The sequence below is a fragment of the Streptomyces sp. NPDC005955 genome, from assembly GCF_042871255.1.
Lineage (GTDB): Bacteria > Actinomycetota > Actinomycetes > Streptomycetales > Streptomycetaceae > Streptomyces.
Window position 1 is genome coordinate 57,672 of record NZ_JBIAIF010000019.1, and the last position, 56,857, is coordinate 114,528.

Annotated in this window: 48 protein-coding genes, 1 pseudogene and 1 riboswitch (2 of these 50 only partly in view); of the genes and pseudogenes, 13 read left to right on the forward strand and 36 right to left on the reverse strand. The window is 72.7% G+C overall.

From position 1 onward, the window contains the following. From ACFYOU_RS31405 to ACFYOU_RS31415, 3 genes are all read right to left on the reverse strand, one after another. A protein-coding gene (locus tag ACFYOU_RS31405; RefSeq protein WP_391310432.1) for a site-2 protease family protein crosses the window boundary here: on the reverse strand, positions 1-739 show its 5' portion. 563 nt of this gene lie to the left of the window's left edge; only the first 739 of its 1,302 coding nucleotides appear in the window; its start codon is at positions 737-739; its stop codon lies beyond the left edge, outside the window. After that, positions 736-2,013 (reverse strand): 1-deoxy-D-xylulose-5-phosphate reductoisomerase, encoded by a 1,278-nt coding sequence (gene dxr, locus ACFYOU_RS31410; protein ID WP_389766533.1) that lies wholly within the window; start codon positions 2,011-2,013, stop codon positions 736-738. The genes ACFYOU_RS31405 and dxr overlap by 4 nt, the downstream gene beginning before the upstream one ends. A gap of 155 nt (positions 2,014-2,168) precedes the next feature. Next, positions 2,169-4,106, reverse strand: a complete 1,938-nt coding sequence (locus ACFYOU_RS31415) for an acyl-CoA dehydrogenase family protein (RefSeq protein WP_391310434.1) — start codon at positions 4,104-4,106, stop codon at positions 2,169-2,171. A 393-nt stretch (positions 4,107-4,499) separates the two neighbouring features. On the opposite strand from ACFYOU_RS31415, the gene ACFYOU_RS31420 reads away from it, so the two are divergent. Beyond that, positions 4,500-4,982: an RICIN domain-containing protein gene (locus ACFYOU_RS31420; RefSeq protein WP_391310436.1), complete on the forward strand. Its 483-nt coding sequence runs from the start codon at positions 4,500-4,502 to the stop codon at positions 4,980-4,982. A gap of 168 nt (positions 4,983-5,150) precedes the next feature. Here the strand turns inward: ACFYOU_RS31420 and ACFYOU_RS31425 are convergent, their stop codons facing one another. The 3 genes from ACFYOU_RS31425 to ACFYOU_RS31435 form a co-directional block, all read right to left on the reverse strand. Further along, positions 5,151-6,596 (reverse strand): aldehyde dehydrogenase family protein, encoded by a 1,446-nt coding sequence (locus ACFYOU_RS31425; RefSeq protein WP_391310438.1) that lies wholly within the window; start codon positions 6,594-6,596, stop codon positions 5,151-5,153. Between the two features lie 149 nt (positions 6,597-6,745). After that, positions 6,746-8,410 (reverse strand): PucR family transcriptional regulator ligand-binding domain-containing protein, encoded by a 1,665-nt coding sequence (locus ACFYOU_RS31430; RefSeq protein WP_391310440.1) that lies wholly within the window; start codon positions 8,408-8,410, stop codon positions 6,746-6,748. 145 nt (positions 8,411-8,555) lie between these two features. Beyond that, the gene (locus ACFYOU_RS31435; protein WP_391310442.1) at positions 8,556-10,913 is read right to left on the reverse strand and encodes an ATP-binding protein; all 2,358 of its coding nucleotides are present in this window, start codon (positions 10,911-10,913) and stop codon (positions 8,556-8,558) included. Between the two features lie 372 nt (positions 10,914-11,285). Between ACFYOU_RS31435 and gabT the strand changes: the two genes are divergently transcribed. Then, positions 11,286-12,620, forward strand: a complete 1,335-nt coding sequence (gabT, locus tag ACFYOU_RS31440; protein WP_391310444.1) for a 4-aminobutyrate--2-oxoglutarate transaminase — start codon at positions 11,286-11,288, stop codon at positions 12,618-12,620. Between the two features lie 390 nt (positions 12,621-13,010). Next, a complete protein-coding gene (locus ACFYOU_RS31445; protein ID WP_391310446.1) occupies positions 13,011-13,628 on the forward strand; it encodes a phosphatase PAP2 family protein in 618 nt (205 codons plus the stop codon). A gap of 19 nt (positions 13,629-13,647) precedes the next feature. Here ACFYOU_RS31445 and ACFYOU_RS31450 read toward each other — a convergent pair whose 3' ends face one another. From ACFYOU_RS31450 to ACFYOU_RS31485, 8 genes are all read right to left on the reverse strand, one after another. Further along, the gene (locus tag ACFYOU_RS31450) at positions 13,648-15,492 is read right to left on the reverse strand and encodes a carbohydrate binding domain-containing protein (protein WP_391310448.1); all 1,845 of its coding nucleotides are present in this window, start codon (positions 15,490-15,492) and stop codon (positions 13,648-13,650) included. A 194-nt stretch (positions 15,493-15,686) separates the two neighbouring features. Next, the gene (locus tag ACFYOU_RS31455; protein WP_391310450.1) at positions 15,687-16,145 is read right to left on the reverse strand and encodes a hypothetical protein; all 459 of its coding nucleotides are present in this window, start codon (positions 16,143-16,145) and stop codon (positions 15,687-15,689) included. A gap of 157 nt (positions 16,146-16,302) precedes the next feature. Then, positions 16,303-17,721 carry an FAD-dependent oxidoreductase gene (locus tag ACFYOU_RS31460; RefSeq protein WP_391310451.1) on the reverse strand — a complete coding sequence of 473 codons (1,419 nt, stop codon included), beginning with the start codon at positions 17,719-17,721 and terminating at the stop codon, positions 16,303-16,305. Positions 17,722-17,751: 30 nt separating this feature from the next. Next, positions 17,752-18,552, reverse strand: coding sequence for an ABC transporter permease subunit (locus ACFYOU_RS31465; RefSeq protein WP_391310453.1), 801 nt, complete (start codon positions 18,550-18,552; stop codon positions 17,752-17,754). Further along, the gene (locus ACFYOU_RS31470) at positions 18,552-19,505 is read right to left on the reverse strand and encodes an ABC transporter permease subunit (protein WP_391310455.1); all 954 of its coding nucleotides are present in this window, start codon (positions 19,503-19,505) and stop codon (positions 18,552-18,554) included. Before ACFYOU_RS31470 ends, ACFYOU_RS31465 begins: the two co-directional genes overlap by 1 nt. After that, on the reverse strand, positions 19,502-20,713 hold the full coding sequence (locus ACFYOU_RS31475) for a polyamine ABC transporter ATP-binding protein (protein ID WP_391310456.1): 1,212 nt from the start codon (positions 20,711-20,713) through the stop codon (positions 19,502-19,504). The genes ACFYOU_RS31470 and ACFYOU_RS31475 overlap by 4 nt, the downstream gene beginning before the upstream one ends. Positions 20,714-20,827: 114 nt before the next feature. After that, positions 20,828-22,069: a spermidine/putrescine ABC transporter substrate-binding protein gene (locus ACFYOU_RS31480; protein ID WP_389766563.1), complete on the reverse strand. Its 1,242-nt coding sequence runs from the start codon at positions 22,067-22,069 to the stop codon at positions 20,828-20,830. Positions 22,070-22,141: 72 nt separating this feature from the next. Continuing rightward, the gene (locus ACFYOU_RS31485; protein WP_389766565.1) at positions 22,142-23,665 is read right to left on the reverse strand and encodes a gamma-aminobutyraldehyde dehydrogenase; all 1,524 of its coding nucleotides are present in this window, start codon (positions 23,663-23,665) and stop codon (positions 22,142-22,144) included. 220 nt (positions 23,666-23,885) lie between these two features. Between ACFYOU_RS31485 and ACFYOU_RS31490 the strand changes: the two genes are divergently transcribed. Further along, entirely contained in the window at positions 23,886-24,569 is a 684-nt protein-coding gene (locus ACFYOU_RS31490) for an NADAR domain-containing protein (RefSeq protein WP_391310514.1), read from the forward strand. Here ACFYOU_RS31490 and ACFYOU_RS31495 read toward each other — a convergent pair. Then, a complete protein-coding gene (locus tag ACFYOU_RS31495) occupies positions 24,535-24,921 on the reverse strand; it encodes a DUF4190 domain-containing protein (protein ID WP_391310459.1) in 387 nt (128 codons plus the stop codon). The two genes, ACFYOU_RS31490 and ACFYOU_RS31495, sit on opposite strands and share 35 nt — an antisense overlap. Before the next feature lie 416 nt (positions 24,922-25,337). Between ACFYOU_RS31495 and ACFYOU_RS31500 the strand changes: the two genes are divergently transcribed. The 3 genes from ACFYOU_RS31500 to ACFYOU_RS31510 all read left to right on the forward strand — a co-directional run bounded on the left by ACFYOU_RS31500 (position 25,338) and on the right by ACFYOU_RS31510 (position 28,583). Further along, on the forward strand, positions 25,338-26,438 hold the full coding sequence (locus ACFYOU_RS31500) for an adenosine deaminase (protein WP_391310462.1): 1,101 nt from the start codon (positions 25,338-25,340) through the stop codon (positions 26,436-26,438). 111 nt (positions 26,439-26,549) lie between these two features. Then, positions 26,550-27,326: a glycerophosphodiester phosphodiesterase family protein gene (locus ACFYOU_RS31505; RefSeq protein ID WP_391310464.1), complete on the forward strand. Its 777-nt coding sequence runs from the start codon at positions 26,550-26,552 to the stop codon at positions 27,324-27,326. Positions 27,327-27,416: 90 nt separating this feature from the next. Next, positions 27,417-28,583, forward strand: a complete 1,167-nt coding sequence (locus tag ACFYOU_RS31510) for a serine hydrolase (protein WP_391310466.1) — start codon at positions 27,417-27,419, stop codon at positions 28,581-28,583. Positions 28,584-28,640: 57 nt separating this feature from the next. Here ACFYOU_RS31510 and ACFYOU_RS31515 read toward each other — a convergent pair whose 3' ends face one another. Continuing rightward, entirely contained in the window at positions 28,641-30,080 is a 1,440-nt protein-coding gene (locus ACFYOU_RS31515) for an aminobutyraldehyde dehydrogenase (RefSeq protein WP_391310468.1), read from the reverse strand. Between the two features lie 197 nt (positions 30,081-30,277). On the opposite strand from ACFYOU_RS31515, the gene ACFYOU_RS31520 reads away from it, so the two are divergent. From ACFYOU_RS31520 to ACFYOU_RS31535, 4 genes are all read left to right on the forward strand, one after another. Next, complete coding sequence (locus ACFYOU_RS31520; protein WP_387002025.1) at positions 30,278-30,775, forward strand: Lrp/AsnC family transcriptional regulator; 498 nt, start codon at positions 30,278-30,280, stop codon at positions 30,773-30,775. Continuing rightward, positions 30,760-32,154 (forward strand): aspartate aminotransferase family protein, encoded by a 1,395-nt coding sequence (locus tag ACFYOU_RS31525; RefSeq protein ID WP_391310471.1) that lies wholly within the window; start codon positions 30,760-30,762, stop codon positions 32,152-32,154. Before ACFYOU_RS31520 ends, ACFYOU_RS31525 begins: the two co-directional genes overlap by 16 nt. A gap of 188 nt (positions 32,155-32,342) precedes the next feature. Then, positions 32,343-33,098, forward strand: coding sequence for an ATP-binding cassette domain-containing protein (locus ACFYOU_RS31530; protein ID WP_391310473.1), 756 nt, complete (start codon positions 32,343-32,345; stop codon positions 33,096-33,098). Next, positions 33,080-34,297 (forward strand): hypothetical protein, encoded by a 1,218-nt coding sequence (locus ACFYOU_RS31535; RefSeq protein WP_391310476.1) that lies wholly within the window; start codon positions 33,080-33,082, stop codon positions 34,295-34,297. Before ACFYOU_RS31530 ends, ACFYOU_RS31535 begins: the two co-directional genes overlap by 19 nt. 29 nt (positions 34,298-34,326) lie before the next feature. Here the strand turns inward: ACFYOU_RS31535 and ACFYOU_RS31540 are convergent, their stop codons facing one another. Next, positions 34,327-35,490 (reverse strand): serine hydrolase, encoded by a 1,164-nt coding sequence (locus ACFYOU_RS31540; protein ID WP_391310478.1) that lies wholly within the window; start codon positions 35,488-35,490, stop codon positions 34,327-34,329. Between the two features lie 303 nt (positions 35,491-35,793). On the opposite strand from ACFYOU_RS31540, the gene ACFYOU_RS31545 reads away from it, so the two are divergent. Then, complete coding sequence (locus tag ACFYOU_RS31545; RefSeq protein ID WP_391310480.1) at positions 35,794-36,201, forward strand: VOC family protein; 408 nt, start codon at positions 35,794-35,796, stop codon at positions 36,199-36,201. A gap of 30 nt (positions 36,202-36,231) precedes the next feature. Here the strand turns inward: ACFYOU_RS31545 and ACFYOU_RS31550 are convergent, their stop codons facing one another. The 11 genes from ACFYOU_RS31550 to rpsB form a co-directional block, all read right to left on the reverse strand. Then, entirely contained in the window at positions 36,232-37,335 is a 1,104-nt protein-coding gene (locus ACFYOU_RS31550; protein ID WP_391310482.1) for an ATP-binding cassette domain-containing protein, read from the reverse strand. Further along, a complete protein-coding gene (locus ACFYOU_RS31555) occupies positions 37,335-38,945 on the reverse strand; it encodes an ABC transporter permease subunit (protein ID WP_391310516.1) in 1,611 nt (536 codons plus the stop codon). The genes ACFYOU_RS31550 and ACFYOU_RS31555 overlap by 1 nt, the downstream gene beginning before the upstream one ends. A 164-nt stretch (positions 38,946-39,109) precedes the next feature. Beyond that, on the reverse strand, positions 39,110-40,198 hold the full coding sequence (locus ACFYOU_RS31560; protein WP_391310484.1) for a thiamine ABC transporter substrate-binding protein: 1,089 nt from the start codon (positions 40,196-40,198) through the stop codon (positions 39,110-39,112). Positions 40,199-40,283: 85 nt separating this feature from the next. Beyond that, a riboswitch (TPP riboswitch) is annotated at positions 40,284-40,404 on the reverse strand. A 90-nt stretch (positions 40,405-40,494) separates the two neighbouring features. After that, on the reverse strand, positions 40,495-41,601 hold the full coding sequence (gene rlmN / locus ACFYOU_RS31565) for a 23S rRNA (adenine(2503)-C(2))-methyltransferase RlmN (protein ID WP_385491585.1): 1,107 nt from the start codon (positions 41,599-41,601) through the stop codon (positions 40,495-40,497). 246 nt (positions 41,602-41,847) lie between these two features. Next, positions 41,848-42,132, reverse strand: a complete 285-nt coding sequence (locus ACFYOU_RS31570) for a hypothetical protein (protein ID WP_391310487.1) — start codon at positions 42,130-42,132, stop codon at positions 41,848-41,850. A gap of 109 nt (positions 42,133-42,241) precedes the next feature. After that, positions 42,242-43,162: a restriction endonuclease gene (locus ACFYOU_RS31575; protein WP_391310489.1), complete on the reverse strand. Its 921-nt coding sequence runs from the start codon at positions 43,160-43,162 to the stop codon at positions 42,242-42,244. A gap of 619 nt (positions 43,163-43,781) precedes the next feature. Further along, entirely contained in the window at positions 43,782-44,861 is a 1,080-nt protein-coding gene (locus ACFYOU_RS31580) for a phosphatidate cytidylyltransferase (RefSeq protein ID WP_391310518.1), read from the reverse strand. A 305-nt stretch (positions 44,862-45,166) separates the two neighbouring features. Then, positions 45,167-45,724, reverse strand: coding sequence for a ribosome recycling factor (gene frr, locus ACFYOU_RS31585; RefSeq protein ID WP_389766593.1), 558 nt, complete (start codon positions 45,722-45,724; stop codon positions 45,167-45,169). A 200-nt stretch (positions 45,725-45,924) separates the two neighbouring features. Then, positions 45,925-46,701 carry a UMP kinase gene (gene pyrH, locus ACFYOU_RS31590; RefSeq protein ID WP_389766595.1) on the reverse strand — a complete coding sequence of 259 codons (777 nt, stop codon included), beginning with the start codon at positions 46,699-46,701 and terminating at the stop codon, positions 45,925-45,927. Between the two features lie 177 nt (positions 46,702-46,878). Further along, positions 46,879-47,715, reverse strand: coding sequence for a translation elongation factor Ts (tsf, locus tag ACFYOU_RS31595; RefSeq protein ID WP_387002007.1), 837 nt, complete (start codon positions 47,713-47,715; stop codon positions 46,879-46,881). Between the two features lie 167 nt (positions 47,716-47,882). After that, the gene (rpsB, locus tag ACFYOU_RS31600; RefSeq protein ID WP_387002005.1) at positions 47,883-48,824 is read right to left on the reverse strand and encodes a 30S ribosomal protein S2; all 942 of its coding nucleotides are present in this window, start codon (positions 48,822-48,824) and stop codon (positions 47,883-47,885) included. Between the two features lie 318 nt (positions 48,825-49,142). Here rpsB and ACFYOU_RS31605 point away from each other — a divergent pair. Then, positions 49,143-49,778 (forward strand): annotated as a pseudogene (locus tag ACFYOU_RS31605) (peptidoglycan DD-metalloendopeptidase family protein); the annotation flags it as partial. 278 nt (positions 49,779-50,056) lie between these two features. On the opposite strand, the gene ACFYOU_RS31610 reads toward ACFYOU_RS31605, so the two are convergent. The 8 genes from ACFYOU_RS31610 to lepB form a co-directional block, all read right to left on the reverse strand. Next, positions 50,057-50,614 carry a TetR family transcriptional regulator gene (locus ACFYOU_RS31610; RefSeq protein WP_391310493.1) on the reverse strand — a complete coding sequence of 186 codons (558 nt, stop codon included), beginning with the start codon at positions 50,612-50,614 and terminating at the stop codon, positions 50,057-50,059. Between the two features lie 199 nt (positions 50,615-50,813). Then, on the reverse strand, positions 50,814-51,650 hold the full coding sequence (gene whiG, locus ACFYOU_RS31615) for an RNA polymerase sigma factor WhiG (RefSeq protein WP_389766599.1): 837 nt from the start codon (positions 51,648-51,650) through the stop codon (positions 50,814-50,816). Between the two features lie 225 nt (positions 51,651-51,875). Beyond that, positions 51,876-53,027 carry a DNA-processing protein DprA gene (gene dprA / locus ACFYOU_RS31620; protein WP_391310496.1) on the reverse strand — a complete coding sequence of 384 codons (1,152 nt, stop codon included), beginning with the start codon at positions 53,025-53,027 and terminating at the stop codon, positions 51,876-51,878. After that, the gene (locus ACFYOU_RS31625; protein ID WP_391310498.1) at positions 53,024-54,643 is read right to left on the reverse strand and encodes an ATP-binding protein; all 1,620 of its coding nucleotides are present in this window, start codon (positions 54,641-54,643) and stop codon (positions 53,024-53,026) included. Before ACFYOU_RS31625 ends, dprA begins: the two co-directional genes overlap by 4 nt. Beyond that, positions 54,643-55,005: a YraN family protein gene (locus ACFYOU_RS31630; RefSeq protein WP_391310500.1), complete on the reverse strand. Its 363-nt coding sequence runs from the start codon at positions 55,003-55,005 to the stop codon at positions 54,643-54,645. The genes ACFYOU_RS31625 and ACFYOU_RS31630 overlap by 1 nt, the downstream gene beginning before the upstream one ends. 257 nt (positions 55,006-55,262) lie before the next feature. Further along, positions 55,263-55,571, reverse strand: coding sequence for a DUF2469 domain-containing protein (locus ACFYOU_RS31635; RefSeq protein ID WP_385491553.1), 309 nt, complete (start codon positions 55,569-55,571; stop codon positions 55,263-55,265). 55 nt (positions 55,572-55,626) lie between these two features. Beyond that, the gene (locus ACFYOU_RS31640) at positions 55,627-56,175 is read right to left on the reverse strand and encodes an NUDIX domain-containing protein (protein ID WP_391310503.1); all 549 of its coding nucleotides are present in this window, start codon (positions 56,173-56,175) and stop codon (positions 55,627-55,629) included. 62 nt (positions 56,176-56,237) lie between these two features. After that, a protein-coding gene (gene lepB / locus ACFYOU_RS31645; protein ID WP_391310505.1) for a signal peptidase I crosses the window boundary here: on the reverse strand, positions 56,238-56,857 show its 3' portion. The gene runs 160 nt beyond the window's last position; only the last 620 of its 780 coding nucleotides appear in the window; its start codon lies beyond the right edge, outside the window; the stop codon is at positions 56,238-56,240.

Sequence of the window (56,857 nt, forward strand, 5' to 3'; positions counted from 1 at the left end):
TCTTGCCGACCTGGTTCTTGATCAGGGTGGCCCGGAGTTCCTCGCGCTGGCCGTCCCGCTCGACGGTGAGGGTGGCCGGTCCGACGGTGTCGCGGATGCGGGACTGGAGGGCGGACCAGTCGCCGACCGACTCGCCGTTGAAGGCCACGATCTTGTCCCCGGCGCGGAGCCCGGCCTGCTTGGCGGGGGCCGCCTGGTCGCCCGTCTCGCACTTGGTCCGGTTCTCGCTCTGCTGGATCACGCAGTCGGAGACCGCCCCGACCGAGGTCGTCTGCTGCTCGATGCCGAAGGTCATCAGCACGCCGAGGAAGATCGCCACGGCCAGGACCAGGTTCATGAACGGCCCGGCGAACATGACGATGACGCGTTTCCAGGGCTTGCGGGTGTAGAAGAGCCGCTTCTCGTCGCCCGGTTCCAGCTCCTCGTAGGCCGCGGTGCGGGCGTCCTCGATCATGCCGCGCCACGGGGAGGTGGAGCGGGCCTCCACCCGGCCGTCGGCGCCGGGCGGGAACATCCCGATCATGCGGATGTAGCCGCCGAGCGGGATCGCCTTGATGCCGTACTCCGTCTCGCCCTTCTTGCGCGACCACAGGGTCGGCCCGAAGCCCACCATGTACTGCGGGACGCGGATGCCGAAGAGCTTGGCGGTCGACAGGTGGCCGAGTTCGTGCCACGCGATCGAGAACATCAGGCCGATGGCGAAGACCACTATCCCGAGGATGGTCATCAGGAGTGTCATGCACGCGCCTCCGCGGTCTTCTTCGCTGTCCTGGTCGCCTGTGCCGTCAGTTCACGGGCCCGGGCCCGTGCCCAGGTCTCCGCTTCGAGGACGTCCTGCACGGTCAGGGAAGTTCCCGTGCGCGGGGTGCCGTGTTCGGTGACGACCTCGGTGACGGTCTCCATGATGCCGTTGAACGGCAGGGCGCCGTTCAGGAACGCGTCAACGCACTCCTCGTTGGCGGCATTGAACACTGCCGGAGCCGTTCCCGCGAGCGCCCCCACGTGCCGGGCGAGGCCGACGGACGGGAAGGCCTCCGTGTCGAGGGGGAAGAACTCCCACGTGGAGGCGAGGCTCCAGTCGAAGGCGGGGGCGGCGTCCGGCACCCGGGCCGGCCACCCCAGGCCGATGGCGATGGGTCCGCCCATGTCGGGCGGGGTGGCCTGGGCCAGCGTGGAGCCGTCGGTGAACTCGACCATCGAGTGCACGTAGGACTGCGGGTGGACGACGACCTCGATGCGGTCGAAGGGGACGTCGTACAGCAGATGGGCCTCGATCACCTCCAGGCCCTTGTTGACGAGGGTCGCGGAGTTGATGCTGATCACCGGGCCCATGGCCCAGGTGGGGTGCGCGAGGGCGTCCGCCGGGGTGACGTCGGCGAGCTCCGCCTTGGTCCGGCCCCGGAAGGGTCCGCCCGACGCGGTGACGACCAGCTTGCGGACGTCGGCGCGGGTGCCCGCGGCGAGCGCCTGGAACAGGGCCGCGTGTTCGGAGTCCACCGGGATGATCTGCCCCGGTTTCGCCAGCGCCTTGACCAGGGGGCCGCCCACGATCAGCGACTCCTTGTTGGCGAGCGCCAGGCTGCGTCCCGCCTCCAGGGCCGCCAGGGTCGGGGCGAGCCCGATGGAGCCGGTGATGCCGTTGAGCACGGTGTGGCAGTCGGAGGCGGCCAGCTCCGCGGCGGCCGACGGTCCGGCGAGGAGCGTCGGCAGGGCCCGCCCGGTGCCGTACCGCGCGGTCAGGGCCTCGCGCAGCGCGGGAACGGCGTCCTCGCGGGCGACCGCCACGGTGTCCACGTCGAGCGTGTGCGCCTGTTCGGCGAGGAGGTCGACGTTGCCGCCCGCGGCGGACAGGGCGGTGACCCGGAATCGGTCGGGGTTGCGCCGGACGAGGTCGATGGCCTGGGTGCCGATCGACCCCGTGGAGCCGAGGATCACGATGTCCCTGCGGTCTCCGGCCGGGCTGGGGTCGAAGACGACGTGCGGGTCTGCGAGGGGGGCGGGGCTGTCGGTCATTCCCCCATTCTTACGGGTCGCCGCGCCGACCGGCAGCGGCCCGGGGGCCGTACAGCGCCCCCGGGCCCCCGCGGACGCCGGACGCGGGCGCGCCGCGGGGTGCGGGAACCCCACCGGAGCCGGGTGCGCAGGCGGGCGCGGGCCTGCCGGCACGGTCAGGGAACGGGGCGGTGCCGGTCGGGTCCGGCGGTGGGGCCGGGAGTGGCGTCGGCGATCCACGGGCCGTCGCCGCTGGGGTCCACGATCCCGTGTTCGAGCCAGGTGTGGGAGCCGTCGAGCACCGCTGCCACCAGGGTGCGGTCGGACGCGTCGGCGTTGGTCCACAGCCGGCCGAAGAGTTCGTCGGCGCGGACCCGGGCCTGCCGGCAGAAAGCGTCGGCGAGCTGGTAGGCCTCCCGGCCGTGGTCGCCGCGCTGCCGCAGGTGCTCGGCCCGTACGCACGCCGCGCTCATCGCGAACAGTTCCGCGCCGATGTCCACGATCCGGCCCAGGAAGCCCTGTTTGGTCTCCAACCGACCCTGCCAGCGGGACATCCCGTAGAACACGGACCGGGCGAGCCGGCGCGAGGTCCGTTCGACGTAGCGGAGGTGACCGGCGAGGTCCGCGTGCCCGGTGGGGTGGAAGGCGGCGTACGAGGTGGGGAGCTGTCCGGGGCCGGTGACCAGTTTCGGCAGCCAACGGGCGTAGAAGCCGCCCGCCCGCGCCCCGGCCCGCGCCTTGTCCTGGAGCGAGGTGTCCGGGTCGATCAGGTCGCCGGCGACGGAGAGGTGGGCGTCGACGGCCTCACGGGCGATCAGCAGGTGCATGATCTCGGTGGAGCCCTCGAAGATCCGGTTGATCCGCAGGTCGCGCAGCAGTTGTTCGGCGGGGACCGCCCGCTCGCCCCGGGCGGCCAGCGACTCGGCCGTCTCGAAGCCCCGTCCGCCGCGGATCTGGACGAGGTCGTCGGCCATCCGCCACGCCATCTCGGACCCGTACAGCTTGGCGAGGGCCGCCTCGATCCGGATGTCGTTGCGGTGGTCGTCCGCCAGCTGCGAGGACAGGTCGACGACGGCCTCCAGGGCGAAGGTGGTCGCGGCGATGAAGGCGATCTTCCCGCCGACGGCCTCGTGCCGGCCGACGGGCCTGCCCCACTGTTCCCGGGCGCCCGACCACTCGCGGGCGATCTTCAGGCACCACTTGCCGGCGCCGACGCACATCGCGGGCAGCGAGAGCCGGCCGGTGTTGAGGGTGGTCAGGGCGATCTTGAGGCCGGCACCCTCGGGACCGATCCGGTTCGCGGCGGGCACCCGCACCCCGTGGAAGCGGGTGACGCCGTTCTCGATGCCGCGCAGCCCCATGAAGGCGTTGCGGTGCTCCACGGTGATGCCCTCGGAGTCCGCCTCGACGACGAACGCGGTGATGCCGCCCGGGTGGCCCTCGCCGGCCGGGACCCGGGCCATCACCACGAGCAGGTCGGCGACCACCCCGTTGGTGGTCCACAGCTTCACCCCGTCGAGGACGTAGTCCTCCCCGTCCGGGACGGCGGCGGTGGCGAGCCGGGCCGGGTCCGAGCCGACGTCCGGTTCGGTGAGCAGGAACGCGGAGATGTCCCCGCGGGCGCAGCGCGGCAGGTAGCGGTCGCGCTGCTCCTGGGTGCCGAACAGCTTCAAGGGCTGCGGTACGCCGATCGACTGGTGCGCGGAGAGCAGCGCGCCGATCGCGGGGTTCGCGGAGCCGACGAGGGCGAGGGCCTTGTTGTAGTACACCTGGGTGAGGCCGAGGCCCCCGTACCGGGTGTCGATCTTCATGCCGAAGGCGCCCAGTTCCCGCAGGCGGGTCACCGTCTCGTCCGGGATGCGGGCCTCGCGTTCGATGCGGGCGGAGTCGACCTCGTCCTCGCAGAAGTCGCGGAGCTTGGCGAGGAACTGCTCACCGCGTCGGACGGCGTCGTCGCCGGGCACCGGGTGCGGGTGGATCAGGTCCAGCCGGAAGCGACCGAGGAACAGTTCCTTGGCGAAGCTGGGCCCCCGCCAGTCCTGCTCGCGCGCGGCCTCGGCGACCTGGCGTGCCTCACGGGCGGTGACGGCCGGCTTGGGGGGTGATGCGGTCATGAGGGACACCTCGCCGCTGGTCGGTGGGGCACGGGGGCGGACCCGTCCGGGGCCCGTGGCGCTGCTCCTCCGTGTGTACCCCGGTCCTCCGCGGTCAGCCAGGCGTGCCGCCGCCGTTCGGACCAAGCGGGTCCGCTGCGCCGGCACGTGCGCGGCTCGGGACGCCGATCGAGCAGATCGGCACGCATCGTCAAGAACGTGCGCACGGCCCGTCAAGGCGCCGCCCGGCGCCGGACCTAGCGTGGGGGAAACGGAGGTTCCGGGCGGGCGGCCCGTTCCGGTCGCCCGTCCGCGAGGAGGAAGGAGTGCCGATCGATGTTCCGCATTCCGAACGAGGTCCCTGGTGCGCCGACGCGTCGAAGTCGCAGGTGGGGAAGGGCGGCCCTGAAGGCCGTGGGCACCGCGACGGCGACCGTCGCCCTGCTCGCCATCGGCACGGGGACCGCCCGTGCGGCGGAGAGCTACTACCTGCACAACTACTACAGCGGGCTCTGCGCCGGGGTCGGCAGCAAGACCGGGAACGGCGCCCCGGTGATCCAGTGGGGGTGCAACTCGGCCGTCGACGAGCGCTGGACGTTCGTGAGCACCACGGACAGCAACGGGGCCCGGGCGTACTTCGTGAAGAACGTCTACTCGGGCAAGTGCATCGGGGTGGGGTCCAGCCTGGCCCAGGGTGCCGGCGCCATCCAGTACACCTGCAACGGGGCCGTCGACGAGAAGTGGTGGTACTCCGGCGGGTACCTGCGGAACGTGTACTCCGGCAAGTGTCTCGGGGTCGGTTCCAGCGGTTCCCCCGGCAGACAGTTGATCCAGTGGACCTGCAACGGCGCCTCGGACCAGGTCTGGACGACGACCACGGCCACCGTGCCGGTGTGACGTCCGGCACGCCCGTCCGACGGCACGGCGCCGCCGCGGGACAGGAGCGGATGCAGCCCGTCCCGGAGCCTCCGCACAGAAGGCTCCGGGACGGGTTCACCGGTGGTCCTGGTCCGCCGACCAGGGGTTCCGGTGGGGGCGGGACGGCCGGGGTGGGCCGCCCCGTGGTCAGAGGGCGAGTCCGGTGAGGACGAGGACCCGCTCGTAGGTGTAGTCGTCCATCGCGTAGCGGACGCCTTCGCGGCCGACGCCGGAGAGCTTGACGCCGCCGTACGGCATCTGGTCCGCACGGTAGGAGGGCACGTCACCGATGATCACGCCGCCCACCTCCAGGGAGCGGTGCGCGCGGAACGCGGCCTGCACGTCGTGCGTGAAGACACCGGCCTGGAGCCCGTACTTGGAGGAGTTCACGGCGGCGAACGCCGCGGCCTCGCCGTCGACCTTCTGCACCACGAGGACCGGTCCGAAGACCTCTTCGCGGGCGATGGTGACCTGGTCGGGGACGGCGGCGAGGACGGTCGGGGCGTAGGACGCGGCGTCGCGCTCACCACCGGTGAGGACCTCGGCGCCCGCGGCGGCGGCCTCGTCGACCCAGGACTCCACGCGCTTGGCGGCGTCCTCGCTGACCAGCGGGCCGACGTCGGTGCCGGCGTCGGAGGGGTCGCCGGTGACCTGGGCCTCGACCGCGGCGACGATGCGCGGGACGAGCCGGTCGTACACCGCGGCGTCGGCGATCACGCGCTGCACCGAGATGCAGGACTGGCCGCCCTGGTAGTTCGAGAAGGTCGCGATGCGCTGGGCGGCCCGGTCGAGGTCGGCGTCGCTGGACCAGTCCGCGAGGACGACGGCGGCGCCGTTGCCGCCCAGTTCCAGGGTGCAGTGCTTGCGCGGCACGGAGTCCATGATCGCGTAGCCGACGGTCTCGGAGCCGGTGAAGGAGATCACCGGCAGCCGCTCGTCCTGCACCAGGGCGGGCATGCGGTCGTTGGTGACCGGGAGGATCGACCAGGAGCCCTCGGGCAGCTCGGTCTCGGCGAGCAGCTCGCCGAGGACCAGGCCGGACAGCGGGGTCGCCGGGGCGGGCTTGAGGATGATCGGGACGCCGGCGGCGATCGCGGGGGCGACCTTGTGCGCGCAGAGGTTCAACGGGAAGTTGAACGGGGCGATCCCGAGGACGACGCCCTTGGGGAAGCGACGGGTGAGGGCCAGCCGGCCCTGGCCGCCGGCGTCGGTGTCCAGGCGCTGGGCCTCGCCCCCGTTGAAGCGGCGGGCCTCCTCGGCGGCGAAGCGGAAGACGGAGACGGCACGGCCGACCTCGCCGCGGGCCCACTTGATGGGCTTGCCGTTCTCGGCGGAGATCAGCTGGGCGATCTCCTCGGTGCGCTCCGTCAACCGCTGGGAGACGTGGAGCAGCGCCGCGGCCCTGGTGTGGGCGGGGGTGGCGGCGAAGTCCTCCAGGGACGCGTGCGCACGGGCCACGGCCTCTTCGACCTGGGCGTCGGTGGGGACGGCGACCGTGCCCACCACGCGGTTGTCCCACGGGGAGGTGACGTCGAACGTGGTGTCGCCGGTGGCCTGGCGGCCGGCCAGCCAGAAGGCGTGGGTGGAGGTCATGTCCGGAGTCCGGCCCTTCCCTGTCGCGGTGCGGTGTCCTCACCCACGGTAGGGCGCACCGGGCGGCCGGGCCTTTGTCCGCCGCGTACGGAATCACCGGACGCGTGCACCACTTCGTCGCAGGGGCCGTAGTACCGGCCGGGCCCGGCTCAGTCGGGTGACTCGGCGGTCTTCAGGGCGAGCCACAGCTCCATGCGGACGTCCGGGTCGTCGAGCGAGCGGCCCAGGATCTCCTCGACCCGGCGCATCCGGTACCGCAGGGTGTGGCGGTGCACCCCGAGGTCGGCCGCGGCGGCGTCCCACTGTCCGTGGCGGGACAGCCAGGCGCGCAGGGAGGCCACGAGGTCCCCGCGTCCGGTGGCGTCGTGTTCGCGCAGTCCGCGCAGCAGCCCGTCGGCGAACGCCTGCACCGCGTCGTCCGAGAGCAGGGTCACCAGGGACCCGGCGGCGACCTCGTCGAACGCGATGTGGCCGCGGCCGAGCCGTCGGGCGACGGACAGGGCCCGTCGGGCCTGCTGGTGGGCGCCGACCGCGCCTTCGGGGCCGGTGGGGGCGGACACCCCGGCGACGGGACGGGTCGGGTCGCGGTCGCCGCCGGCCTCGCCGTCGCCGGTGGGCGGACCGGCGGTGTGCGCGGTGCACTCGGCCTCGGCTGCTCCGCCGTCCGCGAGGACCATGACCAGCCGGCGCAGCGGACCGTCGGGGGTGGGGGCGGGGGCTGCTTCCGGGACGACCAGCACCGTTTCGCCGGCCCGGGCCGCCGCGGACTCCACCGCTTCGGCGAGTTCGGCGAGCGGGTCGGCCTCCGCCGGGGTGCCCTGCCCGGCTGCGTCCTCCCCCGCCGCGGCTGCCTCCGGCTCGGCCGGGACGGTCGTGGAGGCCGGTTCGGCGACGACGAAGCGGAACGGGACGTCGAGCAGCGCCCCGTACAGGTCCCCGGCGACGGCCCGGGCGTGGCCGGGTTCGCCGGCCAGCAGCATCCGCAGGACCGCGGCGCCGATCCGCTGTTCGGCGGCGTGCAGGGCGCGGGAGCGTTCGGTGGTGAGGGTGAGCAGGGCGATGGCGGAGTGCACGGCGTACCGGTCGGCGGTGCCGAGCGGCGACGCGGTGCCGACGGCGAGGGCCGTACGGGGTCCGCGTCCGGTGCCCAGGGCGTGGAGTTCGACCCGGTCCTCGGCGGCGCCGACGACCGCACTGGCGGTGGCGGCGCCCTGGCGCAGCCGCTCCACGTCGGGGGTGAGCCGGGCCGCCCGGCGGTTGGCCCAGCCGGGTGCCGCGGCGACCACGGCGCCGGTCGCGTCGTACAGCGCGGCCCAGCCGTCGACCTGCGCGGCGAGGCCGGCGAGGACGCCCTCCGGCCCGTCGGTGAGGGCCCGCCGGGTGAGTTCGCGCTGGGCGGCGAAGCCGGCGGTGACGGCGCGGTACTGCTCGCGGGCGATGGCTTCGGAGACGGCCTTGCTGATGGCGATGAAGGGGGTGCGGCGGGGCACCGCGAGCAGCGGCAGGTGCTCGGCGCGGGCGGCGTCGAGCAGGGCTTCGGGGACGTCGTCGTAGTGGACGCCCACCGCGAAGCCCAGGCCGACGACTCCGGCGCGGGTGAGCCGGCGTACGTACCGGCGCATCTCCTCGGGGTCCTCCGCGTCGAGCTTCAACGCGGTGATCAGCAGCAGCTCGCCGCCCTCCAGGTACGGCACCGGGTCGGCCAGTTCGCTGACGTGCGCCCAGCGGACGGGGGTGTCCAGCCGCTCCTCGCCCGCCCGGACCGTGAGCTTGAGCGCGGAGTGCTGGACGAGGGAGGCGAGCGTCGGGGGCATGGGACCTTCAGGCGGCCGGAGGGCGGGCGGCGTCACCGTCCGGGCCGGTCAGCGGGGCGGACGGGGGCGGCGGGGCCGCGGAGCGGGTGGTGGGCCGCTCCGTGGGAACGGTCCCTGTCGATTCTGCCCCACCGTAGCGAAGGGTTCACCCGCGCAGGTCCACCAGCAGGGGTGGCGCGTGCTCGCCGCGGACGGTCGTCAGGGAGAGCACGGCGTGCCCGGGCGGCACTCCGTGGGCGAGGTCGGAGGCGGACCAGCGCTCGCGTTCGACCTGTCGCACGGTGACGGCCCGCGCGGTGGGGGCGCGCCCGGTGATCACCCGGCGCAGGGCGTGGGCGGTCTTGCCGAGCGGGGTCTCGGCGATGATCTGCCGGTCGGTGACGTCACGGGCCTCGGTCCACTCCTTGCCCCAGACCTCGGCGAAGTCCTGGCCGTCCCAGGGGGTCACTCCGGACAGCGCCATCCGGCAGCCGATCGCGCCGAGCAGCGGGCCGCGCAGCGGGCGGGGCACGTCGTCGAGGGTGCGCAGGGTGAGGACGACCCCCGCGTGCCCGGAGCGCAGCCGTTGGAGTCCGCGCACCGCCTCGGGCGTGATCACCCCGGTGGCGTCGTCGAGGACGAGGCAGGCGAAGAGGGAGCGGTCCTCGCGGGCGGCGACGGACGCGGTGAACTGGGCGAGGACCAGCCTGGCGATGATCTTCGAGGCATCGGCGTGGCCGCGCCGCGGCAGGTCGATCCGGACCCGCACGGGATGGTCGAGCGCGCGCAGCGAGAAGGGCCGGCCGGCGCCCTCGGTGTCGAAGAACGACGCGAACGCGGGACGGTCGAGGAGGGCGATCCGGTCGGCGAGGACGCCCCCGACGTCACCGGGGTGGGCGAGCTGCCGTTCGCGGGCGTCCAGCTCGCGCAGCATGGCGTGCTGTCCGGCGTCGGTCAGGGCGCTGCGCAGTTCCCCGAGCGGGCCGGGTGCGCCGTCGAGGAGGCCGCGCAGTTCGGGGACGCCGGGGAACCGGCCGTGGACGGCGTGGAAGGGGCCGAGGAGTTGGGCGAGGACGGTGGTGGAGCGGCGGGTGTCGGCGCCGGCGTGCGGTTCGGCGAGGTCGCCCACCAGGGCCTCGGCGAGGACCGCGGCGGCCTCGTCGGGGTCGGTGGTGCCCCCGTACAGGTCGAGGTCGTAGACGGAGTCGGGCTGGCCGATGCGGATGACGACGTCGTACCCGTCGGCGGCGCCGAGGCCGGTGCCGGCGGCCCCGATGACGACGACGGCGGCGCGCCCGGTGAGTGCCTGGAGGCACAGCGACTCGGCGACGGGCCATACGAGGTGGCCGGTCTTGCCGGAGCCCGCCGGGCCGACGGCGAGCAGCGAGGTGCCCAGCAGGTCGGGGCCGAGCCCGAGGCCGACGCCCCGGAAGCGGTAGGGGTTGCGGGGGTCGTCGGCGGTGGTGCCGATGCGGACCTGTCCGGTGAGCAGGTCGTGCCGGGCGGCGCGGCCGGGCAGGTCGCGTGCGCCGGACGGGTGCAGACAGGCGGCGGCGCCCTGCCGGGTCACGGCGGCGGCGAAGTCGGCCATGCTGTGCCGACCCCCGCGGACGCCCTGCCAGGCGCGGGTGATCCGGGTGTGGTCGACGTCGCGCATCAGTCCGGTGCGGGCGTCGGCGGCGAGCCGGTCGGCGGCGGCGGTGAGGCCGGCGGCCCGCAGCTGGGGCCACTCGGCGAGGTCCTCCTCGGCGGTGGCCGGGGCGCCCGGTTCGGGGGCGGCGGGGCGCAGTCGGGGCGCGACGTAACGGCGCCAGATCTCGGCCCACCGCCCCATCCGGGCGGCGGTGGCCAGGATGCCGCCGCCGACGAGCAGGTAGTAGAGGGTGGAGGTGACGAACCCGGCCTTCTCCTCGGCGGCGGTGATCGGCTGGGACCACTCCTCGGGGGTGAGCACGTAGTAGGGCCACATCCAGTAGCCGCCGAGGTAGCCGTTCCACAGCAGTGACCACAGGAGCCAGCCCACGAGGAAGGCGATGAGCGCCCCGCTGAACAGTTGGCGGGCCGGTGTCAGCTCAGGTTCCTCGTCGGGGCGCGGGGTGTGGTCGAAGCGCCAGACGCCGGGCGCGGCCTCGGGGCGGGGGGTCCTGAGCCACCGGAGGAAGCCGTGGCCGTCGGGCTGCGACGGGGGGCCGGTGGGGTGGGGGACCTCGCCGGGCACCGTGGCCGGGCGGGGCGGCACCGGGGGGACGCCGGGGCGCGGGGGTCCCCCGTACGGGGGCTCACCGGGCGGGGGGGTGCTGGAGGACATGCCTTGCGCTCCCGGGTACGGGGCGTGCGTGCCGGGGTACGGGGCGTGCGGGTCCGGGCCGGCGCCCACGAAGGGTCCTGTGGGTGGGGTCGGTGCCGCCCCCGGTGCCGTGCCCTGCGGTACGGAGGGCGGCTGTGCCGGACGTGGCAGGGGCGTCGCGTGCGTACCGCGCACGTCCCGGGTTCCCTCGCCGCCGTCGTGTCCGTCGCGTTCCATTGGACCTCTGCCCCCTGACCTGCCGGTCCCTTGCGTTCCGGGCGTCAATCTAGTGCCCCCGACGGGGTACTTCACCGGTTACGCGCCTGCCGGACCGGGAAGGCGCCGTTCGACGCGCCCGCGTGTGCTCCCCGGGGGAGTATGTCCATGGCGGACAATCGCCCGTCCGAACAACTCCCGCATGGAGCATGCCGGCCCCCGCCCACCGGCCCTAGCCTGCGGAGGAACCCCGAGGTACACCGAAAAACCGGGACACCCCGTGAGACGCCGGAGACCCCGCCCACCGGTACCGCGCGAGCCTGCGGACCGGCCGGGGCCCCGGTTCCGACCGCATTCGCGCCCCGCGCGCCCGTGACACCCCAGGAGCCCGCCATGACCGCACTGCCGCAGGAGCGCCGCGTCGTCACCGCCATTCCCGGCCCGAAGTCCCAGGAACTCCAGGCCCGGCGCAATGCCGTGGTCGCGGCGGGTGTGGGCTCCACGCTGCCGGTCTTCACGGCCCGCGCGGGTGGCGGCATCATCGAGGACGTCGACGGCAACCGGCTGATCGACTTCGGTTCCGGCATCGCCGTGACCAGCGTCGGCGCCTCCGCCGAGGCCGTGGTGCGGCGGGCGTCCGCGCAGCTCGCGGACTTCACCCACACCTGTTTCATGGTCACCCCCTACGAGGGGTACGTGGCCGTCGCCGAGGCGCTCGCCGAGCTGACCCCGGGTGACCACGCGAAGAAGTCCGCACTGTTCAACTCGGGTGCCGAGGCCGTCGAGAACGCCGTCAAGATCGCCCGCGCCCACACCAAGCGCCAGGCGGTCGTCGTGTTCGACCACGGCTACCACGGCCGGACCAACCTGACGATGGCGCTGACCGCGAAGAACATGCCGTACAAGAACGGCTTCGGCCCGTTCGCGCCCGAGGTGTACCGGGTGCCGGTGGCGTACGCGTACCGCTGGCCGACCGGGCCGGAGAACGCCGGCCGGGAGGCCGCCGCCGAGGCGATCGACCGGATCACCAAGCAGATCGGTGCGGACAACGTCGCGGCGATCATCATCGAGCCGGTGCTCGGCGAGGGCGGCTTCATCGAGCCCGCGAAGGGCTTCCTCCCGGCGATCAGCTCGTTCGCGTCGGAGAACGGCATCGTGTTCGTGGCGGACGAGATCCAGTCCGGTTTCTGCCGGACCGGGCAGTGGTTCGCGTGTGAGGACGAGGGCATCGTCCCGGACCTCATCACCACCGCGAAGGGCATCGCGGGCGGTCTGCCGCTGGCCGCGGTGACGGGCCGCGCCGAGATCATGGACGCCGCGCACGCGGGCGGCCTCGGCGGCACCTACGGCGGCAACCCGGTGGCCTGCGCGGGTGCGCTCGGTGCGATCGAGACCATGAAGGAGCTGGACCTCAACGCCCGTGCCAAGCGCATCGAGGAGGTCATGAAGGCCCGCCTCGCCGCGATGGCCGAGAAGTTCGACGTCATCGGGGACATCCGTGGCCGCGGCGCGATGATCGCGATCGAGCTGGTGAAGGACCGCACCACGAAGGAGCCGCACGCCGAGGCGGCGGGCGCCCTGGCCAAGGCGTGCCACGCGGAGGGCCTGCTCGTGCTGACCTGCGGCACGTACGGCAACGTCCTGCGCTTCCTGCCGCCGCTGGTGATCGGCGAGGACCTGCTGAACGAGGGCCTGGACATCCTTGAGGGCGCGTTCACCCGCATCTGATCCGATGCGGATCGTGGTGCGCCCCGGGTGGGGCGCACCGCCGCCCGGCCCCGCACCGCCCCGAACGGCAGAGGCTGTGAAGAAGGTGTGCGGGGCCCATGACGGGGTGCCGTTCGCGCTGTCGCGACGGCACCCCCTGGCGTAGGTTCGGACGGGATGAGTGAACCACCGCGCCCGGGGCGGTCCCCGGGCGAATCCGGTACGCGGCCTCCCCAGTCACGTGCAGGTGGTGGTTTCGCGCACTCCACCGGGGCTTCGGGCCCCGGGACTCCTCACCGATCGGACGGCCGTCCGCCCCACACCCCCCGGGGCGTCCGGCCTGCCGGTCCTGTCGGCCGCCTCGGAACCACCCCCCCTGTTCCGAGGCGGCCGAGTGCGTTCCCGATCGCCGTGGGCGCGCTGGGTGCGGCCCTGCTCGTCCTCTTCGCCCTCGTCACCTGGCAGGTCGCCGCACGGGGTCCGCTGCTCGCCCGGGACGTGGCGCTGGCCGCCCGGCTGAGGTCCGGCGGACTGCCGGACGGGGCCGCCGAACTCCTCGCCGACCTCGGGTCGGTGGCCGTCGTGCTGCCCGTGCTGGTGCTGGTCGCCGGGTGGGCGGGGTGGCGGGCGCGCACCGCGGGGGTGGTGCGCTGGTGGGCGGGGCCCGCGGCGGCATTGGTGCTGCTGGCGGTGGTGCCGCTGCTGGTGGTGCCGTTGAAGGCGTGGATCGCGCGGCCGGGCCCGCCCTCGATGGCCGGTACCGGGTTCTACCCGTCGGGGCACACCGCGACGGCGGTGGTCGGGTACGGGGCGGCGGTGCTGCTCGTGTCGCCCTGGGTGTGCGGTGCGTGGCCGCGGCGGTGGCTGGTGGTCGGCTGTCTCGTCCTGAACGCGGGGGTGGGGTACGGGCTGGTGCGCCGGGGCTACCACTGGCCGCTGGACGTGGTCGGGAGCTGGGCGCTGTTCGGTGCGCTGCTGGTGGGGTCCGCGCTGTGGTGGCGCGGGCGGGGTGGCCCGCCGGACGGATGAGGTCCGGCGGGCCGGGCGGTCAGCGCCGCCAGGTGTCGAAGTTGCGGGAGAACTCGGTGTTGTTGTGCCGGTCCCAGTTGATGGACCAGCTCATCAGGCCGCGGAGCTTCGGCCAGAGGCCGTGCGTCCGGTAGGTGCCGCAGCTGGTGCCCTTGGTGAGGCAGTCGAGGGCCTTGTTGACCTCCGCCGACGAGACGTGGCCGTTGCCCGCGTTGACCGAGGCGGGCATGCCGATGGCGATCTGCTCGGGGCGCAGGGCCGGGAACACGTTGGCCGTGTCACCCGCGACCGGGAAGCCGGTGAGCAGCATGTCCGTCATGGCGATGTGGAAGTCCGCGCCGCCCATCGAGTGGTACTGGTTGTCCAGGCCCATGATCGAGCCGGAGTTGTAGTCCTGGACGTGGAGCAGGGTGAGGTCCTCGCGCAGGGCGTGGATCACGGGCAGGTAGGAGCCCGCGCGCGGGTCCTGACCGCCCCAGCGCCCGGTGCCGTAGTACTGGTAGCCGAGCTGGACGAAGAACGTCTCGGGGGCCATGGTCAGCACGAACTTGGCGCCGTACTTGGCCTTGAGGGTCTTGATGGCCTGGATCAGGTTGACGATCACCGGGGTGGTGGGGTTCTTGAAGTCGGTGTCGTTGGCGTTCAGGGACAGCGAGTGGCCCTCGAAGTCGATGTCGAGTCCGTCGAGGCCGTACTCGTCGATGATCTTCGAGACGGAGGTGACGAACGCGTCGCGCGCGGCCGTGGAGTTCAGCTGGACCTGGCCGTTCTGGCCGCCGATGGAGATGAGGACCTTCTTGCCCTGGGCCTGCTTGGCCTTGATGGCGGCCTTGAACTCGGCGTCGCTCTCGACGTTCGGGCACTGGGTCACCGGGCAGCGGTTGAAGCGGATGTCGCCGGAGGTGACGGAGGTGGGTTCGCCGAAGGCGAGGTGGATGACGTCCCAGCTGTCGGGGACGTCGGCCATGCGGACGTACCCGGCGCCGTTGGCGAAGCTGGCGTGGAGGTAGCCGACCAGGGCCTTGGCCGGTAGGGCGTCGGGTTCGCCGACGGTGGTGTTCACCGTGACCGCCGGCGCCCGCGGTGACTCCCCGGCGTCGTTGGCCGAGGTGATGGTGACGACGTAGGTGGTGTTGGGGGTCAGTCCGCCGAGGGTGGTGCGCGTCGTCGTGCCGGTGACGGTCTGCGCCCGTTGGCCGTTGACGTAGAGGTGGTAGCTGGTGGCGCCCGGGACGGCGTTCCAGCTCATGGTGGCCGACTGGGCGCTGACCGAAGCGGCCGTCAGGCCCGTGGGGGTGGGCGGCGGCAGGCCCGGGTCGACGGAGGGGCCGACGAGGGTGATGTCGTCGGCGTAGTAGGCGGGCGTTCCGTACCAGCCGTGGGTGTAGATGGTGATCTTGTTGGTGGTCGTGCCGGTGCGGAAGGTGTGGCCGAGGCGGTGCCAGTCGGTGGCGGACTGCGTCCAGCTGAAGCCGTCGCCCGAGGGGCCGCCGGTGCCCGTGACGCCGAGGTAGACGTAACTGCCCCGGACGTGACCGCTGAGCGTGTACTGGGAGTCGGGCTTCACGGTGACGGTCTGGGAGCAGCGGGCGTTGTCGCCGCCCGACGGGGTGGCGCGCAGTGCTGATGCCCCGGTGCGGACGGGGGTGGTGACGGTGGCTCCGCTGCCCGCGGAGCAGTTCCAGCCGTCGAGGCCGGTTTCGAAGCCGCCGTTGCGGGCGAGGTCGGCATCGGCCGCACGGGCGACCGATGACGTGATGGTGATGCCGGGCAGGACGGCCAGGACGAGGGCCGCGAGCACGGCGAGGAGTCTGGGACGGAATCCGCGTACGGGGGGACGTACGCGTCGTCTGGTGCGTTCCACTACATCCTCCGGATATGGGGGAAGGTGAAGCAGGAAGTGTGTCGTGGAGCGCGCTCAACTTGGTTCAGACCAATTCCGTTGTCAAGACCTCTCGCGACGATCCGTCGCGTTCACCCGGCTCCCCGGACGCTTCCCGACGCCGCCGCCGGTGCCGTCACGGGTGCCCTCCGTCCGCGCCGGACGGCGCGCCGACCTCAGTCGCCGGCCCCGCGGGCGCGCAGCGCCGCCGCCTCGTGCATGGCGAGTTCGAGCAGCGTGGGGTCGGTGAGGGTGCCGCGGCCGTCCGGGGGGATCAGCCAGCGCACCTTTCCGGTGGCCCGCCCCGGGTAGGGCACCACGATCCAGGTGCCCCGGCCGGCGCCGCGCACCCCCGTGCCGAGCCAACGGGTGGCCGTGCCGGGCGGGACGAAGAAGCCGGTGCGCAGGTCGCCGAAGTCGGCGAGCACGGGGCCCGGACGGTCGAGGACGCGCGTGAGCACGTCGAGGGTGGGGTAGCCGAGTTCGCCCGGCAGGATGAGCACGTCCCACAGGCGCCCCGCCGGGAGCAGGGTGACCCCGAGGGGGTTGCGTTCCCACTCCCGGCGGCAGTCGTCGGGGGCGGGCGCCGCCGACACTAGCCATTCCACAGCGGACTTGGGCAAGGGCCCGGTCATAGTCGTGTCCTCCGTTGTCCTCACGGGGCCGCACGGTGCGGCCGGTGAGGAGAGGAGGAGGGGACGCGCGCATTACGCGAGTCGACGCTACTTGCTGGTAGTGAGCTGCGTCACAGCGCCCCCGCCCCGGGGCGGGACGGGGGCGCGGGGGTCCGGTTCAGCTGTCGAACCCGAGTCCCAGCCGGTCCAGGGTCCGCAGCCACAGGTTGCGGTGGCCCTCGTTGCGGTCGGCGTGGGCCAGGGACCACTTGGTGAGGGCGATGCCCGTCCAGGCGAAGGGTTCGGGCGGGAACGGCAGCGGCTTCTTGCGGACCATCTCCAGTGCGGTGCGCTCGGTGCGCTCGCCGGCGAGCAGGTCGAGCATCACGTCGGCGCCGAAGCGGGTGGCGCCGACCCCGAGCCCGGTGTACCCGGCCGCGTAGGCGACCCGCCCTTCGTGGGCGGTGCCGAAGAAGGCGGAGAACCGGGAGCAGGTGTCGATCGCCCCGCCCCACGCATGGCTGAAGCGCACCCCTTCGAGCTGCGGGAAGTAGCCGAAGAAGTGCCGGGCGAGCCGGGCGTACGTCTCGGGCCGCTCGTCGTGCTCGGCGCGCACCCGTCCGCCGTACGGGTAGATCGCGTCGTAGCCGCCCCACAGGATGCGGTCGTCGGCGGTCAACCGGAAGTAGTGGAACTGGTTGGCGGTGTCGCCGAGCCCCTGCCGGCCCTGCCAGCCGATCGAGGCGCGTTGCTGCGGGGTCAGCGGCTCGGTCATCAGCGCGTAGTCGTACACCGGCACGACGTACGGGCGCACCCGCTTGACCAGCGACGGGAACACGTTGGTGCCCAGGGCCACCTGGCGGGCGAGGATCCTGCCGTACGGGGTGCGCACGCCCATGCCGGCACCCCGGCGCACCAGGGACAGGGCGGGGGTGCGCTCGTGGATGCGCACGCCCAGGGACAGGCAGGCCGCCTTGAGGCCCCACACCAGTTTCGCGGGGTGCAGCATCGCCACCCCGTCGCGGTCCCAGACCCCGGCGCGCAGGAGCGGCGAGTCGACCTGGGCGCGCACGGCCTCCTCGTCCAGGAACTCGATGCCGTCCCCGAGGCCCTGGCGCCGCACGTCCTGGTGCCAGGTGCGCAGTTCCTCGGCCTGGTACGGCTCGGTGGCGACGTCGATCTCACCGGTCCGCTCGAACTCGCAGTCGATGTCGTAGCGGGCGACGGCCGCCTCGATCTCGTCGAGGTTGCGGGCGCCGAGCTTCTCCAGGGTGCCGATCTCGTGGGGCCAGCGGCTCAGTCCGTTGTCCAGGCCGTGGGTGAGCGAGGCGGCGCAGAAACCGCCGTTGCGGCCCGATGCCGCCCAGCCCACCTCACGGCCCTCGATCAGGACGACGTCCCGGTCGGGGTCGCGTTCCTTGGCGAGCAGCGCGGTCCACAGACCGCTGTAGCCGCCGCCGACCACGAGCAGGTCGCACTGCTCGGTGCCGGTGAGCGCGGGCAGCGCCGGGGGGCGGCCCGGGTCGTCCAGCCAGAAGGACACGGGGCGGGCGTCGGCGAGCGACGCGGTCCAGCGGTTCATGGCGCCTGCGGCCATGATGTCAACTCCCTACCAGGGTGGTACCGGTCATGACAGCCGCTTCCGGCGGCGATTGCTGATCACCATGCCGATCAGCACGAACAGTACGGCGATCAGGAACATGGCCGTGCCGATGACATTGATCTGAACGGGCGTTCCGCGCTGCGCCGAGCCCCAGACGAACATCGGGAACGTGACGGTGGAGCCCGCGGTGAAGTTGGTGATGATGAAGTCGTCGAAGGACAGCGCGAAGGCGAGCAGCGCGCCCGCCGCGATCCCGGGGGCCGCGATGGGCAGCGTCACCCGCAGGAAGGTCTGGACGGGACCGGCGTACAGGTCCTGCGCAGCCTGTTCGAGGCGGGGGTCCATGGACATGACCCGGGCCTTGACGGCGGTCACCACGAAGCTCAGGCAGAACATGATGTGCGCGATGAGCACCGTCCGGAAGCCGAGCTCGGCCCCCATGTTCAGGAAGAGCGTCAGCAGCGAGGCGGCCATCACGACCTCGGGCATCGCCATCGGCATGAAGATCAGCGAGCTGATCGCGCCCCGTGCCCGGAACCGGTACCTGACCAGCGCGAACGCGATCATCGTGCCCAGTGCGGTGGCGGCGAGGGTCGACCAGACGGCGATCTGGAGGCTGAGCGACAGCGAGCCGCACAGGTCGGCGACCCCGCAGGGGTCCTGCCACGCCTCGGTGGAGAAGTTCTGCCACTCGTAGTTGTAGCGGCCCTTGGGCTGGTTGAAGGAGAACACCGTGACGATGACGTTCGGCAGCAGCAGGTAGCCGAGGGTCAGCAGTCCGGCGAGGACGACGAGGTGGCGGCGGATCCAACGCAGGAGGCTCATCAGACCAGGTCCTCCGTCCCGGACTTGCGGATGTAGAGGGTGACCACGACGAGGATCGCGGCCATCAGCAGGAACGACAGGGCGGCGGCCGTCGGGTAGTCGAGCACGCGCAGGAACTGGGTCTGGATGACGTTGCCGATCATCCGGGTGTCGGTGGAGCCGAGGAGGTCGGCGTTGACGTAGTCGCCGGACGCCGGGATGAAGGTGAGGAGGGTGCCGGAGACCACGCCCGGCATCGACAGCGGGAAGGTCACCTTGCGGAAGGTGGTGAACGGCCGCGCGTACAGGTCGCCCGCCGCCTCGTGGAGCCGCCCGTCGATCCGTTCCAGGGAGGTGTACAGCGGGAGGATCATGAACGGGAGGAAGTTGTAGGTCAGCCCGCAGATCACCGCGAGCGGGGTGGCCAGCACCCGGTCGCCGTCCGTCATCCCCAGCCAGCTGGTGACGTCCAGGACGTGCAGGGTGCCCAGGAGTTCGACCAGGGGTCCGCTGTCGGCGAGGATCGTCTTCCAGGCCAGGGTGCGGATCAGGAAGCTGGTGAAGAAGGGGGCGATCACCAGGACGAGGACCACGTTGCGCCAGCGGCCGGCGCGGAAGGCGATCAGGTACGCCAGCGGGTAGCCGAGCAGCAGGCACAGCACCGTCGCCGAGCCCGCGTACAGCACCGAGCGCAGGAACTGCGGACCGTACTCGGTGAGCGCGTCCCAGTAGGTCGCGAAGTGCCAGGTGACCTCGAAGCCCTCTTCGAGGGAACCCGTCTGCACGGAGGTCGAGGCCTGGTAGACCAGCGGCAGCACGAAGAACACCAGCAGCCACAGGACACCGGGCAGCAGCAGCCAGTACGGGACCAGCCGCCCGCGTCCACGGCGCCGCGGTGGCGGCGCTCCGGCCCCGGTCTCCTCGGACGCCTCGGGCGCGGCGGGGTCCTCGGTGGTGTCGGCGACGGCGGTCACGCTGCCTCCCCCGCCGGAGCGCCGCCCTCGGTGCCTTCGACGTCTTCGACGCCTTCGACACCCGCGCTCGCGGCACCCTCGTCGGCGTCCAGCCCGAAGGTGTGCGCCGGGTTCCAGTGCAGGACGACCCGCGCGCCGGGCACCAGCCGCGCGTCCCGCTCCACGTTCTGGACGTACACCTCCAGGCGTGAACCGGCGGGCGCGTCGGGGCTGTCGACCAGGTACTGGGTGGACACCCCGATGAAGCTGGTCGCGGCGATCGTCCCGGTGACCCGGTTGCGACCGGCCGCGACCCCGACCCCGGCCGTGCCGTCGGCGTCCTCGGCGTGCGTGAGGGATATCTTCTCCGGCCGGATGCCCACCAGCACCTTCCCGCCCGGGACGACCCGGTCCGGACAGCGCGCCGCCGGCAGCCGCAGGGTGCCCTCCGCCGCCCGGACCACCAGGTCCTCGCCGTCACGGGACTCGACGGACGCGCCGATGAGGTTGGAGGTGCCGAGGAAGTTGGCGACGAACGGCGTCCGCGGCAGGTCGTACAAGTCGGCGGGGGCGCCGAGCTGCTCCACCCGGCCCCGGTTCATCACCGCGACGGTGTCGGCCATCGTCATGGCCTCCTCCTGGTCGTGGGTGACGTGCACGAAGGTGATGCCGACCTCGGTCTGGATGCGCTTGAGTTCGAGCTGCATCTGCCGGCGCAGCTTCAGGTCGAGGGCGCCCAGCGGCTCGTCGAGCAACAGCACCTTGGGGTGGTTGATGAGCGCCCGGGCCACGGCGACGCGCTGCTGCTGACCGCCGGAGAGCTGGTGCGGTTTGCGGCGGGCGAAGTCCCCCAGCTGCACCAGGTCGAGCATCTCCTCGACCTGCCCCCGTACCGACCGGACGCCCCGCCGGCGCAGCCCGAAGGCCACGTTCTCGAAGATGTCGAGGTGCGGGAAGAGCGCGTACGACTGGAAGACCGTGTTGACCGGCCGCTTGTAGGGCGGCAGCGCGGTCACGTCCTGGTCGCCGAGGAGGACGGTGCCGGTCGTGGGCTCCTCCAGCCCCGCGATCATCCGCAGGGTGGTGGTCTTGCCGCAGCCGGAGGCGCCGAGCAGCGCGAAGAAGGAGCCCTGCGGCACCGTGAGGTCGAGCGGGTGCACGGCGACGGCGGAGCCGTACGACTTGCTGATCCCGGTGAGGCGGACGTCGCCGCCGTGTTCGGTCGTCATGGTGGATCCCGGGGGTCGAGGGACGAGGGGCCAGGAGGCGGAGTACCGGGGTGGGGCGGAACGGGGCGGGCCGCCCCGGTGACACGTGTGCCGTGCGGCGGCGGCGGACGGCGGTCAGGCGCCGGTCAACTTGGCGAACTTCTCCTCGTACGCCGTCTCCTCCTTGGAGGACAGCGAACGGAAGGAGTGCGACTTCGACGCCATCTCCCGGTCGGGGATGATCAGCGGGTTCTCGGCCGCGCCCCGGTCGATCTTCGCCAGCTCGGCCTTGACGCCGTCGACGGGGCACACGTAGTTGATGTACGCGGCGAGTCGGGCGGCGGGCCCCGGCTCGTAGTAGTAGTCGATCAGCCGCTCGGCGTTGCGCTTGTGGCGTGCCTTGTTGGGGATCAGCAGGTTGTCGGTGGCGATCATGTAGCCGCTGTCGGGGATGACGAAGTCGATGTCCGGGTTGTCGGCCTGGAGTTGGACGACGTCACCGGCCCAGGCCACGCACGCGGCGATGTCCCCCTTCGACAGGTCGGACGTGTAGTCGTTGCCGGTGAACCGGCGGACCTGGCCCTTGTCGACGGCCTTCTGCACCCGGGCGATCGCCGCGTCGAAGTCGTCGTCGGTGACCTTGCCGGGGTCCTTGCCCAGGTCGAGCAGCGCGAGCCCCATGGTGTCCCGCATCTCCGACAGCAGCGAGACGCGGCCCTTGAGCTTCGGCTGGTCCAGCAGGTCCCCGAAGGACCGCACCTCCAGCCCGTCGAGGGCCTTCTTGTTGTACGCGATGACCGCCGGGATGCCCGTCCACGGGTACGAGTAGGCCCGCCCGGGGTCCCAGTCGGGGCTGCGGAACTGCTGGGAGAGGTTGGCGTACGCGTGCGGCAGGTTGGCGGGGTCGAGCTTCTGCACCCAGCCGAAGCGGATCAGCCGGGCGGCCAGCCAGTCGGTGACGTTGATCAGGTCCCGCCCGATGTCCTGCCCGGCGGCGAGCTGCGGCTTGACCTTGCCGAAGAACTCGACGTTGTCGTTGATGTCCTCGGTGTACTTGACGGATATCCCGGTGCGTTCGCGGAACGCGTCCAGGGTGGGCCGCCGCTTGCCGCTCTCGTCGACGTCCATGTACTCGGTCCAGTTGGAGAAGACGACCCGCTTCTCCCGGTCCGAGTGGTCCTCGGAGCTGATCCCCTGCGGCTTGGCCGCCGGGGGGATGCCGCAGCCGCTGAGCGCGGCGACGCCGCCCGCGGCGAGCGCTCCCCCGGTCGAGGCGCGCAGCAGGGTGCGGCGGGAGAGGGCGGCCCGGCCGCTCCGCAGGCTGCGTCGCAGGGCGGCCGCCTGCGCCGGGGAGAGGGATTCTGGCTCGTACTGCATGCGCGTGGTGCCCCTTTCGTCAGGGGTGGGGCCGGTCGCGCCGAGCGGCCGGCCCCGGCGGTGCCGATGGACTTACCGGTCTCCGAAGACCGTGCGGTGCCAGTCCTTCCTGGCCACCGCGGTGTTGTCGAACATGACGTGCTTGATCTGCGTGTACTCCTCGAAGGAGTACGCGGACATGTCCTTGCCGAAACCGGACGCCCGGTACCCGCCGTGCGGCATCTCGCTGATGATCGGGATGTGGTCGTTGATCCAGACGCAGCCCGCTTGGATCTCGCGGGTCGCGCGGTGGGTCCGGTACACGTCCCGGCTCCACGCGGAGGCGGCGAGCCCGTACGGGGTGTCGTTGGCGAGCCGGATGCCCTCGTCGTCCTCGTCGAACGGGACGACGACCAGGACCGGTCCGAAGATCTCCGCCTGGACGATCTCGCTGTCCTGGGGGGCGTCCGCGATCAGGGTGGGCCGGTAGAAGGCGCCGCTGGACAGGTCGTCGCCGGGGGCCTCGCCGCCGGTCACCACCCGGGCGTAGCCGCGGGCCCGGGTGACGAACCCGGCGACCCGGTCGCGGTGCGCGTGCGACACCAGGGGGCCCATGTCGGTGGCCCGGTCGAACGGGTCGCCGAGCCGGACGGTGACCATCAGGTCGGCGACCCCGGCGATGAACGCCTCGTACAGCGGGCGTTGCACGTAGGCGCGGGTGGCGGCCGTGCAGTCCTGGCCGCTGTTGATGAGCGCCCCGGCGACCGCGCCGTGCACGGCGGCTTCCAGGTCGGCGTCGTCGAAGACCACGAAGGGCGCCTTGCCGCCCAGCTCCAGATGGAGGCGCTTGACGGTGCTCGTGGCGATCTCCGCGACCCGCTTGCCGACCGCGGTGGAGCCGGTGAACGAGGTCATCGCCACGCCCGGGTGGCCCACCAGGTGCTCGCCCGCCTCGCGCCCCGCTCCCGTGACGACGTTGACGACGCCGTCGGGGAGGCCGGCCTCGACGGCCGCCTCGGCGAACATCAGCGAGGTCAGCGGGGTGAGTTCGGCGGGCTTCAGCACGATGGTGTTGCCCGCGGCGATCGCCGGGAGCACCTTCCAGGCGGCCATCTGGAGCGGATAGTTCCAGGGTGCGATGGAGCCGACGACGCCGATGGGCTCCCGGCGCACGTACGAGGTGTGGTCGCTGGAGTACTCGCCCGCCGACTGCCCCTGGAGGTGCCGGGCGGCGCCCGCGAAGAAGGCGGCGTTGTCGATCGTGCCGGGAACGTCGAACTCCCGGGTCAGCTTGATCGGTTTGCCGCACTGGAGGGACTCGGCCCGGGCGAGTTCGTCGGCGCGCTCGGCGAGGACGGAGGAGAAGCGGTGCAGGGCGTCGGAACGCTCGCCGGGGGTGGCGCCGGCCCAGGCGGGGAAGGCCCGCCCGGCCGCTTCGACGGCGGCGTCGACGTCCGCGGCGCCCGCCAGTTCGTACGTGTACACCGCGTCCCCCGTGGCGGGGTCGACGACGGTGTGGGTACGCCCTGAGGTGCCCTTCGTCGGACGGCCCCCGATGTGCTGGGCGCCCTCGGCGAAACGGTCCTGTGCCTCGAAGCGGTGGCCCGGGTGGTGCATGGCACTCTCCTCCGCCGTCGCCCGGTGACCGGGGCCCGGCGTAGCTTCGGCTCGATTTGAGTGCCGATCCTGACATGGGCCCCGAACGCCAACAAGTGATTCCGTTGTTGCCTTTTGGTTACGCGACGGAATCTGTCGACCACCTGTCGAGTCCAGCGGAAAAACCCAGGACGGATTGTCCGTGGTGCGTGGCAGGGTGGCGTGCATGGGGGAACACACGATGCGCGCAGGTCAGCAGAGATCCGACCGACGACCGACGACCGCCCGGCCCGGCCTTCGGGACCTGGAGGAACTACGAGGGGTGACGGCCTTCGGAATTCCCGTGGAGTACCTGTATTTCTGGGGCCACCGACCCTCCGCGGCGAACGGTGTGGACCGCAGTTGTCTGAGTCAGTGGTATCCGTCGCCGTTCTCGGTGGAGGGCGTCACCTACGCCACCGCGGAGCACTGGATGATGGCCGCGAAGGCCCGGTTGTTCGACGATCCGGAAGCCGAGCGGGCGGCCCTGACGGCGGCGCATCCCGGCGCGGCGAAGGCAGCCGGTCGGCGGGTGCGGAACTTCGACGAGGCGCTCTGGGCCGGGGAGCGGCTCGCGCTAGTGGTGCAGGGCAACGTCCACAAGTTCGGTCAGCACCCGGCCCTGGGCCGGTTCCTGCTCGCCACCGGCTCGCGGGTGCTGGTGGAGGCGAGCCCGCACGACCGGATCTGGGGCATCGGCGTCACCGCGGACGACGCACGCGCGAGCGACCCCCGGCAGTGGCCGGGGCTCAACCTGCTGGGCTTCGCCTTGATGCGCGCCCGCACGGAACTGCGGCGAGCCGCCGGGGCGGCCGTGGCCGACGGGTCGGACGGCGAGGGGTCGGACGGGGTCAGCGGCCCTCGACGAGGACGATCGCGACGGTGAGGCCGACGGCGAGGAGCAGGCCGACCGCTCCGCAGATGATCCCGGCCCGCGCCTGCCCCGGGTTGGTGGACAGACCCTTGGCCACCCGCGACCGGGCCAGGCCCCCGTAGACCAGCGCCAGGACGCCCGTCACCAGGGTCACCGGCCAGAGCCACACGCCGAGCGAGACGATGCCGAGGATCTGTGCCGTCAGTCCGAAGCTGTTGTTCGGGGGCGGCGGGAAGGCGCTCCACCCCGGCCCCGGGGCGTAGGGGTGCGCGGGCGGCGGAGGGGCGCCGGGGAACGGGTACGGCGCCGGCGGCACGCCCGGGCCTTCGGGGCCCGGCGGCGGGGGCGGCACGGGTCTCGTCACGGGGCCGGAGTGCGGTGTGCCGTAGGCCGGCGGCGGGGCGTACGACACGGGGACGGACGCGTGGACGGTTTCCCGCGCCGGGGGCGGGGTCGCGAAGGGGTCCGTCCCCGGGGCGGTGTGCGCGGGGGGCTGTCGGTCCGGTGCGTGGGGAGGCAGCCGGTCAGCGGGGGGCCGCCGGTCCTCAGGGGGCCGCCGGTCCGCGGGAAGCGCCCAGGGGTCGGCGGGGGCGGCACCGGACGTCGTACCGTGCGGGTCCCCGGCGTCGCCCGGGGCGGGCCCGACCGGTCGGTCACCCGGCTCCCCCGGCTCCCCCGGTTCCCGTACCGCGTCCCGTCGCTCCTCGGACATCGTCCGCCCCCTCCGTCACCGATCCGGTCATGGTACGACCCAGCACGAACCCGCCCCCGCCGCCTACGATGAGCGGGCGCACCATCGATCAGCCGATCACCCGCGCCGTCCGCGGCGCCGTTCCCGGGGAGGACCCCTTGACCGATCTGCACGCCTTCATCGAAGGGCTGCCGAAGGCCGAACTGCACGTGCACCACGTCGGCTCCGCCTCCCCTCGGATCGTCTCCACCTTGGCCGCCCGACACCCCGACTCCAAGGTGCCCACGGACCCCGAGGCCCTGGCGGACTACTTCTCCTTCACCGACTTCGCCCACTTCGTCGAGGTCTACCTGTCGGTCGTGGACCTGGTGCGCACCCCCGAGGACGTCCGGCTGCTCACCTACGAGGTGGCGCGTGACCTCGGACGGCAGAACGTCCGGTACGCCGAGCTGACCGTCACCCCGTACTCCTCGGTCCGGCGGGGCATCGACGAGCGGGAGTTCATGGCCGCCATCGAGGACGCCCGCAAGGCCGCCGAGGCCGAGTTGGGCGTCACCCTGCGCTGGTGCTTCGACATTCCCGGCGAGGCCGGTCTCCCGGCGGCCGAGGAGACCGTCCGGCTCGCCGTCACCGACGGGCTGCGACCCGAGGGGCTGGTGTCGTTCGGGCTCGGCGGACCGGAGATCGGGGTGCCGAGGCCCCAGTTCAAGCCCTACTTCGACCGGGCGGTCGCGGCCGGCCTGCACTCCGTGCCGCACGCCGGCGAGACCACCGGCCCGGAGACCGTCTGGGACGCACTGCGCGAGTTGGGCGCCGAGCGGATCGGCCACGGCACCAGCGCCGCCCAGGACCCGGCGCTGCTCGCGCACCTCGCCGAGCACCGGATCGCCCTGGAGGTGTGCCCGACGTCGAACGTCGCGACCCGTGCCGTGCCCAGCCTGGCGGAGCACCCGCTCGCGGCGATGGTGGAGGCCGGCGTCCTGGTCACCATCAACTCCGACGACCCGCCGATGTTCGGCACGGACCTCAACAGCGAGTACGGCGTGGCGGCCCGGCTGCTCGACCTCGACGAGCGGGGGATCGCGGACCTCGCCAAGAACGCCGTCGAGGCGTCGTTCCTCGACCCCGCGGGCAAGGCCCGGCTGAACGGAGAGATCGACGCGTACACGGCCGCCTGGTGCGCACGGTGACCTCCCGCCGCCGGTGAACGGCGAGTGACGGGCGGTGCGGAACACGCGTACCGTACCGCCCCGTTGCGGGGTGGGCGCCGCGCCGGTGCGGGCCTCGCGCACAATGTCCCCATGCGCGCTGTCACCACCGTCGCCCACCGCGGCGACCCGTACCGGGTCCGTGAGAACACCCTGCCGTCGCTGCGCTCCGCGCTCGCGCTCGGGGCGGACGCCGTGGAGGTCGACGTCCGGCTCACCCGGGACGGGGTGCCGGTCCTGCTGCACGACGCGACCCTCACCCGACTGTGGGGGCACGACCGCGCGTTGGACGGTCTGCGGGCCGAGGAGCTGCGGGAGCTGACCGCCGGTGGGGTGCCGACCCTGGTCGACGCGCTGGCCGCGACCGACGGGGTCCGGGTGATGGTCGACCTGCCCGGCGCCTCGCCCGCCGCGGCCCGCCGGATCATGGGCGTGGTCCGGGACTGCGGGGCCGCCGACCGCGCGTACTACTGCGCGGGGGCGCGCACCATGCTCGCCGTCCGCGCGGCCGACCCCGCCGCCGAGATCGCGCTCACCTGGACGACCCTCGCCCCGCCCCGGCCCGCGCTGCTCGACGCGGTGCGGCCGCGCTGGCTCAACTACCGCTTCGGGCTGGTCGACCGGGCGCTCGCCGAGCGGGTCCACGAGGGCGGCCACTTGCTGTCGGTGTGGACGCCGGACACCCGCCGGTCCATGCGGCGGCTGCTCGCGGCGGGCGTCGACTCGATCACCACCAACCGCGTCGGCACCCTCACCGCCCTGCGCGCCCGCGGCTCCCGGGGCCCGGCCGTCCCGGCGCCGGCCCGGACCACCCGCCGAGCCCTGACTGACGGTCCCTCACGTCTCCGTGGAAACCCCGAGGTCGACTAGGGGTGCGGCCCCTCCCCGATGACGAGGCGGGGGCACCGCGGGCCGATGAGACTGGGGTGGTCGATCACCGAGCAGTCACCAGAGGACACCATGAACCGGACCCGTTCCGCGGCCGTCGCCGCCGCCCTCGTCACCGCACTGGTCTCCGGTGCGCTGGCCGCGCCCGCGGCGGCCGCACCGGTCGCCCCGGCCGCCGCGGCCACCACGGCGCCCGACGACCTCAACCGGACGGCGCTGCGCGCGGCCGTCGCCGGCCTGCCGAACGCGGACGCGACCTCGGCCCAGGTCCGGGTGGGCGGCGCTGCGGTGTGGCGGGGCTCGGCGGGCGTCCGGGACCTGGAGTCGGGGCGCGCGGCCCTGCGGGACGGACGGTTCCGCGCCGGGTCCACCACCAAGGTCGTCACCAGTGCGCTGGTGCTCCAACTGGCCGCCGAGGGGCGGATCGACCTGGACGTCCCGGTACAGCGCTACCTGCCCGACCTGTTGCCGTCGACCTTCGAACCGGTGGCCGTGCGGCACCTGTTGACCTACACCAGCGGCATCCAGTCGGCGGCCACTGCGCCGAAGACCTGGGACGAGGAGTACGCGGGGCGGTTCGAGACGCTGGACTACCGCGCGGTGGTGGCCGCGGGGGTCGCCAGGGGGCCCGCGCACGATCCGGGCGACGCCCAGCGGTACGCGAACATCCACTACACGATCCTCGGCATGCTCGTCGAGGAGGTGACGGGCCGCCCGTTCGCCCGGGAGGCGCAGCGGCGGATCTTCGGTCCGCTGGGGATGCGGAACACGTACTTGCCGGGCAGCGATCCGGAGATCCGCGGCCCGCACAACCGGGGCTACCAGAAGGTGCGGAAGGCGGACGGGACGACCGGGTACGTCGACGTGACGCGTTGGAACCAGTACGACCGCTTCGCGGCGGGCGACATGATCTCCACGACCGCCGACCTGGAACGGCTGATGAAGGCGCTGGTGCGGGGGAAGGTGGTCCCCGAGCCGCAGTTGGCGCTGATGTTCACGCTGCCCGCGGTGAAGGACCCGAACGGCGCGACGATGAGCGCGGGCTTCCAGCTGTTCCCCGTGCCGGGCGGGCCGAAGGTGTGGCTGAAGACGGGCGGACGCCACGGGTACCACACGATGGTCGCCGTGAGCGAGGACCGCTCCCGGACCCTGGTGCACTCGGTGACCACCACGGACGCGAAGGGGCCCGCCATGAGTGCCACCGCCCTGGCCATCGGGCTGGCCGCGTTCACCCCGTGACGGGCCGGACCCCCGCGGCGTGCCGAGCACGCCACGGGGGTCCGGGGGGCGGGACGGTCAGCCGTCCAGCGAGGTCATCACGTGCTTGATGCGCGTGTAGTCGTCGAAGCCGTACGCGGAGAGGTCCTTGCCGTAGCCGGACTTCTTGTACCCGCCGTGCGGCATCTCGGCGACCAGCGGGATGTGGGTGTTGATCCACACGCAGCCGAAGTCGAGGACCTTGGACATCCGCATGGCGCGGGCGTGGTCCTTGGTCCACACGGAGGAGGCGAGGGCGTAGTCGACGCCGTTGGCGTACGCGACGGCCTGGGCCTCGTCGGTGAAGGACTGGACGGTGATGACGGGGCCGAAGACCTCGTTCTGGATGATCTCGTCGTCCTGCTTCAGACCGGAGACGACGGTGGGGGCGTAGAAGTAGCCCCGGTCGCCGACGCGCCGGCCGCCGGCCTCCACCTTGGCGTGCGCGGGCAGCCGCTCGATGAACCCGGAGACCTGCGCCAGCTGGTTCGGGTTGTTCAGCGGCCCGTACAGGACGTCCTCGTCGTCGGGCTGACCGGTCTTGATCTCGGAGGCGGCCCGGGCGAGGGCGGCCACGAACTCGTCGTGGATGGACTCGTGGACGAGGACGCGGGTGGCGGCCGTACAGTCCTGGCCGGCGTTGAAGAAGCCCGCGGTGGAGATGTCCTCGACGGCCTTGGGGATGTCGGTGTCCTCGAAGACCACGACGGGCGCCTTGCCGCCGAGCTCCAGGTGGACCCGCTTGAGGTCCTTGGAGGCGGACTCGGCGACGGACATGCCGGCGCGCACCGAACCGGTGATGGACGCCATCGCGGGGGTGGGGTGCTCGACCATGGCGCGCCCGGTGTCGCGGTCGCCGCAGATCACGTTGAAGACGCCCTTGGGCACGACGGAGCCGATGATCTCGGCGAGCAGCACGGTCGACGCGGGGGTCGTGTCGGACGGCTTGAGGACGACGGTGTTGCCCGCGGCGAGCGCCGGGGCGAACTTCCACACGGCCATCATCATGGGGTAGTTCCAGGGCGCGACCTGGGCGCAGACGCCGATGGGCTCGCGGCGGACGATCGAGGTCAGGCCCTCCATGTACTCGCCGGCCGAGCGGCCTTCGAGCATGCGGGCCGCGCCGGCGAAGAACCGGATCTGGTCGACCATGGGCGGGATCTCTTCGGAGCGGGTCAGACCGATCGGCTTGCCGGTGTTCTCGACCTCGGCGGCGATCAGTTCCTCGCCCCGCTCCTCGACCGCGTCCGCGATCTTGAGGAGGGCCTTCTGCCGTTCGCTCGGCGTCAGGTCCCGCCAGGCGGGGAAGGCCGCCGCGGCGGCGGCCATCGCGGCGTCGACGTCCGCTTGGCCGGACAACGGGGCCGTCGCGTACGCCTCGCCGGTGGCGGGGTTGACCACCTCGGTGGTCCGTCCGTCGGTGGCGTCCCGGAATTCTCCGTCGATGTAGTTGCGCAGACGACGCAGCTGGGTGCTCACTGCCAGGCCCTCCAGTCAGATGGTCAGGTGTCCGGTGGGTGAGACACCCACCTGTGTCCGATGCTAGTCAGCGACTGACGCTTTCAACATACCTGGCCACGGATGACTACGAAATCCGTGCAGATGAAAGCTCATAACAACGAATTTCATCGCTCTGGCCTTGCTAAAGCGACGAGACCTCGTGCAGAGTGGTTGACGTGGCCAGTCGTAGCGCAGAACCCAGGGACTCCCGGAACGGGAACGGCTCTCCCCCGCTGGACGCCGTATCCCTCGCCATCATCGAACAGCTCCAGCAGGACGGCCGCCGGCCGTACGCCGCGATCGGCAAGGCCGTCGGCCTCTCCGAGGCGGCCGTGCGCCAGCGGGTCCAGAAGCTGCTCGACCAGGGCGTGATGCAGATCGTCGCCGTCACGGACCCGCTCACCGTGGGCTTCCGCAGACAGGCGATGGTCGGGATCAACGTCGAAGGCGATCTGGACCCGGTGGCCGACGCGCTCAGCGCCATGCCGGAGGTCGAGTACGTGGTGATGACCGCGGGCTCGTTCGACCTCCTGGTGGAGGTCGTCTGCGAGGACGACGACCACCTGCTCGATGTGATCAACAAACGCATCCGGGCCCTGCCCGCGGTGCGCTCCACCGAGAGCTTCGTCTACCTGAAGCTCAAGAAGCAGACCTATATGTGGGGAACCCGATAGCCGTGAGCAAGGACCTCAGCCGAACCGCGTACGACCACCTCTGGATGCACTTCACGCGCATGTCGTCGTACGAGAACGCGCCCGTTCCCACCATCGTGCGTGGTGAGGGCACCTACATCTACGACGACAAGGGCAAGCGCTACCTGGACGGTCTCGCGGGTCTGTTCGTCGTCCAGGCCGGGCACGGCCGCACGGAACTGGCGGAGACCGCCTTCAAGCAGGCCCAGCAGCTGGCCTTCTTCCCCGTGTGGTCCTACGCCCACCCGAAGGCCGTCGAACTGGCCGAGCGGATAGCCCACTACGCCCCGGGCGACCTCAACAAGGTCTTCTTCACCACCGGCGGCGGCGAGGCCGTCGAGACCGCCTGGAAGCTCGCCAAGCAGTACTTCAAGCTCCAGGGCAAGCCCACCAAGCACAAGGTCATCTCCCGCGCGGTCGCCTACCACGGCACCCCGCAGGGCGCCCTGTCCATCACCGGCCTGTCCGCCCTGAAGGCGCCGTTCGAGCCGCTGGTACCGGGGGCGCACAAGGTCCCGAACACCAACATCTACCGGGCGCCCTCGTTCCTCGACCACGGCGACGGCGTCGACCCGGAGCTGTTCGGCCGCTGGGCCGCCGACCAGATCGAGCAGCAGATCCTCTTCGAGGGCCCGGAGACCGTCGCCGCGGTCTTCCTGGAGCCGGTGCAGAACGCCGGCGGCTGCTTCCCGCCCCCGCCCGGCTACTTCCAGCGGGTGCGCGAGATCTGCGACGAGTACGACGTCCTGCTCGTCTCGGACGAGGTCATCTGCGCCTTCGGCCGGCTCGGCACGATGTTCGGCTGTGAGAAGTTCGGCTACGTCCCGGACATGATCACCTGCGCCAAGGGCATGACCTCGGGCTACTCCCCGATCGGTGCCTGCATCGTCTCGGACCGGATCGCCGAGCCGTTCTACAAGGGCGACAACACCTTCCTGCACGGCTACACCTTCGGCGGCCACCCGGTCTCCGCGGCCGTCGGCCTCGCCAACCTCGACCTGTTCGAGCGCGAGAACCTCAACCAGCACGTCCTCGACAACGAGGCCGCGTTCCTGTCCACGCTCCAGAAGCTGAACGACCTGCCGATCGTCGGTGACGTCCGCGGCAGCGGCTACTTCTACGGCATCGAGCTGGTGAAGGACAAGGCCACCAAGGAGTCCTTCAACGACGAGGAGTCCGAGCGCATCCTCTACGGCCACGTCTCCAAGAAGCTCTTCGAGAACGGCCTCTACTGCCGCGCCGACGACCGTGGCGACCCGGTCATCCAGCTGTCCCCGCCGCTGACCTCCGACCAGTCGACCTTCGACGAGATGGAGCAGATCATCCGCGGCGTCCTCCAGGAGGCGTGGACCCTCCTGTAGGTCACGGCACCCCCAGCCGGACGTGAACACGGCCCGGGCGCACCCTTCCGAGTGAGAAGGGCGCGGCCGGGCCGTGTGCTTTCCGGGGAGCGGCGGCGGTCCTGCCTACGGTGCCCAGTGACCGATCGGCCCGGGCTTCGTTCCCCCGTACGGGGGACGGAACGGAACTGAACCGAGGTGCACGCCGCATGACGCCCCAGTCGCCCCCGTCGGCCCCGCCGGACAGCGACGCGCTCCGGGCCCGCTCCCTGAGCTTCTCGTACCACGGCTCGCCCGCGCTCACGGGCGTCTCGTTGGGGGTCCGCGAGGGCGAGATCCTCGCCGTGACCGGACCCCGCGGCAGCGGGAAGTCCACCCTGCTGCGGCTGCTGTCCGGGCAGTTGCTCCCCCGACGCGGCGGCGAGGTGTGGTTCAACAGCGTCCCCGTGCACACGCTCGGCCCGGCCGCCCGCGAACGACTGCGCCGCGACCGGTTCGGCTGGGTGGAGGCGGAACCCGGCCTCGTGCCGGAGCTGAACGCCTGGGAGAACGTCGCCCTGCCGCTGATGCTGACCGGGGTCCCCCGCCGCACGGCGAAGGCCGCCGCACTGGAGTGGCTGGCCCGGTTGGACGTCGCCGACCAGGCCCGCAAGCGCCCGCACGCCCTGCTCAGGGCCGGGCGCCAGCGGGTGGCGTTCGCCCGGGCCCTGATCGGCGAGCCGTCCGTGGTCTTCGCCGACGAGCCGACCGCCGCCCTGCACGGCGCCGACCGGGCCCATCTGCTGCGCACCCTCACCACGGCCGCCCGGTCGCACGGCATCACCGTCGTCCTGGCCTCCCACGACCCGGACACCGCGGCCCTCGCCGACCGGACGGTGTCCCTGGTCGACGGACGGCTGTCCGGCCCGGTCGGCCTGCCCGACGGTGCGACGGAAGGCCGGGCCGCGTGCTCGCTCTCCGTCTAGCGCGCGGCGCCAGCCCCTCCGTCCAGGCCCGCCGACTCCTCGTCACCGCCGCCTCGACGGGCACCGCCCTGCTGCTGCTGTGCACCTTCGGCTACGCGCTCGGCCACCCCGGGGCCGCCGTCGGCTCCTCCCTGCGGCTCGCCTGGTGCGCGGCGCCCCTCGCGGCGACCGCGTACCTGGCGCTGGCGGTGGCCCGCACCGACCCCGCCACCCGACCGCGCCGGGGACTGTCCGCGGTGGGCCTCGGCCCGGCGCGGCGCGCGGTGTTCGCCGCGGTGTCGACGGCCGGCGCCAGCACCGCCGGCGCCCTCGCCGCGCTGCTGCTCTTCCTGTACCTGCGCGGGGACCTCGGGTTCCTGCCGTTCGCCGGCGGGGCCTCCGAACTGCTCGCCGCCGACCGTGAGCTGCCCCTCGCGGCGATCCTGACGCTGCTCGCCCTGGTCCCGGTGACCGCGTCCGGCGCCGCCGTGCTGTCGCTGCGGCCCAGGACCTCCGTCGAGCCGGGCACGGGAGCCGGTGGCGGCTCCGGCCGACCGGTCGGACGCGACCCGGAGGACCTCCTCGACGACGCCGACCTCCCGCCGGCCGCGCCGGCGACGCCCGCCGGGCTGCCCTGGGGGATCGCCCTGCTCGCGGCGGGCCTCGCCGTCGAGTCGTACGCCGGCGGACCGGGCCCCGCACCGGGGCTGCGGCTACCGGGCGGACTGGCGGGCGGTTCGCTGAGCGTGCTCGTCGGGTGGGCCCTCACCGCGGTCGGGCTGGCGCTCGCCGGGCCCGGGATGACCTACCTGTGCGGACGGGCCCTCCAGGCCGTGCGGCCCGGGGCGGTGCGGCTGCTGGCCGGGCGCGTGCTCCAGCGCGAGGCCCACCGGATCGGCCGGCCCCTCGGGGTGGTGTGCGCGGTCGCGGCGGGCGCCTACGCGGCGGCCACGCTGTACACCGGTTCCGAACCCGACACCGGTCCGCTGAGCGTGCTGGGCGCGGGCCTGGTCGTGGGGTGCGCGGTCGCCGCGCTCGCCCTGGCCGCGGTCGAGGCCCGGCAGGCGAGGTCGCGGACCACCGCGGCCCTGCTGCGGCAAGGGGCACCGGCCGCGGCCCTGCGGGCGGCGGCCCTGCTGCGCGTCGCCGCCCTGTGCCTGCTGTTCGGCCCGTTGACCTGGGCGGTCGCGGCGCTCGCCGCGGCCCCGCTGGACCGCTGACCTGCTGGCACACCCGCCCCGGCGGCGCCTCAGCCCTGCTGCGCGTACGCCCAGAAGTCCCGCATCAGCGTCGGGGGCTGCGGTCCGGCCAGCTCCACCTGGGTCAGCAGGATCGCGACGGTGCCGGTGGCGGGCACCAGGTGCGCGGTGGTGCCCGTGCCGCCCGTCCAGCCGTAGCGGCCCGGCACGTTCCACGGGTCGACGGCCAGGACGTCGACGGCGCCCCCGTACCCCCAGCCCTGGCCTTCGAGGAAGAGGGCGCCGGCCTCGCGCTGGGCCGGGGTCAGGTGGTCGGTGCGCATTCGGCGCACCGACTCCGGGGCGAGCACCCGGCGGCCGTCGGCGCCCGCTCCGTCGGCGAGCAGCATCCGGTACAGCGCCCACCAGTCGTCGAGGGTGGAGACGAGACCCCCGGCACCGGACGGGAAGGACGGCGGACGGCTCCACGCCCCGTCGGGGGCGTCCACCAGGTCGAGCGCGCCCCCGCCGGCGGGCCGGTACTGGCTGGTGAAGCGGTCGAGCTTGGCGGGCGGTACGTGGAAGCCCGTGTCGGTCATCCCCAGCGGCTCGAACAGCCGCTGGGCCAGGTACTCCGGCAGCGGGCGGTCCGCGGCCCGGGCGACCAGCACGCCCTGGAGGTCGGAGGTGGTGTTGTACAGCCACTGCGCACCGGGCTGGGCCAGCAGCGGCACCCGGGCCAGGGTCGCCGTCCACTCGTCGGGGGTGAGCGTGAGGTCCGGGCGCGGCGGCCCCTGGCGCAGTTCGGTGAGCAGGGGGACGACGGCCGGCAGGTCGAAGTCGGCGGGGAAGCCGTACCCGGCGCGGGAGGTGAGCAGGTCGCCCACCGTGAGGGGGCGGTCCGCGGGCACCACGTCGTCCACCGGACCGTACGGGTCCCGGACGACGACGGGGGACGACAGTTCGGGCAGCCACCGGTCGACGGGGTCCTCCGGAGCCAGCGTGCCGTCCTCCACCAGGGTCAGCACGGCGGCGGCCGTGACCACCTTGGTGAGCGAGGCGATGCGGAAGATGCTGTCCCTGGCCATCGGCGTGGTGCCCCCGGTGTCCGCCGCGCCGACGACCGCGATCTCGGTCCGTCCGGGGCGGGCGACCAGGGCCACGGCGCCCGGGACCGCACCGTCGGCGACCCCGGCCCGGAGGAGACCGCCCAGATCGGTGCTGGTGTCGGACATGCTGTGCCTTTCGGTTCGTGGCCGCGCCCCGGGCCGGGTGCCGGGGCGGGTCCGCAAGGGGGACTCCCGGAACGGCCCGGAATCATCGGAACATCAGCATTCACCCTTCCGAGGGATGGTCCGCGCATTCGTACGAGGAAATTCGCGCGGCGGCGATGAGTTCCGTGCGGCTCCCTCGTCTACTCGTTGAACGGCCCGCCGCTTCTCATTGAACGGCCCGCCGCCGCGCCCGGCACTCCCGGGCGGTCCACGGTGGACGGAGGAAGCCGCCGGCACCACGCCCCCGTCAGGAAAGAGGACCCCGTGTACCAGCAGATGATCTTCCCGAACCTCCCCGTCGCCGACCTGGCGGCCTCCAAGGAGTTCTTCACCGGATTGGGCTACGAGCTGAACCCGGCGTTCTCCGACGACCACACCGCCTCCGTGGTGGTCAGCGACACGATCGTGGTGATGCTGCTCGACCACGAGCGGTACGCCGACTTCGCCAAGAAGCCCATCGCGGACGCCACGAAGTCCAGCCAGGTGCTGCTGGCGCTGAGCGCCGAGAGCCGCGCGAAGGTCGACGAACTGGTCGACACCGCGTTCTCCCTGGGCGCCACCCCGGCGGGCGACACCCAGGACCACGGGTTCATGTACGGCCGCTCCTTCGACGACCTGGACGGTCACACCTGGGAGATCGTCTGGATGGACCCGGCGGCCATCGCCGGCTGACCCCGACCGGGGGAACCGGCCGTCGCCGGGTCAGCCCAGGACGACCGTCTCCGCCGGATCGAACTCCACCCCGACCCGCCGCCCGGGCTCGGGTGCGTCCCGCAGCCCGCACGCGGCCTCCAACGGGGGCGCCCCTCCCGCCGGCTGGAGGCGCAGCGCGACATGGGTGCCGCGGAAGGTCCGGGCGGTCACCGCGCAGGGCAATCCGGCGTCCGGCCCCACCAGCCGCACCCCCGCCGGGCGGACCAGGACCAGCCGCTCCCCCGCCGGCGTCCCTGCGGGCACGGTCAGCTCGCCCCAGGCGGTGCGCACCGTGCCGCCGCTCACGACGCCCGCCACGATGTTGTCGAAGCCGAGGAAGCGGGCCACGAACTCGTCCGCCGGGCGCTGCCAGACGTCGAGCGGGCTGCCCGTCTGGGCGACCCGGCCGTCCCGCATCACCACCACCCGGTCGGCGAGCGCGAACGCCTCGCCCTGGTCGTGGGTGACCGCGAGCACGGTGGTGCCCAGGGCGCCGAAGAGTTCCCGCAGTTCCACGACGAGCCGTTCGCGCAGGGTGCGGTCGAGTTGGCCCAGCGGCTCGTCGAGCAGCAGCAGCCGGGGGCGGGGCGCGAGGGCCCGGGCGAGGGCCACCCGCTGTTGCTCCCCGCCGGACAGCGAGGCGACGGCCCGCCGGGCCGCGCCGGGCAGTCCCACCAGGGTCAGCAGTTCCGCCACCCGGGCCTCCTGCTCGGCCCGTGGGGCCCCGTGCATCCGCAGGCCGAAGGCGACGTTGGCGCCGACGTCGCGGTGGGCGAACAGTTGGTGGTCCTGGAACATCAGGCCCACGCCCCGCTGGTGCGCCGGCGTCCCCGTCCGGTCCCGGCCGCCGAGCAGCACCCGTCCCGCGTCGAGGTCCTGGAGCCCGGCGACCGCCCGCAGCAGCGTGGACTTGCCGCTGCCGCTGGGGCCGAGCACGCAGACGACCTCGTGCTCGGCGACGTCCAGCGACACCGCGTCCAGCGCGGCGCGGGCGCCGAAGCGCACGGTCGCACCGTCCAGCCGCAGAGCCGCTTCGGTGTCCGTTCCGGTGCCGGTGCGGGCCGTGGTGGTGTCGGCGGTGGTGGCGGCGTCGGTGGCCGGGTTCGCGGTCATCAGAACTCCCCCGCGTGATCGGTACGGAGGCGTTCGAGGAGCAGCAGGGACACGGCGCACACCACCATCAGGAGGGTCGAGAGGGCCATGGCCTGGCCGTAGTTGAGTTCCCCGGCGCGGCCGAGGAGTCGGGCGACGGCGACGGGCAGGGTCGGTTCGTCGGGGCGGGCGATGAACACCGTGGCGCCGAACTCGCCCAGCGAGACGGCGAAGGCGAACCCGGCGGCGATCAGCAGCGCCCGCCGCACCAGGGGCAGGTCCACCTCGCGCCAGGCCCGCCACGGCGAGGCGCCCAGCACGGCCGCCGCCTCGCGCAGCCGCCCGTCGACGGACCTGAGGACGGGCAGCATCGTCCGCACCACGAACGGCACCCCGACCAGGGCCTGCGCCAGCGGCACCAGCCACCAGGAGGCCCGCAGGTCGAGCGGCGGCTCGTCCAGGGTGATCAGGAACCCGAAGCCGACGGTGACCGCGGACACCCCGAGCGGCAGCATGAGCAGCGCGTCGAAACCGCGCACCAGGCGCCCCGCGCGCCGGGTCAGTGCGGCGGCGGCGAGCCCCCCGACGACCAGGGCGATGGCGGTGGCGGCGAGCGCGTACAGCAGGGAGTTGCCGATGGCGTTGATGGGCGGTACGAGGAACGCACCGCCCTCGGCGGAGGTGAGCGACCGGTAGTAGGTGAGGGTGAAGGCCCCTTCGGTGTCCTGGAAGGAGCGGGCCACCAACACCCCGAGGGGCAGCACGATCAGCGCGGCGACGGTGGCCAGCACCACGGCGAGCAGGGCCCACTGCCCCGCACCGCGCGGGCGGCGTGCGGTGACCGAGGGGTCGACCAGCCGCAGCCCGTGCTCCCGGCGGCGCACGCTCCAGGCGTGGACGGCGAGGATCAGGCCGACGGCGACGAACTGCACGAGGGTGAGCACGGCCGCGCTGGAGAGGTCGAAGATCTGGGAGGTCTGCCGGTAGATCTCCACCTCCAGGGTGGAGAACGCGGGGCCGCCGAGGATCTGGACCACGCCGAAGGAGGTGAAGGTGAACAGGAACACCATCAGCGTGGCTCCCGCGACGGCGGGCCGCAGCGCCGGCAGGGTCACCGTCCGCCAGGCGGCGAACCGGGAGGCGCCGAGCACCCGGGCGGCTTCCTCCTGCCGCGGGTCGAGTTGGGCCCAGAGTCCGCCCACGGTGCGCACCACGACCGCGTAGTTGAAGAAGACGTGCGCCAGCAGGATCGCCCACACGGTGGTGTCGAGCCGTACGCCGGCCGCCCGGTCCAGCAGACCGCCGCGGCCGAGGAGGGCGAGGAACGCCGAGCCGGCCACGACGGTGGGCAGCACGAAGGGCACGGTGACCACGGCCCGCAGCACCTGCTTGCCGGGGAAGGCGAACCGCGCGAAGACGTAGGCGCCGGGCAGCGCGATCAGCAGGGTTCCCGCCGTCGAGGCGAGGGCCTGCCAGGTGGTGAACCACAGCACCTCGCGGATCTCCGGGCGGGCCAGGACCTCCCCGATCGCCCCGAGTTGCCAGACGCCCTCCGGCCGCAGCCCGCGGGCCACGATCGCGGTCACCGGGTAGGCGAAGAACACCGCGAAGAACACCGCCGGCAGCGCCATCAGCGCGCAGCGCAGCAGAGCGCCCCTGCGGTCCGACCGGGCGGCGCCGCCCGTCCGGGCGCCCGGGGCGGCGGGTCCGGGGGCGTCGGTGCGCCCGGGGCCCGCGCCGGCCGCCGCCCCCGACCCGAGCGGGTCGCCGGGGCGGGGGCCGTCGGCCGCGCGGCCTACTTCACTACGAGCGAGGTCCACTGCTTGACCCACTGGTCACGGTGGTCGGCGATCCGCTGCGGGTCCATCGTCAGCGGCGAGGGCACCTCCACCGCGTACCGGGCGAAGTCCGCGGGGACCTTGACGTCCTTGTGCACGGGGTCCACGAACATGTTCAGCGGCATGTCCGCCTGGAAGGTGCGCTCGCTCAGGAAGTCCAGCAGGGCCTTGCCGCCCTCCGGGTTCTTCGCACCCGCGAGCAGGCCCGCGTACTCCGCCTGCTGGAAACAGGTGCCGGTGGAGACGCCGGTCGGCGCCTCGGCGGGCTTGGGGTCGGAGTAGATCGCCTCGACGGGCGGGGAGGAGGCGTACGAGACGACGAGCGGACGGTCGCCGCCGGCCTTCTTGCCGCCGGCGGAGCCGGAGAACTCCTCGTTGTACGCCTGGTCCCAGCCGTCCACGACCTTGACGCCGTTGTCCTTCAGCTTCTTCCAGTAGTCGGGCCACGCGGCGCCGCCCTGCTGGGCGACGGTGCCCATGAGGAAGCCGAGGCCGGGCGAGGAGGTGGCCGGGTTCTCCACCACGAGGAGGTCCTTGTACGCCGGCTTCACCAGGTCGTCGAAGGTCTCCGGCGGGGTCACGCCCTTGTCCGCGAAGTACTTCTTGTCGTAGTTGACGCATATCTCGCCGGTGTCGACGAGGGTGACCCGGTCCTGCTTGTCGAGCAGCGGCCGCTTCGGGAGCCGGACGCTGTCCGCGCCCGCCGCCTCGTAGGGCGTGAAGAGCTCGTTGTCGAGGCCGCGGGAGAGCAGCGTGTTGTCGATGCCGAAGAACACGTCGCCCTGCGGATTGCCCTTGGTCAGGATGGCCTTGTTGACGGCGACGCCCGCGTCCCCGTCCTCCAGGACCTTGAGCGTGTAGCCGGACTCCTTCTCGAACTCCTCCAGCACCTCTTCGGAGGCGGCGAAGGAGCTGTGGCTGACCAGGGTGACCGTCTTGGACCCGCTGCCGTGCCCGTCGTCGCCGCTCTCGGCACAGCCGGAGAGGGTGACGAGGCCCAGCCCGGCCGCGAGGGCGACGGCGGTGGCCTTCTTGGTGGTGCTCACGTGGTGGTTCCTCCTGGAGCGGACCAGGAAGAGACGCGGCCCCGCCCGCGGCCCCCGGGGCGGGAGCGCGGGCAGGGCGCAACAGCTTGAGTGGTGACCGAACTTCCTACCCGGAATGACCCGGGCGAGGTTCAGAGGGTCTGCGGCCCGCCGGTGTGACCCGGCTGCCGCACTCTCAGCGCTGTGGCGCTCCCCTGTCGGAAAATGCAGTTGTCTGTCGTGAACGTGCTGCGAATGGCTCGAACCGCTCGCTGCGCACAAGACGCTATGCGGGCGTTCGGGACAAGAGTACCGCTCTAGCGTTCGGATGCCGCCAGCTGTCCACAGGCCCCGTCGATCTCCTGCCCCCGGGTGTCCCGGACGGTCACGGCCACCCCGTGCGCCGCGATGGCCTCCACGAACGCCTTCTCGTCCTCGGGACGGGACGCGGTCCACTTGGAGCCGGGCGTCGGGTTGAGCGGGATGAGGTTGACGTGCACCCGCTTGTTCTTGAGCAGTCGACCCAGCAGGTCACCGCGCCACGCCTGGTCGTTGATGTCCCGGATCAGGGCGTACTCGATGGACAGTCGCCGACCGGACCGCTCGGTGTACTCCCAGCCCGCGTCGAGGACCTCCCGGACCTTCCAGCGCGTGTTGACCGGGACGAGGGTGTCGCGCAGCTCGTCGTCGGGCGCGTGCAGGGAGATCGCGAGCCGGCACTTGAAGCCCTCGTCGGTGAACCGGCGGATCGCGGGCACGAGCCCGACCGTCGACACCGTGATCCCGCGCTGGGACAGGCCGAGGCCGTCCGGCTCCGGGTCGGTGAGGCGACGGATCGCCCCCACGACGCGGTTGTAGTTGGCCAGCGGCTCGCCCATGCCCATGAACACGATGTTCGACAGGCGCGCCGGGCCGCCGGGGATCTCCCCGTCCCGCAGCGCGCGCATGCCGTCCACGATCTGGTGCACGATCTCGGCCGTCGACAGGTTGCGGTCCAGCCCCGCCTGGCCGGTGGCGCAGAAGGGGCAGTTCATTCCGCAGCCGGCCTGGGAGCTGATGCACATGGTGACCCGGTCCGGGTACCGCATCAGCACCGACTCCACGAGGGTGCCGTCGAACAGGCGCCACAGCGTCTTGCGGGTGGTGTCGTCGTCGCAGCTGATGTGCCGCACCACGGACATCAGGTCCGGGAGGAGGGCCTCCTGCAACCGGTCGCGCGCGCCGGCCGGGATGTCCGTCCACTGGGCGGGGTCGTGGACGTACCGCGCGAAGTAGTGCTGCGAGAGCTGCTTGGCGCGGAACGGCTTCTCGCCGATGGCGGCGACGGCTTCCTTGCGCTCGGCGGGCGAGAGGTCGGCGAGGTGCCGCGGGGGCTTCTTGGCTCCGCGCGGGGCGACGAAAGTGAGTTCTCCGGGCTTGGGCATGGTGCCTCCAGTGTCGCAGACGCGAGCCGGTGGCCCGGGTGCGTCGCCGGCGGCGGGGGCCGGCACCGACCGCCCCCGTCGACGGCGGGCGACCCGGTGCCCGGCGCGTTCGCGCTGGTGGTCGCGGCCGGGGGCACCGTGCGACGGCCCGTGCCGGCGGCGACGGGGACCGGGCACGGTGCCGCGCGTCACAGCGGCACCCGCACCGGACGGGCCGCCCGCACGGGGGTGCGGGCGGCCCCGGCGCTACTCCCGGGCCGATTCCGGCGACGGGGGCCCGCCTACGCGCTCCCGGGCCGTTTCCACTGACGGGGGCCCGCCGGCGCGCGGCACCTGCCGGCGGCCGGTGCTGCGCGCTCCGGGCACGGGGGCGCCGCGGTGCAGGAACATCAGGAAGGGGGCGACGTAGGCCGATGCCTCCACCGGCGTCGCGCCGCCGGCGAGGACGAGGACCACGCCGGCCGACAACGCACTGCCGAACATCGCGGCCCGTGCGAGCAGGGCTGCTCGCCCCTCCGGGTTTTCGGACATACTTGGACTGCTCCTGTTCCTCCGAGGACGGTGAGCACGGGCCACCCGCTTCGTTACCAGGCGCCGCGGGTGGCCTGCTTCGTGTGGGGGCACCGTCGGGTGCCCGCGGTCAGGCCGCGCCGGTGGACGCGTATCCGTCTCCTTCCGGCCAGACGACGACGATCTTCAGCCCGGCGCACAGGTCGAGCAGGTCGTCCTCCGGGCGGGAGGGCACCAGCAGCGCCAGCTCCGGCTCGGGGAGGAAGCGGGCGTAGTCCAGGAGTTGACCGACGGCCATCCGGACGGCGCTCCGCCCGACCGAACCCTTGGCCTCGTAGAGCCGGTTGGCCGTGACGTCGTAGAGGTCGGTCAGCAGCCACTTGGCGACGCCGGTCGGTGCGATCCGGTGCCGCGTCGTCTCGTGGCCCAGCAGCCGGAGGTGGTCGGCGTACCCCAGGACCAGTTTCGCCTCGGCCCGCTCGGCCTCGTACGGTTCGCGGGAGGGCTCGACCCACATCCGCTCGGTGTACTGCGCCTCCACCTCCAGCGCCTCCACCCGGGGGCTGTCCTCGGGGGTGTGCGGAAGCTGGGAACCGGCGGGCGGGGCCGCCGTGAGCGGCTGCAAGCGGAACATGATGACGCTGCGGACCGGTCCGTCGTTCGTCTCCGGCGCCTCGGTGCGGTACCAGGGCCGCTCCTCGGGCAGCACGAACTCCCCGAGGTACTGGCACATGCCCGAGCCGAGGCCCTTGAAGAGGCGCAGGGCCCGGCCCTCGTCCCGGTGCTTCAGGATGGCCAGGTTGCCCTGGCTCATCTTCTGGTCGCCGAGTTGGCCCTCGCCGGCGTAGTGGTAACAGCCGTCGTCGCCCCAGCCGTCGAAGTAGCCGTGTTTGTGGCCCTTCACCGGGTCCGTGAAGCAGAAGACGTTGGCGGACACCCGGGAGGGCCCGATCCCGCCCTGTCGACGCCCTCCGTAGCGCTCGTGCAGCTCGACGCGCTTGAGGACGTCACCGACGGCGATGTCCCAGTCGGTCGCCGTGTCCGTTGCCATCCTGCGGGCCACCCTCCATGCGTTTAGGTCCAGAGGACCACCTAAAACCCTAGGCTATACGAAGGCGCTTCCCTCTCGCTTAAAGTATGTCCACTCGAACTACGCAGCCAGGTTCGGCCAACCCTACGGGACGGGACCGCTGCCACTCCGGCTCCCTCCACCGGCCGTTCGCACTGCGGAGCGAACGGAGCGCCCGGATCCAGTCGCAAGGGCCCGAAATCCGGACCACGGGGAGCAAAGGGCCCCGAGCACCCGGCCCGCTGACCGACGATTCGTCCGTCGCACACCAACAGGACCCACGGGAACCGGACGAGGACTCGACGGAACCCGAAGGGCACCGGGAAGGAACAGGGGAGGACGAGGTGGGCTACCAGATCAAGTGCGGATCGACGCAGACCGCTACGGGGAAACCGTGCAGGAACCCGGCGATGGTCGGCTACTCCCGCTGCCAGCTCCACCGAGGGCCCTGGACGCCCCCGCAACGGCGGCGGACCAAGAAGCGCTGAGCCCCCGCCCGTACGACCGGTGAGGGGGAGAGAACGGTGAGGGCCGGTCGTCCCGTGGACGACCGGCCCTCACCCTCGTTCGCGCGGGTCGAAGACCCCGGCACGGAGCCCGATCAGCCGGACCCCACGAAGACCACCATCAGCAGCCAGACCACCGGGGCCGTCGGCAGGAGCGAGTCGAGCCGGTCCATGATGCCGCCGTGGCCGGGCAGCAACGTGCCCATGTCCTTGATGCCGAGGTCCCGCTTGATCATGGACTCCCCGAGGTCCCCCAGCGTGGCGCTGACGGCGACCGCGAGCCCCAGCAGCAGCCCCTGCCACCAGGTGCCCCCGTCGATCAGGAACTCCATGCACAGGGCGCCGGCGACCATCGCGAAGCCGATCGCGCCGAACAGTCCCTCGCGGGTCTTGCCGGGGCTGATCCGCGGCGCCAGCTTGTGGGTGCCGAACCGCCAGCCGATCGCGTACGCCCCCGTGTCGCTGACGACCGTCAGCACCAGGAAGGTCAGCACCCGCCAGGCACCGTCGTCGGCGGTGAGCAACAGGGCCACGAAGGTCGCCAGGAAGGGCACGTAGAAGGCGGCGAACACCCCCGCCGTGACGTCCTTCAGATACCCGTCCGGAGGCCGCGACATCCGCCACACGAGAACGGCGAGCGCGGTCAGCGCCATCGCCACCCACGCCCCGTCGGTACCGCGCGCGTAACCGGCGACGACTATGGCGGCCCCGCCCACCGCGAGCGGAACCAGCGGGGCGTCGATGTCCTTGCGTTCCTTGAGACGGCTGGTGAGTTCCCACAGCCCGACGACGACCGCGACGACGATGACGCCGACGAAGACCGCCTTCACCACGAACAGCGAGGCGACGATCACCGCGGCGAGCCCCAGCCCGACCCCTATGGCCGCGCCCAGGTCACGTCCCGCACTCTTCTTCTGCGGTGCGGCGGGCGGTTCCGGTGCGCTGGGCATGGGCTCCTGTGGCATCTGCGACGCCGTCTGGTGCGGGGCCCGGCCTGCTCGGGAACCGCTCAGTTCCTCGGTACTGCCGTGGGTGGGATGAGGGGCACCGCCCGGCGACGCGGCTCCCCAGCCGTCCGGTACCGCGCCGGGAGGTGCACCGGGCACGACCGGCACGGGCCGGGTCTGCCCCGACCGCACGACGTCATGCGCATCGTACGCAGGAGCGGCCGGCACCGCCCCTCGGCCGGGGCCACCGGGGGTGGCGGTCCGCGGCGGGGCGTACGCCTGCGCGGCCCGTCCGGGGGCGTACCCCTGGACGGGCTGTCCGGGCAGGGACGCGTACCCCTGGGCCGGAGCCGCGGGGGCGTGGCCGAAGGAGGGCTGGCCGGGAGTGCCGGGAGCCGGGGCGGCGTACCCCTGGACGGACCCGTGGTCCTGAGTCGGCCCCTGGCCGGACCCGTCGGCGGGTCCCTGGTCGGTCGGGAGCCCCGGCCCGGCGTATCCGGCCCGCGAGGGCGCTCCCCAGGAAGAGTCGTTCATCAGACTTCGAGCAGCTCGGCTTCCTTGTGCTTCAGCAGCTCGTCCACCTGGGCGACGTACTTCGTGGTGGTGTCGTCGAGTTCCTTCTCCGCGCGGCGGCCCTCGTCCTCACCGACCTCGCCGTCCTTGACGAGCTTGTCGATCGCTTCCTTGGCCTTGCGGCGCACGGCACGGATCGAGATCTTCGAGTCCTCCGCCTTGCCCTTGGCGACCTTGATGTAGTCGCGGCGGCGCTCTTCGGTCAGCTCGGGGAACGTCACCCGGATGATATTGCCGTCGTTGCTCGGGTTGACGCCGAGGTCCGAATCGCGGATCGCCTGCTCGATGTTGCGCAGCGCGCTCTTGTCGAACGGAGTGACGACGGCCATGCGCGGCTCGGGCACGGAGAACGAGGCGAGCTGGTTGATCGGCGTCAACGCACCGTAGTAGTCCGCCACGATCTTGTTGAACATCGCCGGGTGCGCACGGCCGGTGCGGATCGCGGCGAAGTCCTCCTTGGCGACGACGACGGCCTTCTCCATCTTCTCCTCGGCTTCGAGGAGGGTCTCTTCGATCACCACTTGCTCCTGCGTGTCTTGAGTAGGTCCAGCTCCGGTGGTGGCGCCGACCGCGTCGCGTCTGTCCCCTGCACGGTGTCCGACCGTCAGGGCTTTGTCCATCCCCTGTCCGTACCCCTGCGTCCGGTTCCTGGGAGTCCCGGGAAGGAACCCCGTGGCGGCGCCCGGAGCGGGCACGGACCGGTTGTCGGCCGGGCGGGTCAGGCCCGGGCGCCCTGGTCGCCGACCAGGGTGCCGATCTTCTCACCCTTGACCGCGCGCGCGATATTGCCCTCGGCGAGCAGTTCGAACACGAGGATGGGCAGCTTGTTGTCGCGGCACAGGGTGATCGCCGTGGCGTCGGCGACCTTGAGGTCCCGGGTGATGACCTCGCCGTAGCCGAGGGCGTCGAACTTGACCGCGTCCGGGTTGGCCTTGGGGTCCGAGTCGTAGACCCCGTCGACGCCGTTCTTGCCCATGAGCAGGGCTTCCGCGTCGATCTCCAGGGCCCGCTGGGCGGCGGTGGTGTCGGTGGAGAAGTACGGCATGCCCATGCCGGCGCCGAAGATGACGACCCGGCCCTTCTCCAGGTGGCGCACGGCCCGCAGCGGGATGTACGGCTCGGCGACCTGCCCCATGGTGATGGCGGTCTGCACCCGGGAGTCGATGCCCTCCTTCTCCAGGAAGTCCTGGAGGGCGAGGCAGTTCATCACGGTGCCGAGCATGCCCATGTAGTCGGAGCGGGCCCGGTCCATGCCGCGCTGCTGGAGTTCGGCGCCCCGGAAGAAGTTTCCGCCGCCGATGACCAGGGCGATCTCGAAGCCGTCGCGGACCACGGCCGCGATCTCCCTGGCGATGTTGTGCACCACGTCGGGGTCGACGCCCAGCGCCCCGCCGCCGGCGAACGCCTCGCCGGACAGCTTCAACAGGAAGCGCCCGGGGACCTTGCCGTCGTCGCTCTTCGCGCTCTTCTCGCTGGTGCCGGCCTGGGTGGTCATGGGGTTCTCCTCGTGGTGCACATGCGAAGAAGGCCACTGCCGGTGGGGTGTTGTACGCATCCCATGCTCGGCAATGGCCTCCTCGTCAGATCTGCGGTCCTCCGTCGCGCACGCGGTTCGTACGCGGGCGACCGCTGTAGACCCTAGCGGTTGTCTACGGGCGATCGCGGAACGGACTCAGATGCCGACCTTGATGCGCGAGAAGCGCTTCAGGGTGACACCGGCCTCGTTCAGGACCTGCTGGACGGACTTCTTCGCGTCGAGGGCGTACGGCTGGCCCAGGACGGTGGCGTCCTTGAAGAAGCCGTTGACGCGACCTTCGACGATCTTCGGGATGGCAGCCTCGGGCTTGCCCTCCTGGCGGGTCGTCTCCTCGGCGACGCGGCGCTCGGCCTCGACGACCTCGGCGGGGACGTCCTCGCGGGAGAGGTACTTCGGCGCGAAGGCGGCGATGTGCTGCGCGACGCCCCGGGCGACCTCGGCGTTCGGCGCGTCCAGCTCGACCAGGACACCGATCTGCGGCGGGAGGTCGGGCATCGTGCGGTGCATGTAGGCCGCGACGTAACCGTCGGCGAACTGGGCGAAACGATCGAGGACGATCTTCTCGCCGAGGTTGGCGTTGGCCTCGTCGACGTACGCCTGCACGGTCTTGCCCGGCTCGATCTCGGAGGCGAGCAGGGCCTCGATGTCGGCGGGGGAGGTGGCGGCGACGTGCGCGGCCAGCGCGCCGGCGACGGCCTGGAACTTCTCGCCCTTGGCGACGAAGTCCGTCTCGCACTTCAGCTCAAGGATGACGCCGGAGGAGTTGTCGTCGGCGATGACGGAGACCACGGCGCCGTTCTCGGCGGAGCGGCCCTCGCGCTTGGCGACGCCCTTCTGGCCCTTGACCCGAAGCAGCTCAACGGCCTTCTCGACGTTGCCGTCGGCCTCGTCGAGCGCCTTCTTGCAGTCCATCATGCCGGCGCCGGTGAGCTCGCGGAGCTTCTTGACGTCGGCGGCGGTGTAGTTCGCCATGAGTCTATCTTTCTCGAAGTCTGGAAGATCGAGGATCTACGGGTCACCGGTCGGCCGGGCGGCTCAGGACGGCGTCCCGCGGAACCGGACCGGCGGGCGGGTGACGGCGGGGCGGAGGGTGGTGCCTTCCGCCCCGCCGTCGGCCCTCAGGTCCTCGGCCGGTCGGGTCAGCCCTGCTCGGCGTCGGCGGCGGGGGCCTCGACGGCCGGCGCCTCGGTGGCCTCGGCAGCGGCCTCAGCGGCCGGCGCCTCGGCGGGGGCCTCAGTCGCGACCTCAGCGGCGGCGTCGGCGGCGGGCGCCTCAGCAGCGGCGGGGGCCTCGTCGGCCTTCTTCTCGCCTTCCAGCAGGTCGCGCTCCCACTCGGCGAGCGGCTCGCCGGCGGCCTTGTCGCCCGGCTTCGAGTCACCGGTGGCGACACCGGAGCGGGCGATGAGGCCCTCGGCGACGGCGTCGGCGATCACGCGGGTGAGCAGCGTGACGGAGCGGATCGCGTCGTCGTTGCCCGGGATCTTGTAGTCGACCTCGTCGGGGTCGCAGTTGGTGTCCAGGATCGCGACGACCGGGATGTTCAGCTTCCGGGCCTCGCCGACGGCGATGTGCTCCTTCTTGGTGTCCACGATCCAGACGGCGCTGGGCACCTTCTGCATCTCGCGGATACCACCGAGGGTCTTCTCCAGCTTGGCCTTCTCGCGCGAGAGCACGAGGAGTTCCTTCTTGGTGAGACCGGACGCGGCGACGTCGTCGAAGTCGATCTGCTCAAGCTCCTTGAGGCGCTGCAGACGCTTGTAGACGGTCGAGAAGTTGGTGAGCATGCCGCCCAGCCAGCGCTGGTTCACGAAGGGCATGCCGACGCGCGTCGCCTGCTCGGCGATGGCCTCCTGCGCCTGCTTCTTCGTGCCGACGAACATGACCGTGCCGCCGTGGGCGACGGTCTCCTTGACGAACTCGAAGGCGCGGTCGATGTACGACAGCGACTGGAGCAGGTCGATGATGTAGATGCCGTTGCGCTCCGTGAAGATGAAGCGCTTCATCTTCGGGTTCCAACGACGGGTCTGGTGACCGAAGTGGACGCCGCTTTCCAGCAGCTCCCGCATCGTGACGACGGCCATGGCCGTGTTCTCCTTGGTACTCGGTTGCCGCGTCCGCCGGACGGCGGTCGCGCCTGACGCCCCGGCGCGCTGTGCCACGAAGGACCGAGGAGCGCGGACACCACCACTGAGCGGGGTGAATGTCGGGGCGTGCGAAGTCGACCCGGTGACCCGGGTCGCCACATGAAGTGTACGGGACCTTGAACCTGTCGAGTGACGCCCCTGTCCACAACCGCCCACTTGTCCACAGATCGTCCCTCGGCCCGTTCCGGGGCGTGACGGCACGGCACCGTGGACGTAGCGGCCCGCTCGGGCCGCGGGAGGGCACGGGGGTGCGCGATGGCACGGGGGCGTGCGGCGGGGCGGCCCGCACAGCGGGGTGAGCGGGGACGCGGCCGCGGGGGTGGCGGCGGCCGTGGGTGCGGCGACACGGTGGGGATCGAGGGGGTGCTGCCCGGTGGGCGTCACGCGGGGCGCACCCGCGGGGCAGGGGGCCGGGCGGTGCTCGCCGCCCGAGCGCTGGTGGCGAGCGTGCTGGTCGCGGCGCTGACGTGCGTGGGCGTCCGGACGCTCGCCGATGTCCGCCCCGCGCCCCTCACGGCGGGCGCGGTCGGGCCGGCCGGGGCGGAGCCGGAGCGGGAGGCGGCGGAGCACGTGCCCGAGGTGGCGGTCTCCTGGCCCCTGGTACCGCGACCGCCGGTGCTCCGGGGTTGGGAGCCGCCGCCCACCCCGTACGCGGCCGGTCACCGCGGAGTGGATCTGGCGACGACCGCGGGGGCCCAGGTCCGGGCGGTGGCCGCCGGCCGGGTGACCCACGCGGGCCGGGTCGCCGGGCGGGGGGTGGTCACCGTGGAGCTGGACGGCACGGGCACCCCTGCCCTGCGGATCACGCACGAGCCGGTGCGGCCCCGGGTCCGGCGCGGCGAGCGCATCGCCCCCGGGGACGTGCTCGGCCGGGTGGAACCGACGGGTTCGCACTGCGCCGCCCCCTGCGTGCACTGGGGGTTACGTCGTGACCGGACGTACCTGGACCCGCTGTCCTTGTTGCCGCCCCACCTCCTGCGGCAGGCCCCGCCCCGGCTCCTGCCCCTGTCGGAGACCTTGGCGGGCCGGGACACCGGGAGCGCGAGCGCTTCGGGTCCGCCGCACCCGCAACGGGCCGTACGGGGCCACCTCGACGCGAACCCCTGCGCCCTCGGCCCGACAGACCCGACCGGCCCGACAGACCAGCCGGGCCGGTCGGGCCGTGGGGATCAGCCGCGTACCCCGCGCAGGGCCATGGCCACCGCGGCGTCCGCGATCGCGCCCGGTTCCTCCGCCGCACCCAGTTCCGCCCGTCGGGCGGCGGCGTCGACGATCCCCTGCAACAGCATCGCGACGAGACGCGGCTCGGCGTGGCCCATCTCGCGCAGCGCCTCCGCGAGCATCGTCACCAACCCGCCGTGGGCGGCCCGGATCTTCTCGCGCGCGCCGCGGTCCAACTCGCTCGCGGAGATGGCGACGACGGCCCGGTGCCTACGGTCTCCGACCAGGTCCAGCTGTCGACGCACATACGCCTCGATCTTGCCTTCGGGGTCGTCGGCGAGCGCCATGGCGCCCTCCACCTCGGCGGCCCAGACGGGGAAGTCGACGGCGCACAGTTCCTCGACCACGGCGGCGCGCGACTTGAAGTACTCGTACACCGAGGACCGGGCGAGACCGGTGCGCTCGGCGAGGGCGGGGAAGGTCAGCGCCTCCGTGCCTCCTTCGGACAGCAGGGACCGCGCGGCGTCCAGCAGGGCGGCGCGCTGCATCGAACGGTGCTCGGCCACTGAGGCCGCTCGAATCCTTGGCACCCCTCCACTTTACGGACGCGCTGGCCGACATGGGAGCCGGTCACCCTTTCGACACGTCACCCGGGGGGTGCCCCTCACCCGAAACGCGTGCCCGTAACCCCCCTGGTCACGCCTCAAGGACCCCTTGGGCCCCAGCCGCGACGCATCCGGGGGCAGTTCCGGCCGGGAGTGCCGTTCAGCGACCGAATCCAGCCAGTTTGGCGCGGAGCTGGAGCACGGACTTGGTGTGGATCTGGCTCACCCGGCTCTCCGTGACGCCCAGCACCAGCCCGATCTCCGCCAAGGTCAGCCCCTCGTAGTAGTAGAGGGTGACGACGGTCTTCTCCCGGTCGGGGAGGGTGTTGATGGCGCGGGCGAGGAAGCGACGCAGCTCACGGTCCTCGGCGATCTCGACCGGGTCGTCCGCGGCGGTGTCCACCAGGGTGTCCATCAGGCTGAACCGGTCGCCGCCCTCACCGCCGGCGTGCAGCAGCTCTTCCAACGCGACCACGTTGGCCAGGGACAACTGGCTGAAGACTGCGTGCAGTTCCTCCAGGGCGATCCCCAGTTCGGCGGCGACCTCGCTCTCTGTGGGGGTGCGCCGGAGCTGGGCCTCCAGGGTCGCGTAGGCGCGTTCGACGTTGCGGGCCTTCTGGCGGACGGACCGGGGGATCCAGTCCAGGGCGCGCAGTTCGTCGATCATCGCGCCCCGGATGCGGGTGATCGCGTACGTCTCGAACTTGATGGACCGCTCGATGTCGAACTTCTCGATCGCGTCGATCAGCCCGAAGACCCCGGAGGACACGAAGTCGGCCTGCTCCACGTTGGGCGGCAGTCCGACGCTCACCCGGCCCGCGACGTACTTGACCAACGGCGAGTAGTGCAGGATCAGCTGCTCGCGCAGACGGTCGTCGCCCGTCGCCTTGTACGACCTCCACAGTTCGTCGAGCGTCGAGGGGGCGGGAGGCCGCACGCTCCCGCGGGCAGCGGGGGGAGCAGCCGCCCGGTCAGACCCGGAGGTGTGCTGGGGCATTCGTCGCCTTGTGCCGTTCTGCCGTGAACTGGGTGGGAATCCTCGTGAGCGTAGCGTGACTGGAGTGTCGCGGTGTGCGAAGACTCTGGGATCATCTGTGCGCAGATACGTTCCGTTGGTGCCCCGGGCGAGTCCGCGGCGTCGCTCTCGGTGACGTGCCCTCACCCTCAAGGTCCTTGATTCACAGGGGCACGGCACACGTGCGGGTGACGTCCGGGGCGTCAATTACGCTCCGTGGCTGGTCCGGGCGGACGCGTCACGTGTTCGGCGTGTCAACTGCCAGCCATCGCCGTGTCGTTCGACGAACCCCAGCGAGTGAAGCTCGTACAGCCTGCCGATCGCTTCGTCCTCGGTGGCCCCCGCCTCCCTCGCGATCTCCCGGGGCGGCACGGCCCCCCGGGCCGGGAGCGCGGCGAGCACCCGGGTCGCGGCGGGCCCGAGGAGGTCCCTGGGCAGCAGGGGGCCGGACTTGCGGGGGGCGAGTTGCCCCATGGTGCCGATGAGTTCGATCACTTCCGCCGCGTCGCTGACCAGCACGGCCTGCTCCCGCAGGAGTTCGTGGACCCCCATCGACAGGGTGCTGGTGACGGGGCCGGGGACGCCCATCACGAACCGGCCGAGCCGCCCGGCCGAGCGCGCGGTGGCCAGTGCGCCGCTCCGGACGGCGGCCTCGACCACCACCGTGCCGCGGGTGAGTGCGGCGATCACCCGGTTGCGCAGCACGAACCGACTGGCGGTGGGGTGGTCACCGGGCGGCAACTCACCGACCAGCAAGCCCTGTTCGCCGATCCGATCGAGCAGGGCGCGGTGTCCCGGCGGGTAGCGGCGGTCGACCCCGCAGGCGAGGACCGCGACCGTGGCGCCGTGGGAGCCGAGGGCACCGCGGTGCGCGGCGCCGTCGATCCCGTACGCCCCGCCCGAGACCACGACCCAGCCCTGTGCACTGAGGTCGGCGGCGAGGCCCGCGGCGGTGTGGGCTCCGTACTCGGTGCAGGCCCGGGCGCCGACGAGGGCGACCGAGCGCAGGGCCCACAGGCGCAGGCTGGGTCGACCGCACACCCACAGTCCGATCGGGCGGGCGTCTTCGAGGTCGTCGAGTTGGGCGGGCCACTCGGCGTCCCCGGGGCACAGGAAGCGGACGCCGAGGTCCCGGGCGGTGGCGAGGTCGACCTCCGGACGCATCCGCTCCGCCCTGATCCGTAGCCCCGCCCAGCGTTTCGCCGTCACTCCGGGGAGCGGATCGCCCTCGCCCGCCAGTCGCCGGGCCACTTCCACCGGCCCGTACGTCCGCAACCAGTGCCCGCCGGTCTGGTCGCCCGGTTCGATCACCCGGGTCAGGGCGGCCCGGGCGCGGCGTTCCGCGGGGGCCGCGTTCATGCCGGCGTCCCCAGGGCCCGTACCGCGCCGGGCGGGGCTCCGGTGCGCAGGTGGAGGGCCAGTTCGACGTCACCGGCGTCCGGGCGGTCGTGACCGACGAGGTCGGCCACCGTCCAGGCGACGCGGAGGACCCGGTCCAGGCCCCGTGCGGTGAGCAGGCCGCGCTCCAGGCGGCGCTCGGCCTCGTCCAGCGCCCCGGCCACCGCGTGCCACCGGGTGCGCAGCGCATGGCCGGGGACCTCCCCGTTGGTGCGCCAGGGGGTGTCGGCGAACCGGTCGGCGGCGCGCTCCCGGGCGGCCAGGACCCGGTCGGCGACGGTGCGGGTGCTCTCGCGGCGCTCCCCCACCGCGGCCAACTCTGCCCGGGTCACCGCCTCGACGCGCACCCGGAGGTCGACCCGGTCCAGGAGCGGCCCGGACAGCCTCGCCTGGTACCGGCGCACGGCGGACGACGAGCACTCGCACCCCGCGCCGCGCTGCCCGAAGCGTCCGCACGGGCAGGGGTTGGCGGCGAGCACCATCATGAACCGGGCGGGCAGCCGCACCACCCCCGCGCTGCGGGCGATGACCACGTGGCCCGACTCCAGCGGTTGCCGGAGCGCATCAAGGACATGTCCCCCGAATTCCGGCGTTTCATCGAGGAAGAGCACCCCGCGGTGAGCCAGCGAGACCGCTCCGGGCCGCGCCGTGCCCCGGCCGCCCCCGACGAGGGACTGCATGGTCGAGGAGTGGTGCGGGGCGCAGTAGGGAGCGCTCTCGATCAGCGGGCGGTCCGGCGGGAGCGTGCCCGCCACCGAGTGGATGGCGGTCACTTCGAGGGACTCCGCACGGCTGAGCGGCGGCAGGATCGCCGGGAGCCGTTCCGCCAGCATGGTCTTGCCCGCGCCCGGCGGGCCCTGGAGGTACACGTGGTGTCCTCCGGCGGCGGCGATCTCCATCGCCGCGCGCGCCGAACGCTGTCCGACGACGTCGGACAGGTCGGGCACGTGCTCCCGGCCGCCCGCCCGGGTGGTGAGGCCGCCGAAGCCCTCGGCGGGCAGATGGAGCCCCGGGTACACCGGATCGGGGCGACCGGGGTCGTCCGGCTCCTCCTCGGGCACCGGTTCGTCGGTGAGGACGGCGATGAGCTGGCGCAGGCTGCGCACCCCGAGGACGGCGACCCCGGGGACGAGGGACGCCTCCGCGGCCGAGCACTCCGGGACGACGACCTGCCGGTACCCGGCGTCGGCCGCCGCGAGGACCGCGGGGAGCACGCCGCGGACGGGCCGTACCCGACCGTCGAGGCCCAGTTCCCCGACCATCACCAGGTCCGCGAGGACCCGGGGGTCGATGCGTTCGGCGGCCCCCAACACGGCGCTCGCCACGGCGAGATCGAATCCACTGCCGCCCTTGGGCACCGAGGCGGGGCTGAGCCCGACCGTCAGCTTCTTCTGCGGCCACTGGCCCCCGGAGTTCACCACGGCCGCCCTGACCCGGTCCCGGCTCTCCACCAGGCTCTTGTCCGGGAGGCCGACCAGGGCGAAGGAGGCCACGCCCGGCTCCAGATCGGCCTGGACCTCGACCACCACTCCTTCGACGCCCACCAGCGTCACCGAACACGTGCGCGCGAACCCCATCAGAGCGCTCCCCGCACGTGCTCGATCCGGGGCGCGCCGCGGTGGGGCACCAGCACCCCCACCACGTCGATGCGCACCCCGCCCGGTGGGGCCCCTCCGTGTTCCTGGACCCAGCGCTGGGCGAGGTCGCGCAGCCGCCGGGCCTTGTCGGGCGTGACCCCGGCCAGCGGCTGCTGGAACAACCCCTCGCGTCGGGTCTTGACCTCGCAGACCACCAGGACGTCGCCCTCGCGGGCCACGATGTCGAGCTCGCCCGCCCTTCCGCAGCGCCAGTTGCGTGCCAGGACGGCCCATCCGCCCGCGGTCAGCCGCCGGGCGGCCAGGTCCTCGCCGTACTTGCCGAGCGCTCCTCGTGCGTTCATGTCGGCACCACCTCCGACACCCACGGTGGGGCAAGGACGCCCAGCGTGTGGATCTTGGTGGACAGCCCGGCGCCTGTGGATAACTGCGCCACCCGATCGAGTGAACCCGAGGGTGGTTCAGCAGGCGCGTGCCGGGGTCGTGAAGCGCCCGGGAGGCACTCCCGAGGCGTCCGGGACGCGCCCGGGGCCTGCGGGGAACGCGCTCGTGACGTGCGCGGAAAGGGCCCGCGACGCAGCGGGCCCCACCCGCGGGAGGCTCAGCTGCCGGGGAGCTCCAGATCGCTCTTGTTCAGTTCCTCGATGTTGACGTCCTTGAAGGTGAGCACCCGCACCTGCTTCACGAAGCGGGCCGGCCGGTACATGTCCCACACCCAGGCGTCGGCCATCGTGACCTCGAAGAAGACCTCGCCCTGAACGGACTGCACCTGCATCTCGTAGTCGTTCGTGAGGTAGAAGCGCCGCTCGGTCTCGATCACGTACGTGAACAGCCCGACGACGTCGCGGTACTCCCGGTAGAGCTTCAGCTCCATCTCGGTCTCGTACTTTTCGAGGTCCTCGGCGCTCATGGCATGTTCCCCTTCAGCCGTGCGTCCCCCCATTGTGCGCCAGCACCACGGAGCCCTAGACGATTTCGGTGTCCAGGACCTCGGGCGTGGCCGGGGGCCCTTCGTCAAGCAGCCGGCGCAACAGTCCGGCGAGTCTGGTCGGGTACACCGTCTCATGCGTCCCGGCCAGTTCCCGGCACGACCACCAGCGTGCTCCGACGACGCTGCGGCGTTCCAGCTCGGTCAGTCCGGCACCCCCGGGCCCCACCTCGGCGGTCCGGGCGGTGCGCGCGGTGCGGGCCAGGTAGTACCACTCGTCCTGGTCCCAGCGGCGCCCGGCGAACGGGAACGAGCAGATCCGGCGCCACACCACGGGCCCCAGCGTCACGTCCGTGATGCCGGTCTCCTCGGCCAGTTCCCGCACGGCGGTCTGCTCACGGGTCTCGCGGCCCTCCACGCCCCCGCCCGGGGTGAACCACCAGTCGTCGGTCGGATCGTCCGGCTCGTGGCCGTGGAGCAGCAGGACGCGGTCGCGCGGATCGAGCAGCACCACCCGGGCCACCCTGCGCAGCGGACGCCCCGGCGTGAGGGGCGGAACCCGTCGGTCCTGCGGTGCCTCGCCCATCCCGTAGTCCCCTCCCGACCTCTGGGATCACTGTATGTCGTGCGCCCCCGGGGCGTCCGGAGTCAGGCGGTGCCGACCGGTTCCCCGGTGCCCTCCGGCGCCACCGCCCGCGTGCGGCGTCGGACGACCCGGCGGGCGAGCGGACCGTACGCGGCCCCGCCCAGGACCAGCACCGTGCCCAGCACCGCCGCGGCCAGCAGGGGACGCAACGGACCGGGCTCGGACACCCCGCCGGGCAGTGCGGCGAAGACGGCCGGGCGGGCGAGCACCCCGTCCACCGGCCAGACGACGGCGTCGACCCGGGCCACCACCGACGACCGCGGCACGGCGCCGCCGGCGCTCTGGAGGTGGGCGGCGGAGTCGAGGGAGCCGGCCCGGGCGTCGCCGAGCAGGAACAGCCCGTCGTCGGGCACGGTGGTGGTGGGGATGCCCGTGACGGAAGCGGCCCGGGCAGGCGCGAGGTACGGCTCGTCCAGTGCGGTGCCGTTGACGGTGAGCCTGCCGTCCGTGCAGCAGGCGACGGTGTCCCCGCCGACCGCGACGACCCGTTTGACCATGGGCAGGTCGCCCCAGGCGGCCTGGTGGAAGACGACCACGTCACCGCGGCGCACCTGCTCGCCGTCGATGCGCTGGGCGAGGACCCGGTCCCCGGTGCCGATGGTCGGTGCCATGGAAGCGGTGG

Bases quoted from the DNA above. Each gene is read 5' to 3' on its own strand.
- ACFYOU_RS31485 (WP_389766565.1), bottom strand. From the start codon at position 23,665: ATGCACCACCCGGGCCACCGCTTCGAGGCACAGGACCGTTTCGCCGAG.
- ACFYOU_RS31430 (WP_391310440.1), bottom strand. From the start codon at position 8,410: ATGCCCCCGACGCTCGCCTCCCTCGTCCAGCACTCCGCGCTCAAGCTC.
- gabT (WP_391310444.1), top strand. From the start codon at position 11,286: ATGACCGCACTGCCGCAGGAGCGCCGCGTCGTCACCGCCATTCCCGGC.
- ACFYOU_RS31510 (WP_391310466.1), top strand. From the start codon at position 27,417: ATGAACCGGACCCGTTCCGCGGCCGTCGCCGCCGCCCTCGTCACCGCA.
- ACFYOU_RS31425 (WP_391310438.1), bottom strand. From the start codon at position 6,596: ATGACCTCCACCCACGCCTTCTGGCTGGCCGGCCGCCAGGCCACCGGC.
- ACFYOU_RS31460 (WP_391310451.1), bottom strand. From the start codon at position 17,721: ATGGCCGCAGGCGCCATGAACCGCTGGACCGCGTCGCTCGCCGACGCC.
- ACFYOU_RS31480 (WP_389766563.1), bottom strand. From the start codon at position 22,069: ATGCAGTACGAGCCAGAATCCCTCTCCCCGGCGCAGGCGGCCGCCCTG.
- pyrH (WP_389766595.1), bottom strand. From the start codon at position 46,701: ATGACCACCCAGGCCGGCACCAGCGAGAAGAGCGCGAAGAGCGACGAC.
- ACFYOU_RS31465 (WP_391310453.1), bottom strand. From the start codon at position 18,552: ATGAGCCTCCTGCGTTGGATCCGCCGCCACCTCGTCGTCCTCGCCGGA.
- ACFYOU_RS31500 (WP_391310462.1), top strand. From the start codon at position 25,338: ATGAGCGGGCGCACCATCGATCAGCCGATCACCCGCGCCGTCCGCGGC.
- ACFYOU_RS31530 (WP_391310473.1), top strand. From the start codon at position 32,343: ATGACGCCCCAGTCGCCCCCGTCGGCCCCGCCGGACAGCGACGCGCTC.
- ACFYOU_RS31550 (WP_391310482.1), bottom strand. From the start codon at position 37,335: ATGACCGCGAACCCGGCCACCGACGCCGCCACCACCGCCGACACCACC.
- ACFYOU_RS31635 (WP_385491553.1), bottom strand. From the start codon at position 55,571: ATGAGCGCCGAGGACCTCGAAAAGTACGAGACCGAGATGGAGCTGAAG.
- ACFYOU_RS31570 (WP_391310487.1), bottom strand. From the start codon at position 42,132: ATGTCCGAAAACCCGGAGGGGCGAGCAGCCCTGCTCGCACGGGCCGCG.
- ACFYOU_RS31630 (WP_391310500.1), bottom strand. From the start codon at position 55,005: ATGAACGCACGAGGAGCGCTCGGCAAGTACGGCGAGGACCTGGCCGCC.
- ACFYOU_RS31625 (WP_391310498.1), bottom strand. From the start codon at position 54,643: ATGGGGTTCGCGCGCACGTGTTCGGTGACGCTGGTGGGCGTCGAAGGA.
- ACFYOU_RS31575 (WP_391310489.1), bottom strand. From the start codon at position 43,162: ATGGCAACGGACACGGCGACCGACTGGGACATCGCCGTCGGTGACGTC.
- ACFYOU_RS31475 (WP_391310456.1), bottom strand. From the start codon at position 20,713: ATGACGACCGAACACGGCGGCGACGTCCGCCTCACCGGGATCAGCAAG.
- dxr (WP_389766533.1), bottom strand. From the start codon at position 2,013: ATGACCGACAGCCCCGCCCCCCTCGCAGACCCGCACGTCGTCTTCGAC.
- ACFYOU_RS31555 (WP_391310516.1), bottom strand. From the start codon at position 38,945: ATGGCGCTGCCGGCGGTGTTCTTCGCGGTGTTCTTCGCCTACCCGGTG.
- ACFYOU_RS31505 (WP_391310464.1), top strand. From the start codon at position 26,550: ATGCGCGCTGTCACCACCGTCGCCCACCGCGGCGACCCGTACCGGGTC.
- tsf (WP_387002007.1), bottom strand. From the start codon at position 47,715: ATGGCGAACTACACCGCCGCCGACGTCAAGAAGCTCCGCGAGCTCACC.
- ACFYOU_RS31540 (WP_391310478.1), bottom strand. From the start codon at position 35,490: ATGTCCGACACCAGCACCGATCTGGGCGGTCTCCTCCGGGCCGGGGTC.
- rlmN (WP_385491585.1), bottom strand. From the start codon at position 41,601: ATGCCCAAGCCCGGAGAACTCACTTTCGTCGCCCCGCGCGGAGCCAAG.
- ACFYOU_RS31490 (WP_391310514.1), top strand. From the start codon at position 23,886: ATGCGCGCAGGTCAGCAGAGATCCGACCGACGACCGACGACCGCCCGG.
- whiG (WP_389766599.1), bottom strand. From the start codon at position 51,650: ATGCCCCAGCACACCTCCGGGTCTGACCGGGCGGCTGCTCCCCCCGCT.
- ACFYOU_RS31640 (WP_391310503.1), bottom strand. From the start codon at position 56,175: ATGGGCGAGGCACCGCAGGACCGACGGGTTCCGCCCCTCACGCCGGGG.
- ACFYOU_RS31455 (WP_391310450.1), bottom strand. From the start codon at position 16,145: ATGACCGGGCCCTTGCCCAAGTCCGCTGTGGAATGGCTAGTGTCGGCG.
- ACFYOU_RS31415 (WP_391310434.1), bottom strand. From the start codon at position 4,106: ATGACCGCATCACCCCCCAAGCCGGCCGTCACCGCCCGTGAGGCACGC.
- rpsB (WP_387002005.1), bottom strand. From the start codon at position 48,824: ATGGCCGTCGTCACGATGCGGGAGCTGCTGGAAAGCGGCGTCCACTTC.
- ACFYOU_RS31435 (WP_391310442.1), bottom strand. From the start codon at position 10,913: ATGGAACGCGACGGACACGACGGCGGCGAGGGAACCCGGGACGTGCGC.
- dprA (WP_391310496.1), bottom strand. From the start codon at position 53,027: ATGAACGCGGCCCCCGCGGAACGCCGCGCCCGGGCCGCCCTGACCCGG.